Source organism: Streptomyces sp. NPDC033221 (genome assembly GCF_055577005.1).
In genome coordinates this window covers 112,629-162,971 of record NZ_JBVIQN010000021.1, presented here as the reverse complement: position 1 = coordinate 162,971, position 50,343 = coordinate 112,629, and the positions used below count along the sequence as shown (strand labels likewise).

The 50,343-nt window shown below is 72.3% G+C and carries 39 protein-coding genes and 1 pseudogene (1 of these 40 cut by a window edge); 15 read left to right on the top strand and 25 right to left on the bottom strand.

Going from position 1 to position 50,343, the window contains the following annotated elements; translation table 11 throughout:
* Window positions 1-98: 98 nt before the first annotated feature.
* Window positions 99-1,529, bottom strand: coding sequence for a DUF5685 family protein (locus tag ACZ53K_RS26070; protein WP_468840972.1), 1,431 nt, complete (start codon window positions 1,527-1,529; stop codon window positions 99-101).
* Window positions 1,530-1,841: 312 nt separating this feature from the next.
* Here ACZ53K_RS26070 and ACZ53K_RS26065 point away from each other — a divergent pair, with 312 nt between their 5' ends.
* Window positions 1,842-3,764: an ABC transporter ATP-binding protein gene (locus ACZ53K_RS26065; protein WP_468840970.1), complete on the top strand. Its 1,923-nt coding sequence runs from the start codon at window positions 1,842-1,844 to the stop codon at window positions 3,762-3,764.
* Between the two features lie 79 nt (window positions 3,765-3,843).
* Here ACZ53K_RS26065 and ACZ53K_RS26060 read toward each other — a convergent pair whose 3' ends face one another.
* Complete coding sequence (locus tag ACZ53K_RS26060) at window positions 3,844-5,127, bottom strand: hypothetical protein (protein WP_468840968.1); 1,284 nt, start codon at window positions 5,125-5,127, stop codon at window positions 3,844-3,846.
* A 423-nt stretch (window positions 5,128-5,550) separates the two neighbouring features.
* On the opposite strand from ACZ53K_RS26060, the gene ACZ53K_RS26055 reads away from it, so the two are divergent.
* The 4 genes from ACZ53K_RS26055 (at window position 5,551) to ACZ53K_RS26040 (ending at window position 12,378) form a co-directional block, all read left to right on the top strand.
* Window positions 5,551-6,429, top strand: a complete 879-nt coding sequence (locus ACZ53K_RS26055) for an SCO4651 family lipoprotein (protein ID WP_468840966.1) — start codon at window positions 5,551-5,553, stop codon at window positions 6,427-6,429.
* 357 nt (window positions 6,430-6,786) lie between these two features.
* The gene (locus ACZ53K_RS26050) at window positions 6,787-7,755 is read left to right on the top strand and encodes an alpha/beta hydrolase family protein (protein ID WP_468840964.1); all 969 of its coding nucleotides are present in this window, start codon (window positions 6,787-6,789) and stop codon (window positions 7,753-7,755) included.
* A gap of 247 nt (window positions 7,756-8,002) precedes the next feature.
* Entirely contained in the window at window positions 8,003-9,169 is a 1,167-nt protein-coding gene (locus ACZ53K_RS26045; protein ID WP_468840962.1) for an exonuclease SbcCD subunit D, read from the top strand.
* A complete protein-coding gene (locus ACZ53K_RS26040; protein ID WP_468840960.1) occupies window positions 9,166-12,378 on the top strand; it encodes an AAA family ATPase in 3,213 nt (1,070 codons plus the stop codon). The genes ACZ53K_RS26045 and ACZ53K_RS26040 overlap by 4 nt, the downstream gene beginning before the upstream one ends.
* Here ACZ53K_RS26040 and ACZ53K_RS26035 read toward each other — a convergent pair.
* Window positions 12,332-12,814: an Lrp/AsnC family transcriptional regulator gene (locus ACZ53K_RS26035; protein ID WP_468840958.1), complete on the bottom strand. Its 483-nt coding sequence runs from the start codon at window positions 12,812-12,814 to the stop codon at window positions 12,332-12,334. The genes ACZ53K_RS26040 and ACZ53K_RS26035 overlap by 47 nt on opposite strands.
* 155 nt (window positions 12,815-12,969) lie before the next feature.
* On the opposite strand from ACZ53K_RS26035, the gene ACZ53K_RS26030 reads away from it, so the two are divergent.
* Window positions 12,970-13,812, top strand: a complete 843-nt coding sequence (locus ACZ53K_RS26030) for a class I SAM-dependent methyltransferase (protein WP_468840956.1) — start codon at window positions 12,970-12,972, stop codon at window positions 13,810-13,812.
* A 62-nt stretch (window positions 13,813-13,874) separates the two neighbouring features.
* On the opposite strand, the gene ACZ53K_RS26025 is transcribed toward ACZ53K_RS26030, so the two are convergent.
* Together ACZ53K_RS26025 and ACZ53K_RS26020 are read right to left on the bottom strand one after the other, a co-directional pair.
* Entirely contained in the window at window positions 13,875-15,266 is a 1,392-nt protein-coding gene (locus tag ACZ53K_RS26025; RefSeq protein WP_468840954.1) for a GNAT family N-acetyltransferase, read from the bottom strand.
* A 12-nt stretch (window positions 15,267-15,278) separates the two neighbouring features.
* A complete protein-coding gene (locus tag ACZ53K_RS26020; protein ID WP_468840952.1) occupies window positions 15,279-16,973 on the bottom strand; it encodes a DUF885 domain-containing protein in 1,695 nt (564 codons plus the stop codon).
* A 194-nt stretch (window positions 16,974-17,167) separates the two neighbouring features.
* On the opposite strand from ACZ53K_RS26020, the gene ACZ53K_RS26015 reads away from it, so the two are divergent.
* Both ACZ53K_RS26015 and ACZ53K_RS26010 read left to right on the top strand, forming a co-directional pair.
* On the top strand, window positions 17,168-18,229 hold the full coding sequence (locus tag ACZ53K_RS26015) for a LysR family transcriptional regulator (RefSeq protein ID WP_468840950.1): 1,062 nt from the start codon (window positions 17,168-17,170) through the stop codon (window positions 18,227-18,229).
* Window positions 18,230-18,304: 75 nt separating this feature from the next.
* The gene (locus ACZ53K_RS26010) at window positions 18,305-19,690 is read left to right on the top strand and encodes a carbohydrate-binding protein (RefSeq protein WP_468840948.1); all 1,386 of its coding nucleotides are present in this window, start codon (window positions 18,305-18,307) and stop codon (window positions 19,688-19,690) included.
* A gap of 157 nt (window positions 19,691-19,847) precedes the next feature.
* On the opposite strand, the gene ACZ53K_RS26005 is transcribed toward ACZ53K_RS26010, so the two are convergent.
* The 3 genes from ACZ53K_RS26005 to ACZ53K_RS25995 all read right to left on the bottom strand — a co-directional run bounded on the left by ACZ53K_RS26005 (window position 19,848) and on the right by ACZ53K_RS25995 (window position 24,012).
* Window positions 19,848-21,254, bottom strand: coding sequence for a GNAT family N-acetyltransferase (locus ACZ53K_RS26005; protein ID WP_468840946.1), 1,407 nt, complete (start codon window positions 21,252-21,254; stop codon window positions 19,848-19,850).
* A gap of 98 nt (window positions 21,255-21,352) precedes the next feature.
* Window positions 21,353-22,984, bottom strand: coding sequence for an alkaline phosphatase D family protein (locus tag ACZ53K_RS26000; protein WP_468840944.1), 1,632 nt, complete (start codon window positions 22,982-22,984; stop codon window positions 21,353-21,355).
* 197 nt (window positions 22,985-23,181) lie between these two features.
* Window positions 23,182-24,012, bottom strand: a complete 831-nt coding sequence (locus ACZ53K_RS25995) for an alpha/beta fold hydrolase (RefSeq protein WP_468840942.1) — start codon at window positions 24,010-24,012, stop codon at window positions 23,182-23,184.
* Between the two features lie 233 nt (window positions 24,013-24,245).
* Here ACZ53K_RS25995 and sigJ point away from each other — a divergent pair.
* The 3 genes and pseudogenes from sigJ to ACZ53K_RS25980 all read left to right on the top strand — a co-directional run bounded on the left by sigJ (window position 24,246) and on the right by ACZ53K_RS25980 (window position 26,695).
* Window positions 24,246-25,153 (top strand): annotated as a pseudogene (gene sigJ / locus ACZ53K_RS25990) (RNA polymerase sigma factor SigJ).
* Window positions 25,154-25,499: 346 nt separating this feature from the next.
* The gene (locus tag ACZ53K_RS25985) at window positions 25,500-26,255 is read left to right on the top strand and encodes a GntR family transcriptional regulator (protein ID WP_468840940.1); all 756 of its coding nucleotides are present in this window, start codon (window positions 25,500-25,502) and stop codon (window positions 26,253-26,255) included.
* 71 nt (window positions 26,256-26,326) lie between these two features.
* Window positions 26,327-26,695: a VOC family protein gene (locus ACZ53K_RS25980; RefSeq protein ID WP_468840938.1), complete on the top strand. Its 369-nt coding sequence runs from the start codon at window positions 26,327-26,329 to the stop codon at window positions 26,693-26,695.
* Window positions 26,696-26,711: 16 nt separating this feature from the next.
* Here the strand turns inward: ACZ53K_RS25980 and ACZ53K_RS25975 are convergent, their stop codons facing one another.
* The 5 genes from ACZ53K_RS25975 to ACZ53K_RS25955 form a co-directional block, all read right to left on the bottom strand.
* On the bottom strand, window positions 26,712-27,554 hold the full coding sequence (locus ACZ53K_RS25975) for an alpha/beta fold hydrolase (protein ID WP_468840936.1): 843 nt from the start codon (window positions 27,552-27,554) through the stop codon (window positions 26,712-26,714).
* 167 nt (window positions 27,555-27,721) lie between these two features.
* Window positions 27,722-28,228 (bottom strand): hypothetical protein, encoded by a 507-nt coding sequence (locus ACZ53K_RS25970; protein ID WP_468840934.1) that lies wholly within the window; start codon window positions 28,226-28,228, stop codon window positions 27,722-27,724.
* A gap of 47 nt (window positions 28,229-28,275) precedes the next feature.
* Window positions 28,276-28,923 (bottom strand): response regulator transcription factor, encoded by a 648-nt coding sequence (locus ACZ53K_RS25965; protein ID WP_468840932.1) that lies wholly within the window; start codon window positions 28,921-28,923, stop codon window positions 28,276-28,278.
* On the bottom strand, window positions 28,908-30,158 hold the full coding sequence (locus ACZ53K_RS25960; protein ID WP_468840980.1) for a sensor histidine kinase: 1,251 nt from the start codon (window positions 30,156-30,158) through the stop codon (window positions 28,908-28,910). The genes ACZ53K_RS25965 and ACZ53K_RS25960 overlap by 16 nt, the downstream gene beginning before the upstream one ends.
* 282 nt (window positions 30,159-30,440) lie before the next feature.
* Entirely contained in the window at window positions 30,441-31,598 is a 1,158-nt protein-coding gene (locus ACZ53K_RS25955; protein WP_468840930.1) for an ROK family transcriptional regulator, read from the bottom strand.
* Window positions 31,599-31,825: 227 nt separating this feature from the next.
* On the opposite strand from ACZ53K_RS25955, the gene ACZ53K_RS25950 reads away from it, so the two are divergent.
* Window positions 31,826-32,278 carry a hypothetical protein gene (locus tag ACZ53K_RS25950; protein ID WP_468840928.1) on the top strand — a complete coding sequence of 151 codons (453 nt, stop codon included), beginning with the start codon at window positions 31,826-31,828 and terminating at the stop codon, window positions 32,276-32,278.
* A 161-nt stretch (window positions 32,279-32,439) separates the two neighbouring features.
* On the opposite strand, the gene proP is transcribed toward ACZ53K_RS25950, so the two are convergent.
* From proP to purB, 3 genes are all read right to left on the bottom strand, one after another.
* On the bottom strand, window positions 32,440-33,972 hold the full coding sequence (proP, locus tag ACZ53K_RS25945) for a glycine betaine/L-proline transporter ProP (RefSeq protein ID WP_468840978.1): 1,533 nt from the start codon (window positions 33,970-33,972) through the stop codon (window positions 32,440-32,442).
* Window positions 33,973-34,293: 321 nt separating this feature from the next.
* Window positions 34,294-34,869, bottom strand: coding sequence for a G/U mismatch-specific DNA glycosylase (mug, locus tag ACZ53K_RS25940; protein WP_468840926.1), 576 nt, complete (start codon window positions 34,867-34,869; stop codon window positions 34,294-34,296).
* Window positions 34,870-34,881: 12 nt separating this feature from the next.
* On the bottom strand, window positions 34,882-36,315 hold the full coding sequence (purB, locus tag ACZ53K_RS25935; protein WP_468840924.1) for an adenylosuccinate lyase: 1,434 nt from the start codon (window positions 36,313-36,315) through the stop codon (window positions 34,882-34,884).
* 726 nt (window positions 36,316-37,041) lie between these two features.
* Between purB and ACZ53K_RS25930 the strand changes: the two genes are divergently transcribed.
* Both ACZ53K_RS25930 and ACZ53K_RS25925 read left to right on the top strand, forming a co-directional pair.
* Window positions 37,042-37,827 (top strand): phosphotransferase, encoded by a 786-nt coding sequence (locus ACZ53K_RS25930; RefSeq protein ID WP_468840922.1) that lies wholly within the window; start codon window positions 37,042-37,044, stop codon window positions 37,825-37,827.
* A complete protein-coding gene (locus ACZ53K_RS25925; protein ID WP_468840920.1) occupies window positions 37,824-38,159 on the top strand; it encodes an NUDIX hydrolase in 336 nt (111 codons plus the stop codon). Before ACZ53K_RS25930 ends, ACZ53K_RS25925 begins: the two co-directional genes overlap by 4 nt.
* Window positions 38,160-38,602: 443 nt before the next feature.
* On the opposite strand, the gene ACZ53K_RS25920 is transcribed toward ACZ53K_RS25925, so the two are convergent.
* The 3 genes from ACZ53K_RS25920 to ACZ53K_RS25910 are packed head-to-tail and all read right to left on the bottom strand — an operon-like array spanning window position 38,603 to window position 42,046.
* Window positions 38,603-39,478, bottom strand: a complete 876-nt coding sequence (locus ACZ53K_RS25920) for a geranyl diphosphate 2-C-methyltransferase (RefSeq protein ID WP_468840918.1) — start codon at window positions 39,476-39,478, stop codon at window positions 38,603-38,605.
* Window positions 39,479-39,511: 33 nt separating this feature from the next.
* Window positions 39,512-40,573, bottom strand: a complete 1,062-nt coding sequence (locus ACZ53K_RS25915) for a family 2 encapsulin nanocompartment cargo protein terpene cyclase (protein ID WP_468840916.1) — start codon at window positions 40,571-40,573, stop codon at window positions 39,512-39,514.
* 18 nt (window positions 40,574-40,591) lie between these two features.
* Window positions 40,592-42,046 (bottom strand): family 2B encapsulin nanocompartment shell protein, encoded by a 1,455-nt coding sequence (locus ACZ53K_RS25910; protein WP_468840914.1) that lies wholly within the window; start codon window positions 42,044-42,046, stop codon window positions 40,592-40,594.
* 604 nt (window positions 42,047-42,650) lie between these two features.
* Here ACZ53K_RS25910 and ACZ53K_RS25905 point away from each other — a divergent pair.
* Window positions 42,651-43,301 carry a dihydrofolate reductase family protein gene (locus ACZ53K_RS25905; RefSeq protein WP_468840912.1) on the top strand — a complete coding sequence of 217 codons (651 nt, stop codon included), beginning with the start codon at window positions 42,651-42,653 and terminating at the stop codon, window positions 43,299-43,301.
* Between the two features lie 111 nt (window positions 43,302-43,412).
* On the opposite strand, the gene ACZ53K_RS25900 is transcribed toward ACZ53K_RS25905, so the two are convergent.
* The 6 genes from ACZ53K_RS25900 to ACZ53K_RS25875 all read right to left on the bottom strand — a co-directional run.
* Window positions 43,413-44,183, bottom strand: coding sequence for an SGNH/GDSL hydrolase family protein (locus tag ACZ53K_RS25900; protein ID WP_468840910.1), 771 nt, complete (start codon window positions 44,181-44,183; stop codon window positions 43,413-43,415).
* A gap of 12 nt (window positions 44,184-44,195) precedes the next feature.
* Window positions 44,196-45,248: a hemolysin family protein gene (locus ACZ53K_RS25895; RefSeq protein ID WP_468840908.1), complete on the bottom strand. Its 1,053-nt coding sequence runs from the start codon at window positions 45,246-45,248 to the stop codon at window positions 44,196-44,198.
* Window positions 45,245-46,585, bottom strand: a complete 1,341-nt coding sequence (locus ACZ53K_RS25890; protein WP_468840906.1) for a hemolysin family protein — start codon at window positions 46,583-46,585, stop codon at window positions 45,245-45,247. Before ACZ53K_RS25890 ends, ACZ53K_RS25895 begins: the two co-directional genes overlap by 4 nt.
* A 243-nt stretch (window positions 46,586-46,828) precedes the next feature.
* Window positions 46,829-47,257 carry a GNAT family N-acetyltransferase gene (locus ACZ53K_RS25885; protein WP_468840905.1) on the bottom strand — a complete coding sequence of 143 codons (429 nt, stop codon included), beginning with the start codon at window positions 47,255-47,257 and terminating at the stop codon, window positions 46,829-46,831.
* 92 nt (window positions 47,258-47,349) lie between these two features.
* The gene (locus ACZ53K_RS25880) at window positions 47,350-48,240 is read right to left on the bottom strand and encodes an LLM class F420-dependent oxidoreductase (RefSeq protein ID WP_468840904.1); all 891 of its coding nucleotides are present in this window, start codon (window positions 48,238-48,240) and stop codon (window positions 47,350-47,352) included.
* A gap of 166 nt (window positions 48,241-48,406) precedes the next feature.
* Window positions 48,407-50,343: the 3' portion of an ABC transporter permease gene (locus ACZ53K_RS25875; RefSeq protein WP_468840903.1), read on the bottom strand. It continues 640 nt past the right edge of the window; 1,937 of the gene's 2,577 nt are visible here — the last part of the coding sequence; its start codon lies beyond the right edge, outside the window; its stop codon occupies window positions 48,407-48,409.

The following is a 50,343-nucleotide window of genomic DNA, read 5'->3' as shown; positions in this document are numbered from 1 at the left end:
TTCTCTCGGCGGGGGGGGGGGTGGGGTGTTTCTCCCCCCCCCCCCCCCCCCCCCCCCCCCCCCCCCCCCCCCCCCCCCCCCCCCCCGCGGTCCTTCGGTCAGCAGCCGCAGTCGCAGCAGCACCCGTCGCAGCAGCATCCGTCACAGCAGGAGTCCGGGCAGCAGTTGCAGCCGTCGCAACTGTCACAGCAGTCGCAGTCCCGGCAGCAGCCCTCGCGCTTCTTGCGCGACCACGGGCCCTCGTACTCCTCGGCGCAGCAGAGCTGGCAGGTGCAGCAGAGCCCGATGGCGACCGCGCAGCCGGTCAGGAAGCCGCGGGGCTTCTTCGGCGGCTTGGGGGTGAGGTTCGGCAGCCCGCCGTGGCCGGGGCCGCCGTTCCCGGGTCCCCAGTCCCCGGAGCCGCCGCCCGAGCCGCCCGAGCCGCCCCAGCCTCCGGAACCGCCCGGCCCGCCCGGGCCTCCGTACCCGCCCGGCGGTACCGGCCCGCCCGCGTACGGATTCTGCGCGCCGTTCAGATGCTGCGGGGCCTGGGCGTACGGGCCGCCGGCCTGCGGCTGGCCGTACGGAGACGCCGGGGGGTGCGGCTGCGACTGCCCGTACCCGTTGCCCTGCCCGTACGGATTGCCCCCTTGGCCTTCGTACGGCCCCGCCCCGTGCCCCTGGTGGGAGCACGACGCCGTACCGAAGGCGCGGTCGACCGACCGTCGCAGTTCGTGCACGAGCAGGGTGTGCGCCAGGGCGGAGTCGGCGAACTCCACGTCGCGCAGCGCCAGGCGGATGCCGTGCAGCGCGTCGTCGCACAGCCGGCGGGCCTGTTCCAGGGAGGCGCCGGTGGCGGTGAGCGGGTTCCAGGCGCCCTCGGCGGCGTCCGCGGCTCGGTCCTCCACGGCGTCGAGGAGGTGGGCCAGCCGCCCGAAGAGCCGCCCGGCCTCGGCGAGCGGCGCGGCGTTGCCGGGGCGGCCGGCGAGGACCGCGGTGTGCGCGAAGGCGGCGGCGGTCGCCGTCTCGGTCGGTTCGGTGATGACGGTCAACGGCGTGCCGGGGCACGCCAGTTCCTCGATGCCCACCTGCCGGTCGACCGCGTCGACGAGGACGGCCGTGTCGAAGCCGAGCGTGGCGCCGGTGCGGGCCCCGGCCCGGTCCCAGCCCGCGGCGACCTTGCGGGCGGCGGCGGCCACCGGGCGGCGGCGCAGCAGTCCGTTCCGGTCGGCGACATGGTCGCGTATCTTCGCCGAGGCGAGCACCAGCGACACCGAGGCGGCCAGCCGCGCGCCCTCGCCCTTCGCCACCGAGGCGGTCCGCATCCCGCGCAGCGGGCAGGGCCCGGCGGTACGGCGATGTGCCGCCTCCCGGCCGGTCTGGGCGTCGGTCAGGACGGACACGATCAAGCCGTCGTAATTGGTCACCACCCGGGCGAACTGCCCGTGGTCGCCGCGCAGGGCGAGGCACAACCCGCACAGATGAGCCATCCACTCCGCCTTGAGGCCTTGGGACAGGCGGTGGGTGCAGGGCCTGACGATTCCGAACACGTGAAGAGAACCCCCGTTGACGTCGGTGAAGTGCGGTGTGGCTGGAAATCGTATTACCCGGCGTGGTGGAGTCCGGCGCCGGTGGTCCGCGAGGCGGGACGTCCGCGGGGGCCCACCGGATCGGGTGCCGGGCGTGCCGGGGCGGCCAGGACGGGGCATAGCACGAGGCACGACGACCCGATCCGGAGGAGAAGCCATGAGGGACACCGTGACGGTGACGAACGGGCCGGCCGGAGCCTCGGCCCGCCCCGCGCGGGCCCGCCCGCCCACCTGCCGGGTCCCGTACCCGCGCGGCGCGCGGCCGGAGGCACGATGAGGAGCCGCGGCGTCAGGCCCCGGCGCAAGCTGCCCGTCTCCGACAGTGAGCATGTGCTGTTCGGCGGTGCGCTGCGGTACGACCTGTCGTTCACGCGCCACGAGATGCCGATCCTGCGGATGGGACTGTGGACGATGGCCCGCCAGTTCCCGGCCATGATGGGCACCGTCGCCAAGGCGGCCTGGCGCGAGGACCGCATCGCCCTGACGGCGTTGCTCTGTGCCGAGATCGGCCAGGGCGTCATGCGGGCCTTCACGCTGGTGGCCACCAACCAGGTGCTGGTGGCGCTGTTCGCGGCCGGGCCGACCCCCGAGCGGCTGCGGCAGGCACTGCCCGCCCTGGTGGCGGTGGCCGTCGTGGCGGTGCTCTCCGCCCTTCTGTCGGCCGTGTCCACCGCGGCGTCCGGGCAACTGGAACCCAAGGTCGAGCGGGTCTGTACGGCCCGCTTCTACCACGGCGTGATCCACGTCGAGCTCGCCGCCCTGGAGGACCAGCAGGTGCACCGCACCCTGGACGCGGGCCGGTTCGGCACCGACTCGATCCGGATGATGCTCGGTTCCTCGATCCTGGTCCTCAACGCGCTGGTCGGCCTGGCGGCGGCCGCCGGGGTGCTGTTCATGCTGCACCCGCTGCTCGTCCTGATGCTGTTCCTGGTCGCCGCGCCCAACGGGTGGGCCGCGGTCCTCTCGGCCCGGCGCCAGTACGAGTCCCGGCACACCTGGATCGAGCACCGCCGCGCCATCTCCGTGATCACCCAGAAGCTCACCGACCAGGCGTGCGCCGCGGAGATCCGGGTGCACGGCGCCGGGCGGCTGCTGGTGGACGCGTACGCGGACATGTCCAGGACGATGGAGTGCGAGCAGCAGCGGCTGGCCCGCGCCGAGGCCGTCACCCAGACCGTTGCCTCGGCGGGCTCGGGCCTGGCGTCACTGGGGGCCTACGGCGTGCTGTGGCTGCTGCTGACCGGCGGCGGGATGCCGCTGGCCGTGGCCGGGACCGCCGTCATCGCCGTACGGTCCTCCAGCGCCGGCCTGTTGTCACTGGTCATGCAGTTCAACCGGCTCTACGAGGAGGCCATGTACCTCAAGGACTGGGAGGACGCCTGCACGACCGCCAAGCGGCACGCCATCCCGGGCGGGGGAACGCCGCTGACCGGGCCGTTGGAGGAGGTGCGCCTGGAACAGGTGTCCTTCACCTACCCCGGAGCCACCTCGCCCGCCCTGGACAAGGTGGACCTGACCGTGCCCCGGGGGACGGTGGTGGCGCTGGTCGGTGCGAACGGTTCGGGCAAGTCCACGCTGGCCAAACTCGTCGCCGGCCTGTACCTGCCGAGCGACGGGCGCCTCCTGTGGAACGGCACCGACACCCGCGGCGCCGACCGCGCGGCCGTCTTCGGACAGGTGGCGCTGCTGGCCCAGGACTTCCCGCACTGGCCGATGACCGCCCGCGCCAACATCCACATCGGGCGCAGCGACCAGCGGCTCGACCAGTGGCGCGTCGAGCGGGCCGCCGACGGCGCGGACGCCACCGACGTCATCACCTCCCTGCCGCACGGCTGGGACAGCCTGGTCGTCAAGGGCTTCGAGCGCGGCACCCAGCTCTCCGGGGGGCAGTGGCAGCGGCTGGGCGCCGCCCGCGCCCGCTACCGCGACGCCCCGCTGCTGGTCGTCGACGAGCCGACGTCCGCCCTCGACCCCAGGGCGGAGATCGAGGCGTTCCAGGCCCTGCGCGCCCTCACCGACGACGGCACCACCGTGCTGCTGATCACCCACCGGCTCGCCGCCACCGCGACCGCCGACCTCATCTACGTCCTCGACGAGGGCCGTCTCATCGAACAGGGCAACCACGCCCAGCTCATGGCCCTCGACGGCGGCCATTACCGGTCCCTCTACGAGATCCAGGCCGCCCAGTACGCCTGATGCGCGTGGTCCGCCGCGGCGGGGCCCCGGACGGTGTGGTCCGGGCCCCCGTATTCTCCGTAGGCGGGCAGAACGCGGCTCATTCCGCCAGTGACTTGGCGAAAAGACCGTAGAGCTTCTTGTACGCCTCGTCCTGGGTCGGGAGGAGCACCAGGACCCGAATGGTCAGGTGGCCCTTGGCCGGGACGATGTGCACGCCCTCGGGAGGCGACCCGAGGATCACGTTTCCGTCGGAGCCGTCACTGATGACCATTCCCCAGAATCCGGCTTCGAATTCCGGGGCCAGCACCGAGCCGTCCGGGAGCTGGCCGAATCCGACGTGCCAGTGCTTCACATCGGTTTCACCGGCGTACATGGTGATGTCGTAGGAGTGGATGTACTTGTGGGTCTGCCAGTCCTCCCAGGAAGAGTTGAAGGCGCTCTCGACCCGGAGGTTCAGGTTGGCCGCCGTGAAATTCACGGTCTCCGGTTCGGATTCCTGACCGCCGCGGACGGCCTTCGCCGTCACGGCGTGCTTGCCGAGCGACCAGCCGCCTTCGTGGGCGAAACTCCACAGGTTGCTGGTCACCTTGGCGGTGCCGAGCTGGGTCGCGCCCTCGGTGAGCGTCACGGAGTCGGCGTTGAACGCGACACCGTCGACGGTGGCGCCGCTGTCCACCTCGGCGCCGTCCCGGGGCGAGCGGATGTCCACGACGGGCGTCGGCAGGACGACGTAGAAACGCAGCGGTGCCTTGCCGGACAGTACGTCGTCACGTACGGCGATGGCGGAGAGATCGTGCTGGCCGAGCGGCCAGTCGGCGTCCGGGGTGTACTCCCACGCGCTGTCCTTGACCGGGCAGGTGCCCAGCAGCGTGGTCCCCTCGTAGAGCAGGACCTGCTGGACGTCGGGGGCGGCGTTGCCCTGGATCGCCTGCCGGCGCTCCTGGGTCTGCGCGCTGGGCTTCGGCGCGGTGAACACCGGCAGCGGCACCGGCTTGTTGAAGGCGAGGGCGGACTGAGCCTGGTCGTTCCAGGTGCTGGTGGGGCTTCCGGAGAGCGGGACCCGTGTCAGGTCGGTGATCGAGGAGTTGGCGGGGACGGGCAACTGCGAGCCGCCCTGATTGGTCCTCGTGAAGAGGATGTTGTCCCGGTCGGTGTTGTTGACGACGCTGCTCACACCGTCGTCGCTCTGGTCGAACCCGTAGTCGCTGAAGTTGTTCGCCGTGCCGTTGGCCGGAATGACGAGGATTTTGGTGCGGGGACCCCCGACGTTGTAGTTGACATCGGCAAACAAGGAGAAGGCGTTCTTGGGGGCGGCGTCCTGCCCCCGGCCGGTGATGACGTACGGTTCATCGGCGGACTTGCCATTACCGTTGACGGTCACTCGCGTCCCCATCCCATAGCTGCGCTGCTGTCGGTCAGCGCAAGGCTGCCCGCGGTATGTGGTGCCGTCAATTGCGGAAGGCCAGTTCGACAGTGTTCAGGCCATACGGGGTACTGGCTCGATTCCGAACGCCGAACGGCCGGAAACGTGGGGGTATTTCGCCGCTGCAGCCTCACACGGCCCCATGGGCACGTGCGCACCCGAGACCTGGCAAGGTGGAAACGTCGGCGAACTCCTCTGCGCTATTTCGGCGTTCGAAGCAGTCGCCCGGGTACTCAGCCGCCGCGGAGCCGGTGCCGGGACCCCGTGATTCAGCCGCGTACCGCTGGGCACTCGGAACCCCGTGACGCGCGGGAGAACGGCGCACGACAGCCTCACCGGCGTCCGTCGGGTTGTTACGACCAGGAGGTCTCAGTGAGAACAGTGAGCACACGTCCGCGTCTCTTAGTGGTGGCGGCAGCCGGAACGCTGTCCCTGGCCTTCGTCACCGGCTGCGGCGGAAGCAACGACAAGGCATCCGGCAAGGACCCCGGCAAGCAGGACGGCGCCTCGGCCTCGCAGGGCGGCGCGGCGGACGGCCCGCAGGCCGTACGGGCCGCGCACCAGAAGACCACCGCCGCCAAGACCGCCAAGATGACGCTCGTCACCAGGGCCCAGAGCGGCGGGAAGAACGCGGAGGTCCGCGGGTCGGGCGTGGTGGACCTGGGCAACGGCAGCAGCCGGCTGACGATGCAGACCGGCAACCAGCAGGTCCACCAGCGGTTGGTGGACGGCATCCTCTACCAGCAGCCGCCCGCGGCACAGCGGCAGCAGCTGCCGCAGGGCAAGTCGTGGTTCAAGGTGAACCTGAAGAAGCTCGTGGAGCAGTCCGGCGGCAGCTCGCAGTACGAGGACCCGACGGCCTCCTTCAACTACACCAAGGGCATCAGCGACAAGGACGTCACTAAGGTCGGCACCGAGACCGTCGACGGCGCGGCCACCACGCACTACAAGGTGTCCGTCGACGTGGCGGAGCTGGCCAAGGGCAACGAGCAGCAGACGAAGCAGCTCAGGGCACAGCTCGGCGACCGGCTGCCGCTCGACGTCTGGCTGGACGAGCAGGGCCGGCTCCGCCAGGAGAAGGTCGAGGTCAAGCCGCAGGGCGGCAAGCAGGGCAGCAGCGGTGCGCGGACCTCCGTCAGCACCACGCTGAAATTCAGCGACTTCGGTACGGACGTGAACGTGACCGCGCCCCCGGCGAAGGACACGGTCGACATCACGGACAAGGCCGCGAAACAGGGGCAGCGGACATCGGAGTCCTGACCCGGTCCGCTGTCGTTCCGTAGGCGCCGGTGGGTGGACCGGCGCGTCCGGGGTCACTCCGGGGAGCCACCGGACGTGGCTCCCCGGAGTGACGACGACCAGGGCGCCCGGCCCATAGATTTTCGTCGAACGTCGTTCACGCCTTCCGACTTCGACAGGAAGAAACCGATGCGCCTCCGAATTCCGCCCCGCGCGACAGCGGCCCTGGCGCTGGCCGCCGCCGTCTGCGCACCCGCCGCCACCGCCCACGCCGGAAACACGCCGGACGGCCGGAGGGACATTCCTTCGATACGGACGGAAGAATCCCGCCCGGCATTACCCGCGCCCACGGGAAAGCATCCGATCGGCCGGACGACCTTGCACCTGAAGGACGACGGCCGGGCCGACCCCTGGGTGCCCGGGGAGCGCCGGGAGCTGATGGTTTCCGTCTGGTATCCGGCCGTACGCCCCGCGAAGAATCCCGCGCCGTACATGACCGCCGCGGAATCCGAGGAGTATGTGAGAACCAGCGGCGTGAACGTGCCGCCCCGCATTCTGAGCACCGTACGCACCCACGCGACCCTGGACGCGCGACCGGCCGTGCCGCGCGGCGGACTCCCGCTGGTCGTCTTGTCACCGGGCTTCGGGATGCCGCGCGCCACACTGACCGGACTCGCCGAGGAGCTGGCCGGCCGCGGCTACGCCGTCGCCGCCGTCGGCCACAATTACGAGGCCAACGGCACCACCTTCCCCGACGGGCACACGACGCCCTGCACGGCGTGCCAGGGCAAGGACTGGCAGCGGGTCGGCGCCGTCCGTGCCCTGGACATCTCGTTCGTACTGGACGAGCTGACGAGGAACCGTCCGGCGTGGCCGGGCGAAGGAATCGTGGACTCCGGCCGTATCGCGATGGCCGGGCATTCGGCCGGCGGTTTCAGTGTCATTCCGGCCATGCTGCGGGACCCGCGCATCAAGGCGGCCGTCAATATGGACGGGAATTTCCACTACCCGAACGACGTGCCACTGGATCGCCCGGTCCTGATGCTCGGAAAGCCCGGACACGTACCCGGCGGCCCCGACAGCACCTGGGACGACACCTGGAAGGAACTCACCGGGTGGAAGCGCTGGCTGAGCGTCGAAGGAACCCAGCACCTTTCCTTCACCGATCTGGCGGCCCTGACCAAGAAACTCGGCATTCCGTTCCAGGATCTGGACGGTGACCGCTGCGACGCCGTCATCCGCGCGTATCTGGCCGCCTTCATGGACAAGCATCTGCGAGGCAGGGAAAGCGCCCTGCTGGACGGCCCGTCGGTCCGGTATCCGGAGGTGACGTTCCACCGGCCGTAGCGGCGGGGCGCCCCGGCCGCTCGCGCCGGGGCGCAGCACTGCGAAGTGAGCCGCGTCACATGCCCGGGCCGGATCTTGACGGGTTCCGGAACCGGCCGGGCGCGGATGGCAGACTGATACCGGTGAGGGGCGCGGTGTCCGGCGGTGCCGACGTGGCGGGTGCCCACAGCGGTCAACAGCGGCAGCCGTGCGGGATCGGCGCCAGCGGGCGTGGAGGAGCGGTAAAAGTGCAGGTCGAGGCGGTCTCTTGAGATTTCTGCACACCTCCGACTGGCACCTCGGCCGCTCGTTCCACCGGGTGAACCTGCTCACCGCGCAGCGCGCCTTCCTCGATCACCTCGTCGACACGGTCCGTACGCAGCGGGTCGACGCGGTCCTGGTCGCGGGCGACATCTATGACCGCGCCGTGCCGCCGCTGGCCGCCGTGGAGCTGTTCGACGACGCCCTGCACCGCCTCGCGGACCTGGGCGTACCCACCGTCATGATCTCCGGCAACCACGACTCCGCCCGCCGGCTCGGCGTCGGCTCCGGGCTGATGCGGCAGGCCGGCGTCCACCTGCGGACCGACCCGGCGACCTGCGCCGCTCCGGTCGTACTGCGCGACGAACACGGCGAGGTCGCTCTGTACGGACTGCCGTACCTGGAACCGGCCCTGGTCAAGGACGAGTTCGGCGCCGAGCGGGCCGATCACGCGCACGTCTTGGGTGCCGCCATGGACCGGGTGCGCGACGACCTCGCCGGCCGGCCCGCCGGCACCCGGTCGGTGGTGCTCGCGCACGCCTTCGTCACCGGCGGCGCGCCCAGCGACAGTGAGCGTGACATCACGGTCGGCGGCGTGGAGTCCGTACCGGCTGCCGTCTTCGACGGCGTGGACTACGCCGCCCTCGGGCATCTGCACGGCTGCCAGACGATCACCGACCGGGTCCGCTACTCCGGCTCCCCGCTCGCCTACTCCTTCTCCGAGGAGCGGCACCGCAAGTCCATGTGGCTCGTCGACCTGGACGCCGCGGGCACGGTGACCGCCGAGCGCCTGGACTGCCCGGTGCCCCGGCCGCTGGCCCGCGTCCGCGGCAAGCTGGACGACCTGCTGGCGGATCCGGCGCTGGCCGTCCACGAGGAGGCGTGGGTGGAGGCGACACTGACCGACACCGCCCGCCCGCACGAACCGATGGCCCGGCTCGCCGGCCGCTTCCCGCACATCCTCAGCCTCGTCTTCGAACCGGAGGAGAGTGCCGCCCGCACGCTCGCCTCGTACGCACAGCGGCTGCGCGGCCGCAGCGACCAGGAGATCGCCGAGGACTTCGTCGCGCACGTACGGTCCGGGCGCAGCGTGGACGACGAGGAGCGGGCCGTGCTGCGCTCCGCCCTCGACGAGGTGCGCACCGACGACGTGCTGCGGGAGGTGGCGCGGTGAGGCTGCACCGGCTGTCGGTCACGGCCTTCGGGCCGTTCGGCCGGACCCAGACCATCGACTTCGACCGGCTCGCCCAGGCCGGTCTCTTCCTGCTTCACGGGCCGACCGGCGCGGGCAAGACCTCCATCCTGGACGCCGTCTGCTTCGCCCTGTACGGGACCGTGCCGGGGACGCGGCAGAACGGCCAGACGCTGCGCAGCGACCTCGCCGATCCGCTCACCCTCACCGAGGTCGTCCTCGAAATGACCGTCGGCGGGCGGCGGTTGGAGATCACCCGGCTGCCGGAACAGTCCCGCCCGAAGAAGCGCGGCACCGGCACCACCCGCGAGAAGGCGCAGAGCAGGCTGCGCGAGTACGTGACCGGCGACGACGGAACCGGTGCGGGTGCCGGGGGCGGGCACTGGAAGGCGCTGAGCCGCTCCCACCAGGAGATCGGCGAGGAGATCGGCCAGCTGCTCGGCATGAGCAAGGAGCAGTTCTGCCAGGTCGTCCTGCTGCCCCAGGGGGACTTCGCCCGTTTCCTGCGCGCCGACGCCGAGGCCCGAGCCCGGCTGCTCGGGCGGCTCTTCGACACCGGCCGGTTCGCCGCCCTCGAAGAACGGCTCGCCGCCCGTCGCAAGGCCGCCGCCGACCGGGTCTCCGCCGGTGACGACCGGCTGCTGGCGCTCGCCCACCGGATGGACCAGGCGGCGGGCGAGCCGGCCGACCTCGTGGACCCCTCGGTCCCCGCGCCGGGACGCGCACCCGAAGCGGTGCCCGCGGCGTCGGGCCGCCGCAGCGGTACGGGCCGGACGGTGCGGGCCGCCGCTACGGGCGGGGCTTCCAGGGGGACGGCGACCGCCACCGCACTCGTACCGGGCCAGTACGGGCCGGACACCGGCACCGCGGCCACCACGCAGGCGGCCGAGACGCCGAGTCCCGGCGAGCCGGGCTTCGCCGAAGCCGTACTGGTACGGGCGGCCGTGGCACGGGCCAACGCGCGCGAGCGGTACGACATCGCCCGGCTCGCAGTGCGCTCCGCCGAGGCGGCCGAGGCCGCGGCCCGCGCGCGGGCGGACGAGGAGCGTGAACGGCACCGCCTCCAGCGGCGGTACGCCGAGGCACGGCGGCGCGCGGCGGAGCTGGCAGCGCAGACCGGCGAGCGGGACCGGGCCCGGGAACGGCTGGCACGGGCCCGGGCGGCCTCCGAGGTCGCCCCGGCGCTGGCGCTCCGCGACGCGGCCTGGCGCGAACACGGCACGGCGCAGGCCGCCGAGCAGCACGGACGGTCCCAGCTGCCGCCCGACCTGGCCGACGCGGACGCCGAACGGCTCGCCGCGCTGGAACACGAGCTGCGCCAGGACCTCGGATCACTGTCGGCGGCCCGCCGGGCCGAGAGCAGGGCCGCCGGAATCGCCGAGGAGCGCGCCGGCATCGAACGGGAGGCGCGCGCCGACGAACAGACGCTGCTGGACGCCACCGCGTGGCTCGCGGACTGGGAGCCGGCCCACCGGGAACACCAGCGGCGCATCGAGGTCGCCCAAGAAGCCGCGACCCGCGCCGAACAGCTCCACGCCCAGCTCGACCCGGCCCGGCAGCGGCTGGCAGCTGCGCGGCGGCGCGACCGGCTCACGGACGGCCTGCGGACCGCGGACGAGGACGCGCTGCGCGCCCGTGAACGGTCGGCCGCGGCCCATGAACACTGGCTCGACCTCAAGGACCGCCGCCTGCGCGGCATCGCCGCCGAACTCGCCGCCGGGCTGGAGGACGGTGCCGCGTGTGCGGTGTGCGGCGCCACCGAGCACCCCGCTCCGGCCCGTACCGGCGCCGGCCATGTGGACCGTACGGCGGAGGAAGCGGCGCTGGACGCCTACCGGCGGGCCGAGTCCGTACGCGAGGAAGCGGAGCGCGCCCGGCAGTCCCTGAAGGAAGAGCTGGCCGCCGCCTCCGCGACCGCCGGCGACACCTCCACCACCGAACTGGCCCGCGCGGAAGAGGAGTTGCGCGACACGTACGCGCGCGAGCGGGCCGCTGGCGCCGACCTTCACGCTGCCCGGGAAGCGTTGTCCCGAGCCGAGCGGGAGTACGAGCGCCGCCGCGCCGAGCAACAGGAGGCCGAGCGCCGCGCTGCCGCCCGCACCTCCCACCGGGAAGCCCTCGACCGGGAACTGAGCGTGCTGGAAGCCGAGTTGGCGGAGGCGCGCGGAGGCTTCGCGAGTGTCACCGAGCGCGCCCGGCGCCTGGAGCGGCAGGTCGCGCTGCTGGCCGAGGCCGCGGCCGCCGCCCGTACGGCCGAGTTGTGCGCCGAGCGGCTCAAGGAGACCGACGCCAACCTGTCCGACGCCGCCTACCGCGCCGGATTCGACACCCCGCAGGACGCGTCCGCCGCGCTGCTGGACGATGCCGACTGGCGGGCTCTGCAACAGCGCCTCGACCGCCACCAGGCGGAGACGGCCACCGTGGAAGCCGAGCTGGCCGACCCGGAGGCGCTCGCCGCGGCGGGCCTCCCGCCCGCGGACCCGGACCGGGCGCACGCCGAACTGGAACGCGCGGGACGCAGGCTGCGCACCGCCAGTGCGGCACACGCCGCCGCCGAGGAACGCTGCGCGGAACTGGACCGGCTCGGCGCACGCGCCCACTCCGACGCCCGCCAACTGGCCCCGCTGCGCACCGAATACGAGCGCATCGCACGCCTCGCCTCACTCGCCGCCGGTACGTCGGCGGAGAACGAACGCCGGATGCGCCTGGAGTCCTACGTCCTCGCCGCGCGGCTGGAACAGGTCGCGGCAGCCGCCAGCGCACGCCTGCACCGCATGTCCTCCGGCCGCTACACGCTCATACACTCCGACGAACGGTCCGGCGGCGCGCGCCGCTCCGGCCTGGGGCTGCACGTCATCGACGCCTGGACCGGCCATGAGCGGGACACCGCCAGCCTGTCCGGCGGCGAGACGTTCTTCGCGTCCCTGGCGCTGGCGCTCGGCCTGGCCGACGTCGTCACCGACGAGGCGGGCGGCACCCGCCTGGACACCCTCTTCATCGACGAGGGCTTCGGCAGCCTGGACGAACAGACGCTGGACGAGGTGCTGGACGTCCTGGACTCGCTGCGCGAACGGGACCGCAGCGTCGGCATCGTCAGCCATGTCGCGGACCTGCGGCAGCGCATCCCGGCCCAGCTGGAGGTCGTCAAGGACCGTGCGGGATCGTCCGTACGCCATCGGGTGCCGGAGTGATCGCGCGCCGGGGGAGCGGCGAGGAGTACACGACGCTGGTCGTCACCGCGCCCAGCGCCCCCACCCGGCCCGACACCTCCTCCAGGTGCTTCATCGAGCGGGCGGCGACCTTCAGAACGAAGCAGTCGTCGCCCGTGACGTGGTGCGCCTCCAGGATCTCGGGTGTGCTCTCCAGCAGGTCGTGGAACGGCTTGCCGCTGCCGTTCGGATAGCGCAGCCGGACGAAGGCCAGCACCGACAGCCCGATGCCCGCGGGTTCGACCACCGCGGCGTACCCGGATATCACCCCGGCCTCCTCCAGGCGCCGTATCCGCTCGGTCACCGCGCTCGCGGACATGTTCACGGCACGGGCCAGTTCGGCGTATCCCGCGCGGCCGTTGTGCTGCAGGACATCGAGGATGCGCCAGTCGGTGGCGTCGGGGGAATAGCCGGTCATGGGAGGTGTCTAGCAGTGGAATCCCCGGCGGATCAAGGGTTTTGCCGGTGATCGTCACTTCCCGGCGTCGCAAAGCGGGCCGGTACGGGTGAAGTCGGCAACCCGGAAGGGGGGTTCCGGCGCCGAAGCGATGTGCCGGTCGCCTGCGGGCTGGCATGGTGCTGAATGTGAGCAACGTACGCGAGGTCATCCGATATTACCGTCAGCCGGGATCACAACTGGGATACCGCCTCTTTCTGAACGGCACCAAACATTTTGGTCTTTACCGCGATACGGACTCCCCATGGGCCTGGTCGAAAGCGCTGCGCCGCATGGAAGACCGCATGGGGGAAACGCTCGCCCAGCCGCCGGGAGCGCGCGTTCTCGACGCCGGGTGCGGTGTGGGTGATGTGGCCGGCCGTCTGGCGGGCCGCTTCGGCCTGCGGATCCACGGCGTGGACCTGCTCGACGCCCATGTCGCGCAGGCCCGGCGGCGGGCCCGCCGCCGCAACCTCGACCACCTGCTCACCTTCACCCGCAGCGACTACGCCACGCTCGACTTCCCCGACGCGAGCTTCGACGCCGTCTACACCATGGAAACCCTGGTGCACGCCGCCGAGGCCGAGGCGGTGCTGCGGCAGTTCCACCGCGTCCTGAAACCGGGTGGCCGGCTCGTCATGTTCGAGTACGCCCGGGAGACCGCGGCCCGTATGCCCACCCCCGCGGCCGAGGTCTTCCGGCAGCTGAACGACTGGGCCGCGATGCCGTCGTTCCAGCGTTTCACCTACGGCACGCTGGAACGCCTGACCGCCGAGGCCGGATTCACCGTGCGCGGCGTCCAGGACATCTCCCGCGACATGTGGCCGATGCTCCGGTGTTTCGCCGTGATCGGAGCGCTGCCGTACGCGGGATTCCAGTCCGCGGGTCTGCGCCGGCATTCCGTGAACACCATGTCGGCCGTGGAATTCTGGCGGCACCGCGCTTTCTGGCGGTACGAGATTCATACCGCCGACAAATGATCCGGGGGGAGCGTCGTACATGGCGAAGTCCGCGGCGCGGTACGGCTCCCCGGGACGTCCGCTCAGGGAAGGTGCCCGGCCCCCGCGAAGACGTGCGCGTGCAGTCCGCCCCGGTCGCCCGACGGCGCGAACCCGGCCCGCTCCAGCACCCGCCGGGACGGCACGTTCGCCGGTTCGGTGAGCGCCAGCACCGTACGGACCTCGGGCCGCCCGGCTGCCCAGTCGGCCAGCAGGCGCGTGGCCTCCGTGGCCCAGCCCGCGCCGCGTGCCGAGGGGCAGAGCGCGTACCCGATCTCGACCGTGCCCTCGTCGTCCGGCGGGCCGTGAAAACAGATGGAGCCCACCGCCGTACCGTCGTCGGCCCGGACGATCGTGAACAGGCCCCAGCCGGGGCGGTAGAGCCCCGACGAGGCGGCCTGCGCGACGGCTTCGGCGCAGGCGACGGTGGACTCCGGAGGACCGCCGCCCGCCCAGGCCACCCCGTCGGGGGAACCGGCGCCGGCGGTGTCGGCGAGGCGCGCCGCCGCCGTCGGCGTGACCGGCCGCAGCACGAGCCGTCCCGCCGCCAGGACCGGCGGGAAGCCCGCGCCCACCGTGGCCAGCAGCTCGGTCAGCGATCCGGTGTCCGCGCCCTCCGGCAGGCCGCTGACCTGCCCGTCCCCCACCTCCACCACCCGCCACACACCGTCCGTACGCAGCGCCAGGTCCGTGGTGACGAACCGGCAGCCCCCTGTGCGCAGCGCCTTCCGTACGACGGGCGCGACCGCCGACAGGTCCGGCCGCGGACACTGCCCCGGCGTGTCCGGGTGGGCGCCGACGAGCGCCGGCTCGCCGTCCACCCACCACACCCGCACCTCACCCACCGGTTCGTACGGTTCGAACGCGCGCAGCACCACGCCCCCGGTCAGGAACTCGTCCTGGAGTTCCACGAACCGGCCGACCACCGAGGCCAGGCGCGGGGTGTCGGACGCGTCCGGGACGTACGCCGCCTCCGCCCACTCGTGCTTACGGGACTTCACCCAGTCCTTGATCACCACCGGCCCGCCGCCCAGCGCGTCGGCCGCCCGGGCCAGCTCCGCCGCGCCGGGCGGCTGCCCGGGCGGGCACGGCAGCCAGCGGCTCCTCGGGGTGAGTTCGGCGAACAGGTCGTACCAGCCCGGGAGTTCATGAGCCGCGCGATAGCCCTCCGGCGTGGTCAGCAGCGGGCAGCCGCGCTCGCCGAGAGCCGTGGCGAGCGCGGCGTACCGCTCGGCCGGCAGCATCCAGCCGCGGTACCACGCCGCCCCGGACCCGCGCGGCACCCGCGCCACCGCCCCCGCCGCGTCCCCGGCGAGCAGCGCCTCGTGGTCGACGACCGCGTGGCGCGCGCCGGCGGCCCGTACCGCGCCGGCCTCCCGGGCGAATTCCGGATCGATACGGCCGGGCCGGAGCGGATCACCGGAGAAGACGAACACGCCGCTCCTGCCTCAGATCCGCGACAGCTCGGCCAGCAGGTCGTCCAGACCCAGCGAGCCCTGTGACAGCGCCGCCATGTGCCACGCCTTGAGGTCGAAGTCCGCGCCGTGCCGCTGCCGCGCCGCCTCGCGGCCGTCCAGCCACGTACGCTCGCCCAGCTTGTAGCCGATGGCCTGGCCCGGCATCCCCTGATAGCGGATGATCTCGCTCTCGACGAAGTCCGCCGGACGGCTGGAGTGACGGCCGAAGAACTCCTGCGCCAGCTCCGGCGTCCAGTGCTCACCCGGGTGGAACGGCGAGTCCGCCGGAATGGCCAGCTCCAGGTGCATGCCGATGTCGATGATGACGCGGACCGCCCGCATCATCTGCGCGTCCAGGTAACCGAGGCGGCGCTCGGCGCTGGTCAGAAAGCCCAGCTCGTCCATCAGGCGCTCGGCGTACAGCGCCCAGCCCTCGGCGTTGGCGCTGACCATGCCCACCGTCGTCTGGTACCGCGAGAGGTCCTCGGCGACGTGCGCCCACTGCGCCAGCTGGAGGTGGTGGCCCGGCACGCCCTCGTGGTACCAGGTCGAGACCAGGTCGTACGCCGGGAAGCGGGTCTGGCCCATCGTCGGCAGCCAGGTGCGGCCGGGGCGCGAGAAGTCCAGCGAGGGGCCGGTGTAGTACGGCGCCGCGGCGCCGCCGGGCGGCGCGATCCGCGACTCGACGTGCTTGACCCGCTCCGCCAGGTCGAAGTGGGTGCCGTCCAGCGCCTCGATGGCCTGGTCCATCAGCGCCTGGAGCCACTGGCGGGTCTCCTCGACGCCCACCACGGCCTCACCGTTCTCGTCCAGCCAGGACAGTGCCTCCCACGGGGTCTTCGCGCCGGGCAGGACCTTTTCGGCCTCCTTGGCCATCTCGGCGTGCAGCCGGTGGAACTCCGACCAGCCGTAGGTGTACGCCTCGTCCAGGTCCAGGTCGGTGCCGTTGAAGTAGCGGGCGAGCAGGGCGTAGCGCTCGCGGCCCACCACGTCCGGCGCGCCCTCGACCGCCGGGGCGTACCGGTCACGGAACCAGTCGCGCAGCTCGACCAGCGCGCCGGCCGCCACCGACGCCGCGGCGTCCAGCTCGGCCCGCAGCGCCTCGGGGCCCGGCTCGGTCAGCTCGGCGAACCAGCTGCGGCCCGTACCGATCCAGGTGCCCAACTGGCCGATTACCGTGGAGACTTGGCGCGGACCGGCGGGCAGGTTCTGCTTCAGACCCGCCTCCAGCGAGGCGCGGTAGCCTTCCAGGGCGGCGGGCACCGCCCGCAGCCGCTGGGCGAGCGCCGCCCAGTCGGCGTCCGTCTCGACCGGCGTGATCGTCAGGACCTCGCGCACCGAGTGCAGCGGCGAGTGCAGATTGCTCACCGCGCGCAGCCCTTCACCGGCCTCGTGCACCGCCAGTTCCGCCGTCAGCCGCTCGCGCAGCAGCCGGGCGCAGCGCCGTTCGCCCTCAGTGTCCCCGCCCGGCCGCTGCTCGGCCTCGGTGAGCCGGTCCAGCGTCGTGCGGGCCAGCTGGGCCACCGCTTCCTGGCCGGTGGGCGAGAAGTCGGGCAGCCTGCTCGAACTCTCCGGGACACCGAGAAAGGTGCCCGTGACGGGGTCCAGGTCGACCAGGGCGTCGACATAGGCGTCGGCGACCTGGCGGGGGAGTGGAGCGTTGTCGGAAGCAGTGGTGTGGGACATGCGTCCCATCCTCGTACGGAAGCCCCCGGTACGTCATCATCAGCGCGCCGTGCGTTGCCGCCGGGGGCGCCTCGTCCGCGCAGGGCGAACGGGACGCGGCGGCGCGGTGCCGGTCCCGGGCCTGGTGGCCGCGGCCGCCATTGGTCCGCACCAGGCTATTGCTCCGGCCCGGAGCGGAGCAGCAAGCTCACACCATGGACCTGGAATTGCGGCATTTAAAGACGATCCGGACAATTGCCGACGCGGGCAGCCTGACCAAGGCCGCCGCCCGGCTCGGCCTCGCCCAGCCCGCCCTGAGCGCCCAGCTCAAACGCATCGAGCGCACCCTGGGCGGACGGCTCTTCGACCGCGGCCGCTTCGGCGTACGGCCCACCGCGCTGGGGGAGTTCGTGCTCGAACGCGCCCGCGTGGTGCTGCCCGCGATCAGCGAGCTCCAGCAGGAAGCCGTACGGTTCACCAGCGCCGGCGGCACCCTGGCGGGCCTCCGGCTCGGCGGCACCCACGGCCCGCTGCTCGGCGGACTGGTGGACCGGCTCGCGACCGTCCGCCCGGGAGTGCCGGTCACCACGTTCACCACCTGGTCCGAACGCGAGATCGCCGCTTCCGTCGCCGCGGGACGGCTGGACTTCGCCCTGATCGGGGCCTGCGGGGAGAGCCCGGCACCCGAGCCCGAACGGCTCAGCTGGCGGGAGGTCGCGGTGGACCCCGTCTTCGTCATGCTCGCCGAGCGCCACCCGCTGGCCGGACGGCGCGAGATCGGCCTGGCGGAACTGGCGGCGGAGGCCTGGGCCGACGTACCGGGCGACGGCTGCTTCGCGGACTGCTTCACCCTCGCCTGCGCCCGCGCCGGCTTCACCCCCACCCGCGTCTACGAGACGGACACCGCGTCCTGCATCCACCTCGTCCAGGTCGGCCGCGCCGCCGGTCTGTGCCGCGCCACGCTGCCGCCCACCCCCGGCATGGTGACCAGACCACTGGCCGGTACGCCGCTGACCTGGCGGCACCTCGTGGGCTGGCACCCGGGCACCCCGGCGGCAGACGCCGCCGCCGAAGTCATCGCCCAGGCACGCGCCGCCCACGCCGACGCCGCCGCGCGCAGCGACAGCTACACGCGATGGCTGGCCGATCACCGGGACGCGGCCGATCCCGGGCCACCGGGGGCGGGGGAGACCGGCAAGCCACCGACCACCAACGAGCCGACGGACTACCCATCAGCCCCGCCCGTCATCCATAACACCCGGCAGAAGGACAACTGACATCTTCTCCGGATCGGCATACGGCACCTAAGTTTTCGGCACCTCCACCCCCCCGAGACCGAGGAGACCACCCCCATGCGCCACAGACACGCACGAACCAGCGCGTGTGCCGTCATAGCCGCCGTCGGCGCACTCGTCCTGACCGCGCTGCCCGGCTCAGCGGCGGCCCGGTCCGCAGGGGCGGACTCGGCGGCCCCGCAGACCCCCCACCGGTCGGCCGCCGAAACCCTGTCCGTCGGCGCCACGTCCGACGCCGTGTTCCAGGCGATGCAGCGCGACCTCGGCCTCGGCCGGGCACAGGCCGAACGCCGGCTGGCCAACGAGGCGGAAGCCGGCGCGGTCGCCGGACGACTGCACCACGCCCTGGGCGGTTCCTTCGCCGGTGCCTGGGTCAGCGGCACCGAATCCGCCACCCTCACCGTGGCCACCACCGACGCCGCGCGCCTCGCGGCCGTACGGGCGGCCGGTGCGCGCGCCGTCCACGTACCGCACACCCTCGCCCAACTCGACGCCGCCAAGGACAAGCTGGACCGCGCGTCAGCGCGCCGGGCCGCCCCCGAAGCGTCCTCGTGGGCCGTCGACGTCCGGACCAACACGGTACGGCTGCGCGCCGCCGACCCGGCCGCGGCCCGGTCGTTCCTGGCCGCCAGCGGCGCCGACCGCGGCCTGGTGAGCGTCGGCGCGACCGCCGAACGCCCGCGCCCGCTCTACGACATCCGCGGCGGCGACGCGTACTACATGGGCGGCGGACGCTGCTCCGTCGGCTTCGCGATCACCCGCGGCACCCAGCAAGGCTTCGCCACCGCCGGACACTGCGGCCGCGCCGGAACCTCCACCACCGGATACAACCAGGTGGCCCAGGGCAGCTTCCAGGCATCCACCTTCCCCGGCCGGGACACCGCCTGGGTCGCCGCCAACGGCAACTGGACCTCGACGCCGTACGTCAAGGGACAGGGCGGCCAGAACGTCCGGGTCGCCGGATCCACCCAGGCGGCGGTCGGCGCCTCGATCTGCCGCTCCGGCTCCACGACCGGCTGGCACTGCGGCACCATCCAGCAGCACAACACCAGCGTCACCTACCCGCAGGGCACCGTCAGCGGCGTGACCAGGACCTCGGTGTGCGCCGAGCCCGGCGACTCCGGCGGCTCCTTCATCTCCGGCAGCCAGGCACAGGGCGTCACCTCCGGCGGGTCCGGCAACTGCCGCTCCGGCGGCACGACCTTCTACCAGCCCATCAACCCGCTGCTCCAGGGCTACGGCCTCACTCTGAAGACCAGCACGAGCGGCTCCGAGGACCCCGGCCCCGGCCAGCCGGGTGAGACCACCTGGGCCGCGGGCACGGTCTACGAGGCGGGCGCCCAGGTCACCTACGACGGCACCACGTACCGCTGCCTCCAGGGCCACCAGGCGCAGCCGGGCTGGGAACCCGCGAACGCGCCGTCACTGTGGGAGCAGGTCTGAGCAGCACGCCGAGCCCTGTGGAGGGCGTCGGCGAGAGCCACTGAGGTACGGCACCGATCCGCACCGGTCTCCGTACCGCCGGGGCCGGCTGGTACGAGCGCTCGCGTACCGGCCGGCCCCACTCTTCTTCGCGCCCGGGCGCTTCGCGGTCACGCCGTCAGGGCAGCCGCGGCCCGGCCCCCGGCACGCTGCGGGCCGCCTCCGGCCGTACGGGCTCCCGCCGGACCGGCGACCCCTCCGGGCGGGCGCTGATCACCAGCGTGCCTTCCTCGATCTGGTAGTCCAGCGGCAGCCCCAGCCCGCGCATCGCCGCCACCATGCCGGTGTTCGACGCCTGGGTGATCGCGTAGACGCTCGCGCAGCCCGCGTCGGAGGCCATGCCGACCAGCCGGCCCAGCAGCTCCGAGCCGATGCCGCGCCGCTGCCACGCGTCCTCGACCAGCAGCGCCACCTCGGTCTCCTCGCCGTCCCACAGCAGGTGTCCGAGCGCCACCAGCCGCCCGGACGCGGTCTCGACCGCGAGCGTGCGGCCGAAGCGCGGGGTGAGCAGATGGTTCAGGTAGCGCTCGGCGTCGGCGACCGGGCCGTGGTAGCGCATCGCCAGCGTCCGGGCCGTGCAGCGCTCGTGCATCTCGCGGGCCGCCGCCAGGTCCGAGGTGTCGGCGCGGCGGACGGTGAGGGCGTTGCCCTCGGGCAGGGTCAGCACCTCGCGGCGCGGCGGCACCCGCTGGCCGAGCCGGGCGTCCAGCTCGACGAGCGCCCGTACCCGAGCGAACTCGGTGGGCGTGAACGGAAGGTGCGGGCGTTCGATGGTGACGGTTCCCCCGGACGGGTCACGGAACTTCATGGTGTGCTCTTCGAGGATGCCCTCGTCCGGCACCCGTTCGCCGGACGGTCGCCCCTTCAGGGACCGCGCGGGCACCGAATGGATGGTGCAGCGCCCCAGCAACTGGCGTAGCGCCAGCGGCAGCTCGGCGGAGTCCAGTGCCGTACGGGTGGCCAGCGCCAGCATCCGGGTGGGGGCGTCCACCAGGTCGTGGGCGTCCGCACGCTCCAGCCAGGTGTGGGTGCCGCCCGCCGCGGCGACCGTCCGGGTCAGTTCGGTGCCGGGCAGCGGGGCGGGGGCGCGCAGGAGGAACTCGTCCACCGTCCCGTCGGACAGCGGGTGTGTCTGGAGGTTCAGGATGTCCACCCGGTGCGTGGCCAGCGCGGTGCACAGCGCGGCGAGGCTGCCCGGTTCGTCCCGTACGGTCGTACGCATCCGCCACAGCGCCGTCTCCTGCCGCTCCCCCTCGGGGGCGGCCGGAGCCGTGGGCGCTGTGGCGCCCGTATCGGTGGGCGGCGGCGCGTGTTCGTGGCGCCGTGACCACCAGGTGTGGAACCCGGCCGTGGCGATCAGCGCGACCGCCGAGCAGCACAGCAGCACCGGCCCCGACGGGCCGTGCGCGATGGTGTTGGCGAGGGCGTCCGCCACGGACACGGCGGTGAACAGGGCGGCCAGCTCGACGAGGTCCCGCCGCCAGTGGTGGCGGCGGGAGCTCTTGGCGGATGTCGCGTCAGTCATGCAGCCCAGCGTCGCCGACGGGTGTTGCCTGATCGCGAACGCTCTGTGACCGATGGGTAAAGGACGCAATCGAGGCAAAAGGCGGCGGTTCCCGTTCCCTACCGGTCCGGCTGTCCCACCCGCCCCGGCTGCAGCACCCGGCTGAACAGCACCTGCCCGCTGTCCTGACGCAGCCGTACCGTCAGTTCGCCGCTGTCCCCGTCGATGTCCACCTCGCCGAAGTACTGCGGGCTCTCGGCGGGGGAGACGTTCGCCCGCCGCGGCGCCTTGACGAAGGGCTGCGCGGGGCCGAACGTACCGTCCAGCGGCACCGCCGGGAAGCCGCCGGCGTTCAGCGGTCCCGAGACGAACTCCCAGAACGGCGCGAAGTCCTTGAAGGCGGCACGCGACGGATCGTAGTGCTGGGCCGAGGTGTAGTGCACGTCGGTCGTCAGCCAGACCGTGCCGGTGACGCGGTGGCGCTTGATGTGCCGCAGCAGCTCGGCGATCTGCAGCTCCCGGCCCAGCGGCCGGCCAGGGTCGCCCTGCGCCACCGCCTCGAAGTCGGTCTTGCCGTCCGCGACCACCAGCCCCAGCGGCAGATCGGAAGCGATCACCTTCCACACGGCACGGGACCGCGACAGCGACCGCTTCAGCCACGCCAGCTGCTCGGCGCCGAGGATGCCCTGCCGGTCGTCGGTCTGCCGGTTCGGGGAGTTGGCGTTCCGGTACGTCCGCATGTCCAGTACGAACACGTCCAGCAGCGGCCCGTGGTTGATCACGCGGTATACCCGGCCGCCCCGGTCCGAACGGAGAGTACGGATGGGGAAGTACTCCCGGAACGCCCGCAGCGAACGGGCGGCGAGCACGTCCACGTCCTTCTCCGTGTACCGGTCGTCGTCCAGGATCTGGCCCGGGTACCAGTTGTTGCGCACCTCGTGGTCGTCCCACTGGATGATCGTGGGGACCTGCGCGTTGAAGCGGCGCAGGTTCGCGTCCAGCAGGTTGTAGCGGAAGGCGCCGCGGTACTCCGCCAGCGTCTCGGCGACCTTCGACTTCTCCTCGGTGGTCACATTGCGCCAGACCCTGCCGTCGGGCAGTCGCACACTGGCCTCGATCGGACTGTCGGCGTAAATGTTGTCACCGCTGCACAGGAAGAAATCCGGGTCCCGACGGCGCATCTCCTCGTAGATCCGGTAGCCGCCGAGCTCCGGGTTGATACCCCAGCCCTGGCCTGCGAGGTCGCCCGACCAGGTGAAGCGCACCCCGTCGCGGCGCCGGTCCGAGGCGGTACGGAACGTGCCGGTGACCGGCTCACCCGTACGCCGGTAGTCGTGCGGGTCGGCCAGCAGCACCCGGTAGTGGATCTGCTCGCCGGACGGCAGGCCGTGCAGCGCGGTGGTGCCGGTGAAGTCCGTATCGGGGCCGAGCACCGGGCCGTGCCAGGTGCGGGCATCGCGGAACGACTCGGTCGCCGCCGTCTGCACGAGCATCCGGGCCGGCCGGTCGGCACGCGCCCACACCAGCCCGGAGGAGGTCGTCACGTCCCCGGTCTGCACGCCCCACAGAGCGCTCGGGCGTCCGGCGCGCACCTGGGCCGGCGCCCCTGCGGTACGGGGCGCGGCGCCCGCTCCGGCGCTGCCCGTCCCCGCGGCGTGCGCGACGGCGGGCAGGGCGAGCGCCGCGGTACCGAGCGCCGCGCCGTGCAGCAGCGACCGCCGGTCGACGGCTCTGCCGGATCCCTGCGCCATGTGAAACCTCCCGTGATACGACCGATTCGTACGACCCATGGGTACGTCCCATGGGTACGACCCGATCTTGGTGACGTTCCCGTTCGTACCGCTGCCGGGTGCCCCGCCGCCGAACGCGTGGTGAACTCCAGGGGACCGGCCGGACCCGGCTCCGTCGGTTCGGGGCTCGCCCGTCCGGCCCTCGGCCGGTCCGGATCTCAGCGCGCCGTGTCGAGGATGACCCGGGCGACCAGCGCCGGATCGTCGTTCATCGGCACATGGCCGCAGCCCGGCAGGCGTACGAGCCGGGCGCCCGGTATCGCGTACTTGGCGCGCACCCCCTGCCGACGAGGCAACAGCCGGTCCCGGCTGCCCCAGGCGATGGTCACGGGAAGGTCCGGTACGTCATCGGTGAACAGTACGGCGAGGCCCGCCGCCAGTGTGGGTGCAAAACCGGTCGCCGTGCGCAGCGCCTCCGTCTCGGCCACCACCGCCGACGCCGAACGGCGGCCCGGATGGGCATAGACGGCGCTCGTGAGGGAAGCCCGCCCGGCCGCCGAACGGGCCAGCAGCCCGACAGCGGGCCGCGGCAGCAGTTTCGCGCCGGCCCGCATACCGCGCAGCACCCAGAAGGCATACCGGCGCTCCGCCGGCGTCCAGAAGCCGCCGGGGGAGAGCGCGGTCACCGACCGTACGTGCTTGCCGAGGCCCAACTGCAGGGCCAGCAGGCCACCGAGCGAATTCCCGGCTATGTGCGGCCGGTCGAGACCCAGCTCGGAGAACGTGGCGGCCAGCAACGAGGCGACCGAGTCGAGGTCGTACGCCACCCCGGGCGGCAGCGCGGGGGAGGCACCGAAGCCGGGCAGGTCCAGGGCGATGACCTCGTGGGAGGCGGCGAGGATGTCGGAGACCGGCTCCCACGCCTGGAGGTGGTGGCCTATGCCGTGCAGGAGGACGAGCGGTGCGCCCGAACCCTTGCGCTCATAAGCGACGGTGAACTCCGGCCGGCCGGGCGGGGTGACATGGGCGAAGGAGACCGTTGCGGCCATGGTGGCTCCTGGGTGGGGTGTCGGGGCGGAGGGACGGAACGGGTGGGTGGGCGGGGGCGGGCTGGTGCGCAGGGACACCATGTCAGCGATGGCTACTGAGCGGTAGCCTCTCTGCGCCTTGGGTCCTGACGCCCTGTCCGACACTTCCGGCGGTGCGGCACACCACGTCCGAAGCGACCGCCTTCCGTACGTTTCCGCTGGACAACCGGCAGGCGGCCCGCTGGGATGAGGCGGTGCAGACCGATCCCGCGACCGACGTCTTCGAGGAGCACCGCCCCGTGCTGCTGGACGTGGACTACCGGATGCTCGGCCGGGTGGCCGACGCCGAGGACGTGGTGCAGGAGGCATGGCTGCGCTGGTCGTCCGCCGGCCGGGAGGAGGTGCGCGAACCGCGTGCCTTCCTGGTGCGCGTCACGACCCGGCTGGCCATCGACCGGCTGCGGCAGGTCCAGGCGCGCCGGGAGACGTACGTGGGGCCCTGGCTGCCCGAGCCGCTGGCCACCGACTTCGGCGACGTGGCGACCGGTTTCGGCAGTGTGGCCACTGATACCGCCGAGCGCGCCGTTCTCGCCGAGTCCGTCACCCTCGCCGTCCTGGTGGTGCTGGAGTCGCTGTCGCCGCTGGAGCGCGCGGTGTTCGTACTGCGCGAGGCGTTCGGCTACCCGTACGCGGAGATCGCCACCGTTCTTGAGCGCGGTGAGGCCGCGGTGCGCCAACTCGCGGGCCGGTCCCGGCGGCACGTCGAGGAGCGCCGCCCGCGCTTCGAGGTCGACCCGGCCCGGCAGCGCGATCTGACCGAGCGCTTTCTCGCGGCGGCCGCGGGGGAGGACCTGGAGGGCCTGCTGAGCCTGCTCGCCGAGGACGTACGGCTGGTCGGCGACAGCGGCGGCAAGGCCAAGGCGCCGCTGTGGATCATCGAGTCCGCCGACAAGGTCGGCCGCTTCCTGCTCGGCGTGGCCAGGGGCGGCATCCCGGCGGCCGACTTCGTCTTCCGGGAGCTCAACGGCGGTGTCGCGCTTCTCGTGCTGTCCGGGGCAGGCCCGACGCGGTCTTCCAGGTCGATGTGGTGGACGGCCGGATCCAGACCGTCTACATCATCCGCAACCCGGACAAGCTGGCATCACTCGCCACTCGGAACTGACCGGCTCGGGTCGCCCTGCCTGGTTGGTTGACCTGCCCCCTTGGCTGATCTGGCAGCCGGCTGGCCGGTTCTCGGGCCGCCCTGTTCTCTTTCTCCCGCCGCGCTGCCATCTTGCTGCGCTGACCCGGCGATGCCCTGACCTCCGTCCGTGTCCGCCCGCCCGTGCCGTGAACGGATCGGTCGATTGGTCTTGACCAAGGGTGAGGGCAGCCATATCGTCACAGGGATACTGCAACAACCTTTCATAAAGAAGCGCTCATATCCGGGCGCACGCGCGGGCTCGGGACGGGCCCGCGTTCCGGTGGGGACCACCCTCGCCGGGAAGACGGCCATGGCGGAGGACAGGGTGGGGACCACGCAGCTCGAAACGGCGCCGGAGCCGAAGTACTGGCACCTCAAGACCGTGCTCAGCGAGGCGCTCGACTCGGAGTTCTCGGTCGGCGAGATCCTGCCCAACGAGCGCGACCTGGCGGCGCGGTTCGGCGTCGCGCGCGCCACGCTGCGCCAGGCGCTGGAACAGCTGGAACTGGAAGGGCGTCTGCAGCGCCGCCGCGGCGTGGGCACGACCGTCGCGCCGCCCCGCGTCGGTGTGGCCGTCGACCCGGCGCGCCACACCTGGCCAGGCGCGCCCGGCGACGACTGGCAGCCCGTCGACGCCGTGGAGTCGCAGAACGTGCCCGCGGCCGTGGCGCGCCTGCTGGAGCTGGCGGCCGGCGAGCAGGTGCACGTCGTGCACCGCAGCCGGGTCACGCACGGCCAGCCGGTCGCCGCCGAGCAGCTGTACGTACCCGCCCGCTCCGTGCCGGAAGCCGCCACCCGTGCCGCCGTGGACGCGCCGGCCCGCGCCCGCGCCGTGCTCCGCGAGCTCCAGCAGCTCGAACTGGAAGGCCAGGACCGGGCCGTCGAGCTCGGTTCGGCCCGCGCGGACGACGCCAGGGAACTGGACCGGCTGCCCGGCGCTCCCGTCCTCGTCGTCACCACCCGCTACTTCGCGGGCGGCCGGACCGCGGCCGTGGCACTGTCCACGTACCGCGCCGACACCTGCCGGCTCACCTTCGGCGACAACGAGACCGACGCGGGCGTCACCGTCCTCGCGAGCTAGGCGGCGGCCTCCCCCCCCGCCGGACTCCCGCCCGGGCCACCGAAGCGGCGCCGCTGCGCGACAATCGGATCATGCTGAGAATCGGATCGATCGTGGTGGGCGCTTCGGACGTTCGGCGTGCGGCTGCCTTCTGGATGGATGCCCTGGGGTACGAACCGCGTGACGAGCCGGAAGACGGGTGGGTGGTCCTGAGGCCCGCGGAAGGGGACGGGGTCCAGGTCTCGATCGGCCTGAGCGAGACGCCCGTCCGGGAGCGTCCGCGGGTCCACCTGGATCTGTACGCCGATGACGCCGCCGACCAGGCCGCCGAGGTCGAACGGCTGGTGTCCCTGGGCGCTCGGCGGGTCGACTGGGACCTCTACCCGGAGGACGCCGACTTCGTCGTGCTGGCCGACCCCGAGGGCAACCGCTTCTGTGTCATCGATACAGGGCGCGGCTGAGTATCCCCTGCCCCACTCACCCGGCCGAGGGTATGCCCGCCTCCGGCGCGTCGCGCACCGCCGTGCCGTCCGGCGGCGTCAGGAACGCCCGCACCATCGGCACGACGAGGTCGGCGCGCCGCGGCAGGTTGCTGTGCGTCGTGCCCGGGAGCACGCCGAGCTGTGAGCCGGGGATCAGCTCGTGCATCTCGACGGCGTGCTCCAGCCGGACGAAATCGGTGTCGCCGACCAGCAGGAGGACCGGCGCCTCCAGCCCGGCCAGGGTCCGGGCGGACCAGCCCTCGAACGCGTGCACCGTCGGCTGCAGCTTCTCGGCGAACGCCTCGAAGCGGCCCGGATCGGGCGCGACCTTCGCGTACGCCTCGTACATCTCCCGGAAGTCGCCTTCGGTGGGCATCCGCGGGGAGCCGGGCCGTGCCTGCGGATCGAGGATCTCCGGGTGGTAACCGTCGGGGCGGTAGTGCGTGGAGGCGAGCACCAGCCGGTTCACGCGCGCGGGCCGGGTGAGCGCCAGCTGGAGGGCGGTCAGGCCACCGAGGCTGAATCCGAAGAAGTCCGCCCGGTCGATCCCGAGGTGGTCCAGCAGCCCCGCCACGTCGTCGGCCAGATACGAGAGCGTCGGGTCCCGGTCGATGTCGCCGGTGTGCCCGTGCCCTTGCAGTTCCACGGCGATGACCTGCCGCGTCGCGGCGAGCGCGGGCAGTATGCCGCCGAAGGACAGGTCGATGGTGAGCAGCCCGCCGTGCAGCAGGACCAGCGGCTGCCCTGCGCCGTGCGTTTCGTAGTACAAATTCAGGCCGTTGACCTGCGCGTATCCGGCGGATGACGGATACGTGGTGGAATCCTGCTGATCGCTCATCGCGCTCTCCCCGTCTCGGCACCACGGCTGACCGGCCCCCTGCCGCCTGTTCGGCCGGACGCCGGGGTCAACTGGTCAGCACATTAGCCGGGGGGTCTGACAACGCCCCCGCGTCACGCCGCGGACGCCGGGAAGGGCCCCGGTGCCGCATGGGAGGTGCGCGCGGATCAGCCGCGGATCATTGAGGCGTGGATGCGGTCCAAAGCGCGCGACACCTCGTCCCGGTTCTTCGCCTGCTTCATCCATGCGGGCAAGCGGGCCACCACGGTCATCTTCCGGCCCTGCTCGTGCCACGGAGCCCGCTCGCGCAGCGAGGCCTTCACGAACCGCCCGATGAGATCCAGATGTTCCAGGTTGTAGGCCCACACCCAGCCGTGCCGGGTCTCGGTCTGCAGCCACAGCCGGGCCCCGAAGAACGGGTCGGTGGCGGGCCCGCAGGAGCCCCGGTGGAAAGCCGCCCGCCCACCGGCCCGCTGCTGGGAGACCCCACAGACACGACAGATGAGACGCCGCGGCCCGAACAGCTGCCGGCCCGGCTCGCCGGACGGATCCGGGGCCGGCACGACGTATGCCGTGCTGTCGCAGGCGGGGCAGCGGACGAGGATGGACCCCAGGTAGTGGTACCTCGTACTGCGGGGATCCCGGAACCTCGGTGGTGCGGACGGCGAACTCATCGCACAAGTATGCGACATCTGGGCGCCGTGCCGCCCGAAGCAGGTGATCAGGGGTTGTTCAGATACGTGAGCACGGCGAGGACGCGGCGGTTGCTGCTGTCGTCGTCGGTGATGCCGAGTTTGCCGAACATGGTGGTGGTGTACTTGCCGATGGTGCTCTCGCTGAGGAAGAGCCGTTGTCCGATGGCCTGGTTGGACAGGCCTTCGGCCATCAGGCCGAGCACGGAGTGTTCGCGTTCGGTGAGTCCCGCGAGGCGTCGGTTCGAGGAGCCGCTGGACAGGAGTCTGGCGATGACGGCCGGGTCCATGGCGGTCCCGCCGCCGGCGACGCGTTCCAGTGCGTCCATGAACTGATCGGCGTCGAACACGCTCTCCTTCAGGAAGTAGCCGATGCCGCCCGTGCCGTCCGCCAGGAGCTCGCGTGCGTAGAGCTGTTCGACGTGCTGGGAGAGGACCAGGACCGGCAGTCCGGGCGCCTCACGGCGGGCGGCGAGAGCCGCGCGCAGGCCCTCGTCCGACTGGGTCGGCGGCATACGGACATCGACGACGGCGACGTCCGGCCGCCACTTCAGCAGCGCTTCGAGCGTTTCCGGCCCGGTCGACGCCGTCGCCACCACCTGGTGGCCGCAGGCTTCGATGAGACGGACCATCCCGTCGCGCAGGAGGTAGAGGTCTTCGGCTACAACGATTCGCATGGCACCATCATCCTCACGCGCGTCGGGCCGCCTGCCGGGCTGGTGACCTCCAGGGTGCCGTCGAAGACCGCGAGGCGGCGGCGCAGCCCCGCGAGGCCGCCACCGGCCCGCTCGACGGCTCCGCCCCGGCCGTCGTCCTCGACGTCCACGACGAGGCCGGTGCCGTCCCGGGTGAGGACGATGCGGGCGCGGTCCGCGTGGGCGTGTTTGGCCGCGTTGGTCACGAGTTCGGCGATGCCGAAGTACACGGCGGACTCGATCGGCGGATCGAGGCGCAGTCGCAGGTCCGTGTCAACGGTCGTCTCCAGAGGGCTGTCCAGCGCGAAGGCCCGGACGGCGTCGATGAGTCCCCGCTCGTTCAGTACCGGCGGGTTGATGCCCTTGACCAGTTCGCGGAGTTCGCTGAGCGACGCGGTGGCGCCGACGCGCGCCTCTCGCATCAGTGCCTTGGCCTGGTCGGGATCGGTCGTCAGCAGTCTCTCGGCGGTCGCCAGGGACAGTCCGAGCGCGACCAGGCGGGCCTGCGCCCCGTCGTGCAGGTCCCGTTCGATCCGGCGGATCTCGGCGGCCTGCGCGACCGTCGTGTCCGCGCGCTGGGCCGTCAGCTCGTCCACCCGGTCCGCCAGCGCCATCGCCCGCGAGGGGCGCAGGAACCGGACGGCCACCGGCTCGATGACCCGCCAGGCGTACGGAGCGGCGGCGATGGCCACGACCGTGGCGAGTACGCCGACGAGGCGCCCGGAGAGCGCGGGCCGGCCGAACCCGAGGACCGCCACCGCGACGGCGGCCGGCGGGACGGCTGAGACGACGCCCGCGGCGAACGGCGCGAGCACCGTGAAGCGCAGGTCCCGCCACGTCGCAGGATCGTTCCACCAGATCCGCCACCGTTGGTCCAAGAGGGCGTCCCGGCGGGTCCGCTCGTAGGAGAAGCCGTTCCACCAGAACCCGGTGGACATGCGCACCACCGGCTCCGCCTGCTGGTAGCCGCCGGGGACGGCGGTGGCCGTCCACCTGGCGACGAGAAGGCGGACCACCCGGCAGACCGGGCGGGACAGGGCGAGCGTGCCCACGCCCACCAGTACGAGAGGCGCCACCCACGACCACGGGTTCCCCGCACCCCACCAGCCCCCCAGGGCCACGGCGGCGGCCCACACCGCGGGCACCAGCATGACGACGACCGTCACGGCGCACGCCCTCGCGAACCCCACGCACGCACTGGTCACCCACGACACCATCGGTCGCACGATCCTTCCCTCTCCTCCTTCGCCCCGGCGTGACACCCGTGCTTCCCGGGGCGCGCCGGTCCGGCCGTACGGCTCGGTCACTCCACTGTGCACGGCACGAAGCCCGGCATCCCCCGGATCGGCCTGGGAGTGGGGCTTGCCCCACCGACTCATACGTCCAGCCCCACACCGAGGGCCGCGGCAGAGATGAGACCCCTCGTCGCGGACTGCGGTGCGCCGAGAACGCCGCGGCCCTCGGCACCGGCCCGCCGGGCCCGGCAGTGCCGTACGGCGTCAGTGCCGTGCCGTGGCCGTTCCGTCCACCGCGAACAGCTCGCCCTCGACGTGGTCCAGCGCGAGCCGCAGGGCACCCGTGGCCACCGCCGCTTCGCCGAGCACGGACAGGGCCACCTGGGGCGGCCGCAGGCAGTAGCGGGCCAGCTCGGCGCGGAGCGGTTCCAGTACGTCGTCCAGGCCGGCGGCCCAGCCGCCGACGACCAGCAGTTCCGGGTCGAGGGCGAGCACCAGTGCGGCGACGTCGTGCACCAGCCGCTGGAGGAAACGATCCATCGCGTCCCGGGCCCGCGCGTCACCGTCGCGCGCCAGGGCGAAAACCCGCGCCACCTGCGCCTCGTCCAGCGGGTGCAGCGGCTCCCCGGTCGTGGACAGCAGCTTCTCCGGTGTGGCCTCGCGCCCCAGCAGGTGCAGCGCGCCGATCTCCCCGGCGGCGCCGCCGAAGCCGCGGTGCAGCCGCCCGCCGATCAGCGCCCCGGCCCCCGGGCTCAGCCCCGCGAGGACGAACACGACGTCGTCCGAACCGGCGGCCGCGCCCTTCCAGTGCTCGGCCACGGCGGCGGCGTTCGCGTCGTTCTCCACCAGGACGGGGCACCGGAAGGAACGGCGCAGCCGGTCACCGAGCGGCAGCCCGGTCCAGCCCGGCAGCGCCGTGCCCAGCCGTACGGTGCCGTCCGCCTCCACGATGCCGGGGCTGCCCACTCCGACGGCCCGCAGCGAACTGCGGGCCACGCCCGCCCGCCGCAGCAGTTCGGCCACCGCGGCCCGTACCTTCTCCAGCCGTTCGTCCGCGGACGCCGACTCCTCCACCGCGCGCTGCGCCGAGCCGAGCACCCGACCGCCGAGGTCCGACAGCAGGGCCGCCACCCGGTGCGGACCGATCTCGATGCCGAGCAGGTGCCCGGCCTCCGTACGGAAGCGGAAGCGGCGGGCCGGGCGGCCCTGGCGGCGGGCGGCGCCCTCGTCGGCGGGCACCTCGACCACCAGGCCGGTCTCGATCAGGCCCTCGACCACGCCCTCGACGGTGGGCCGGGACAGGCCGGTCACTTCCACGAGGTGGGTGAGCGTCGGGGAGTCGGCGGCGCGCAGCGCGTGCAGCACCACCGCGGAGTTGATCCGTCGCAGCAGGGAGGGGTCCCCGCCGGTTAGCCGCCCCACGGTCCGTCTCCCTCGCATTGCGTGTGTGGCGGATCGTAGCCGGTCAGCCGGTGTGCGGCGAGTCCCGGGCGGGGTACGGGGGACAGCCGGCGGGCCGGGCAGGAGTCGCGGGACGGTGCCCTTGCTGCCGGTTCCCTGTGCCCTTGCCGCCGGTCCACGCGGCCCGGCGACGGCCGCAGGAGCCTGACGCGGAGCCAATTGTCAGACCCTGGCGGTTTACTGACGGCATGACGAACGTGACCACGGCTCAGCACCTCACCGCCATCGACGTCCTTCGCGACCGGGACTTCCCCGACGAGCCGGTCCGCTCCGCGATGGTCGAGAGCGGCCCGGGATTCCACGTCGCCCAGCTGCGCGGCGACGAACAGCTCTGGGACGCCGACCCGGCGGACGTCAAGGAGACCGCTCAGGAGTACCGGGCCGAGCTGGAGGGACTCATATCGGCTCTCTGCTTACGCTGGGGCGAGCCCGAGGTGCTCGACCTCGCGGACCATCTGGAGCGGGTGGCGATGGGGATGCCCGTCCGTCCGCCGCTGGACGTCCTGTGCGGTCAGGTCCCGCGGGTGCACGCCTGGCGTGCCGGCGGGCGCTGGATCGCGGTCGGCCTGGGGGAGGGCGGACCCGAGATGCCGGTCTTCCAGCTGCTGGCGGCGGTGGGCCGGGCAGACCTGCCGCACTGAGCACGGCAAACGGGTGGCGGCACCGGTGCGGCCGGCCCGGTGCGGACCGGGCGCACCGCCGACGCCACCCGTCCCGGGTGCGTGGGGCGCGGGGGCCGGGCGCGGACCGTGCCGGCGCGGCCGTCCCCGTGTCTCCGTCCGGACCGATCGTCCGGCTCGGCCTACTTCTCCTGGTCGCCCTGCTTGTCGCGGTGGTGTCCCCAGGGGTGGCGCAGGCGGATCCAGATGTCCCGGGCCTGGCGCCCCGCCTCGGTCCGGCTGTGCGCCACCAGCTCGCGGGCCTGCTCGGGGGTCTCGACCATCGGGCCGGAACCGCGCAGCGGCTTGCCCGCCGTCTCGTGCAGGAAGAAGGCGGCGATGAAGCCGATGACGCCCGCCACCATCAGGTAGTACGCCGGGATCATATGGCTGCCCGTGGACGCCACCAGCGCGGAGGCGACCAGCGGGGTGGTGCCGCCGAAGAGCGAGACGGAGATGTTGAACGCGATGGACAGCGCTCCGTAGCGCAGATGGGTGGGGAAGAGCGCCGGCAGCGTCGAGGCGGAGGTGCCCGCGAAGCACACCAGCAGCAGGCCCAGGATGAGGCAGCCGAAGGACGGCAGCAGGATGCCGCCTTCCCGGATCAGCAGGAACGCCGGATAGGCCAGCGCCACCAGCGCGACGCTGGATGCCATGAACACCGGCCGGCGGCCCCACCGGTCCGAGGTGCGGCCCACGGTCGTGATCGACAGGGCGACGACGACCATGGTCCCCAGGACCATCAGCTGCGCGGTCGTGGCGTCCTCACCGAGCGTCTCGGTCATGAAAGTGGGGAGGTAGGACGTCACCATGTAGTTGGTGACGTTGTACAGCAGCACCAACCCCATGCAGATCAGCACGGCTTCCCAGTGCCCCGTGAAGATCTCCTTCAGCCGGCCCTTGCCCGACTGCCGGGCCTCCTCGACGGGAGCGTCGCCGGAGCTCGCGTTCTCGGCCTCCTGCCGCGCGGCTTCCGCCTCCTGCTTGAAGGCCGGGGTCTCCTCCAGCTTCATGCGCATGTAGAGGCCGATCAGGCCGAGCGGCCCGGCCACCATGAAGGGAATGCGCCAGCCCCAGCTCTCCAGGCCGTCCGTGCCCAGTACGGCGGTGAGCACGGTGACCAGGCCCGAGCCGAGGGCGTAACCGACGAAGGTGCCGAAGTCGAGCCAGCTGCCGAGGAAGCCGCGTCGCTTGTCCGGGGCGTATTCGGCGATGTAGGTCGTGGCGCCGGCGTACTCGCCACCGGTCGAGAAGCCCTGCACCAGCCGGCAGAGGAGCAGCAGCAGGGGCGCCGCGAAGCCGATGGAGTCGTAACCGGGCAGGAAGCCGACCGCGAAGGTGCTGATCGCCATCATGATCATGGTGGCGGCCAGTACCCGCTGCCGTCCGATGCGGTCGCCCAGCGGTCCGAAGACCAGACCGCCGAGCGGCCGCACGAGGAAGGCGGCGGCGAAGGTGGCGAAGGTGGAGACGAGCTGGGCGCCGGAGGAGCTGGACGGGAAGAAGACCTTGCCCATCGTGGCCGCCAGATAGGCGTAGACCCCGAAGTCGAACCACTCCATCATGTTGCCGAGGGCGGCCGCCGTGACCGCGCGGCGCACCTGCGGTCTGTCGGTGACGGTGACTTCCTCGACGCTGAGCTGGTGTTTGCGGCGGCGCAGCAACGTGCGCAGCAGCCGGTCGGTATCGGAGTTCTTTCCTCCGTCCGACCGCTTGTTCCGCCGGACGCGCGGCGGCTGAGGCTGACCGGTAGTCATCTCGTCCTGTCGCTAGGGGCTGAGCGGCACATGGGTAACTCCGAGTATCAACGCAAAGGTCGAAATCGGCATAACCAGCATAGGAACGACACGAATGGGGCCAACGGAACGCCTGACGGCTTATCGGCTCACTGGCCGTATCCATCCGGCGCAGCGCTCTCGAACGGTCTAACCGCTCCGCACGGCCCCACCACCCCGTGCGCCCTACACACAACGCACGCCTTACCCGTAACGCGTGACTCACACGTCCCGCGCGTCACCTTCCTCGGCCTCTTCGGCAAACGCCACCGCGCGCAGCCGCCCGTACTCCTCCGCCAGCGCGGCCGGCGGATAGTGCGCGTTGAGGCCGCTGGGGTTGGGCAGCACCCAGATGTGGGTGCCACCGATCGTGCGCTCCTGCGGGCCGACCTTGGCGTGCTTGTCGTCGAAAGCCACCCGATAGGCCGTCACCCCGGCCACCGCCAGCCACTCCGGCCGCAGCCGCCGCACCTTCTCGGCCAGCTCCCGCCCGCCCTCACGGAACTCCTCCGCGGTCAGCTCGTCGGCCCGGGCACTCGCCCGCTTCACGACATTGGTGATGCCGAGGCCGTAGCCGAGCAGCTCCTGCTCTTCGGCGGGCTTGAGGATCCGCGGGGTGAACCCGGACGCGTGCAGGGTGGGCCAGAAGCGGTTGCCGGGCCGGGCGAAGTGGTGGCCGGTGGCCGCCGAGAGCAGCCCCGGGTTGATACCGCAGAAAAGCACCCGCAGGCCGGGCGCCGCCACGTCGGGGACGAGGCGGCCGCGCGCGGCCTGCAGTTCTTCGGGAGTGAACCCCATCTCAGCGGGGCCTCACAGGATGGAGCCCGGCGTGTACGCCGCGGCTTCCGGGTACTGCTTGGTGATCTCCTCGACGCGGGCCACGACGGCGGCCACCTGGTCGGCGGCGGCGCCTGTGAAGGACAGCTTGTCGGCCATCAGCGCGTCCAACTGCGCCCGGTCCAGCGGGATCCGGTCGTCCGCCGCCAGCTTGTCGAGCAGCTCGTTGCGCTCCGCACCCTGTTCGCGCATGGCGAGCGCCGCGGCGACCGCGTTCTCCTTGATCGCCTCGTGCGCCACCTCGCGGCCCACCCCGGCCCGTACGGCGCCCATGAGCACCTTGGTCGTGGCGAGGAAGGGCAGATAGCGGTCCAGCTCGCGCGCGACGACGGCGGGGAAGGCGCCGAACTCGTCCAGCACGGTCAGGAACGTCTCCAGCAGACCGTCCAGGGCGAAGAAGGAGTCCGGCAGCGCGACCCGGCGCACCACCGAGCAGGACACGTCGCCCTCGTTCCACTGGTCGCCGGACAGCTCGCCGGCCATCGAAGCGTAGCCGCGCAGGATGACCATCAGACCGTTGACGCGCTCGCAGGAGCGGGTGTTCATCTTGTGCGGCATCGCGGACGAACCGACCTGGCCGGGCTTGAAGCCCTCGGTCACCAGCTCGTGGCCGGCCATCAGCCGGATGGTCTTGGCCAGCGACGACGGCGCCGCGGCCAGCTGTACCAGCGCGGTCACCACGTCATAGTCCAGCGAGCGCGGGTAGACCTGGCCGACCGAGGTGAACGCCTGGCCGAAGCCGAGGTGCCCGGCGATCCGCTGCTCCAGCTCGGCCAGCTTCGCGGCGTCACCGCCCAGCAGGTCCAGCATGTCCTGCGCGGTGCCGACCGGGCCCTTGATGCCGCGCAGCGGGTAGCGGGTCAGCAGGTCGGTCAGCCGCCCGTACGCCACCAGCAGCTCGTCGGCGGCGGTCGCGAAGCGCTTGCCCAGCGTGGTCGCCTGGGCCGCGACATTGTGCGAACGCCCCGCCATGACCAGCTCGGCCTGCTCACCGGCGATCCGGCCCAGCCGCGCCAGGACGGCGACCGTACGGTCCCGCATCAGCTCCAGCGACAGCCGGATCTGCAGCTGCTCGACGTTCTCGGTCAGGTCACGGGAGGTCATGCCCTTGTGGACCTGCTCATGCCCGGCGAGAGCGTTGAACTCCTCGATGCGGGCCTTCACGTCGTGGCGGGTGACCTTCTCCCGCTCGGCGATAGACGCCAGATCGACGGTGTCCAGCACCCGCTCATAGTCGGCGAGTGCCTGCTCCGGAACCTCCACCCCGAGGTCCTTCTGCGCGCGGAGCACCGCGAGCCACAGCTTGCGCTCCAGCTTGACCTTGTACTCGGGGGACCACAGGACGGCGAGCTCCGCGGAGGCGTAGCGGCCGGCCAGGACATTCGGAATGCGGGGCTTGGCAGTCACGGAATGAGAGCTTACCTGCCGTCCGTGGTATCCATGGCGCTCAGGTGAGGCAGCTACGGGCCAGGTCAGGGCACGGTCGCCGACTCCTTGGCCCCGCGTATGTGAGACGCATGTGAGACGGACCGGCTGCTCGCCGCGCGGAAGCGGAGCTGCGTCACTGTCTGTGCCGATGAAGATCTGCATCGTGGCTCTGGTGGACGGGGCGCCACCTGGACGGGCTCCCGTCCCGCCCGGATCCCTGACGATCTGAGCGAACCCGCGAGAGGTCCGCCCGACCCCGGGCAGGCTCTTCGCGATCAGGCTTCGCTATGCGCGACGATGATCCGCCTCCCCGGAGGCGGGAGGCGGGAGGCCGGAGGTGCTCGGTACTGGTGCCGGGAGACCCGGTGGCCGCCGGGCCAAGGCGGGGAGCCATCGCCACACCTGATCCCGCGACCACCTGACCTGCCGTTGCGTGCAGGCGGGTCGGTTCGAGGCCGCCACGGGCGCGGGAATGCAGGCCTGACGCCGCTATGCGTGCCGTGTGCGCCGTCGCCACCCGACCCCCGCCGGGCGCACGGTCGACCGAGGACGGAAGGGAGTCGCCATGGCCGACTGTGATCATGATTGGGTGCCGTGGAGCGGCGCGCAGCGATGCCGGAAATGCGGCGCGACGCAGCACTAGGTTGCTCGTTGAGCTGGTGAAGGGGGCGCGCCTGCGGCCCCTCTTCTCGTCTGAAGGGTCGGGTGTCGCGTACCGGGTGGTGGGAGCTGCCGGCCGAGGTGTGGGCGGCCGTCGAGGCGCACACGGGACCGGTGGCCGGGGCGCGGGATGTCGCGGACGGTCTGACGTGCTCGACGGCGGCTGTCCTGTCGACCGAGGCGGGCCAGGTGTTCATGAAGGGTGTGCCGGCCAGCGACACGCACGGTCGGGCCGCGCAGGCGACGGAGGCCGCGGTAAACGCGGCAGTCCGCGGCGTGGGGCCGCGGCTGCTGTGGCAGGTCGCGGCCGGCGGATGGGACCTGCTCGGTTTCGAGTACGTCGACGGACGGCACGCGGACCTGTCGGCCGGCTCGGCAGACCTGGGACTGGTGGCCGGCGTGCTGCTGGCAGCTCAGGCCGTGCGGGTGCCGGAGCGCTGCGGCGTGCCGTCGTTCGCCGACCGGTTCGCCGAGGTGCTGCCCCGCGGCCAGCTGGATCTGCTGCGCGGTGACATGCTGCTGCACACGGACACCAACCCGCACAACCTGCTCGTCAGCAGCCGCCGGGCGTGGATCGTGGACTGGGCGATGCCCGCGGCCGGCCCGGCGTGGGTGGACGTGGCGTACACGGCGGTGCGGCTGATGGAGGCCGGCTGCCCGACGGACGAAGCCCTGGCGTGGGCGGCCCGCTTCCCGAGCTGGACGGGAGCAGACCCGCGCGCCGTCGAGGCGTTCGTAACGGGCACATGCCGGCTCTGGGAGATGCAGGTGGGGGTTCAGGATGCCCGGCCGAGCAACGGTCGATTCACCGTTCTGGGGATGGCGGCGTGACCGCCGAGCCCGCCGTCATCGTCCGCGGCGGCCGTGTGCTGCTGATCCGCCGCCACGTGTCCGAGGGCGATCTCCTGCGGCAGTTTCCGGCGGGCGCCATCGAGGCCGGTGGGTCCGCAGAGCAGGCTGCCGTGCGCGAGACGCTGGAGGAGACCGGCCTGACCATCGAGGCGACCAAACTGATCGGCGAGCGAGTGCATCCGAAGGCTGGCCGGTTGATGAGCTACACCGCCTGTTCGGTGGTCTCCGGCGAGGCGCACGCCGCGGACGCCGACGAGCTGGCGGAGGTCGCGTGGATGGTGCACTCGGAGATCGGCGAGTGCGTGCCCTAGGGACTGTTCGGGCCGGTGCAGGAGTACTTGGACGGCGCGCTCGTGCGCTGAGCGCAGGACAACACGCCCTCGGCGGGGCAACTCGCCCGGGCGCGTGTCGTGTCCAGATCGCCTGTCAGCCGCCACTGCTGGGTCGCGTGCGTCCGAGGTGCCCGTATTGCGGCCTTCCGCAGGATCAGGTACTGACACTCAGCCGTAGGCGGAACGGCAGGGTGAGAGCCCGATGCTGCCCACCGGGGAGGAAGGCCTGCCGGACACTGGCTGAGGCGCTCCGCAGTCCTCCGGAGAGAGCCTACTGGTACGTGACAGCCACAAAGGCCAGCCCTCTGACCTGGGGAACCCCCCTACCCCTTGATCAACTGGGAGGGGAGCGGGAAAGGCGGCCACGCGACGGCCCCGCCGGGCGGCTCGTGGCCGGCCCGGTGGGGCTTCGGAACCGTTCCTCAGATCCGGTCGGCGGCGATCAGCAGGTACTGGAAGCTGCCGTTGCGGTACGCGGTCAGAAAGGTTTCCTCAATGCCCGTGACCAGGTGGTCGGCCTGCCGGCGCAGTTCCCAGTACGGGAGCGCGGCCTCGGTGAGGTCCTGGACGTGCACGGGGACCAGCCGGTGGCGGGCCATCGCGCGGAAGTACGCCGACCGGGGGTGGATGTCGCAGATGTAGTGGGCGTTGATCAGGGACACCTCGCGGGAGGCGCGGCCGTAGGCGTCGTTGTAGCAGCCGGTGATCACCACATAGCGCCCGCCGCGCCGCAGCAGCCGGGCGTGCTCGGCGAACAGCAGGTCCAGCTCGACGTACATCGTCGACTCGTTGTTCCAGGACGCCGCGTACGCGCCGGTGGCGAAGCCGGTGTCGAGCATGTTGCGGTGGTGGTAGCGCACCTTGTCGTCGATGCCGCGCTTGCGGGCCTGCTCGTTGGCGAAGTCGGCCTGCTTGGCGGAGATGGTCGCCGCGTCGGCGTGGCAGCCGTGGCGCAGGTGCGCGACCACGCTGCCGCCGCCGCGACCGCACCCGGCGTCGAAGACGCGGTCGGCGGGCGACAGCGCGCCGAGGTGGGAGGCGAGGAGTTCCGCCTGGGCGTGTTCGAGGCGGTGCAGCTCGCCGGTGATGCGTTCGCGGCGCCGGACGGGGTCCGGCTCGTCCAGTACGGACCGGTCGGCGTCCCCGATGCCGTAGTGGTGGTGGTAGAGGTCGTCGATCTTGCCGAGTTCCAGATTGACCGGGTTTTCCTCGGTGTTCCAGTAGTCCGCGACGCGGTCCTGGTACGTGGACTGGGTCGGCATGGCAGGGCGAGCGGTGGGGACGTGCGCGGTGGTCAACGGTGACTCCTTGCCGTGGTGCGCTGGATCGGTCTACCAGTAGTTGGGCAGGTGGTAGCGGTCGGAGTTGGTGGCGTGCCATTCGTGGTTGCCGGCCACCCAGTCGGACAGGCTCCGGGTGTACCGCTCGACGAGCGGGGAGGTCGCGGCCAGTTCGGCCGCCTCCGTCTCGTACGCCTCCATCACCTGGTTGTGGATGTCGACGCTCTTCAGATAGGCGGCCTTCAGGCCGCGCCGGTCGTTGGCGGCCACCACCTGGGGCAGGTTCAGGTGGTCCGGGTCGCTCTCCAGCTCCTTGGTGAAGGAGTAGAGGTCGTTGACGATGGTCGTGGCGTTGCAGGCCAGGGCGGTGATCCGCTGGATCTCCGGACGGGCGTACACGGCTTCGGGCAGCTCGTAGCCGTCCACGGCGTCGACGATCGACAGGCAGGGGCGGAAGTTGTTGAACTGCCGCATGACCAGGTACTCCCAGACGCGCGGGACGTGCCGGGTCTCCGCCCAGGACGCCTCGGCCAGATAGCCGAGGTGCAGCCGGGCCATGTCGTGGACGAACCGGCCGGTCTGGCTGGGGGTCGCCAGGGCCGCGTAGTCCTTGAGGGCCCAGTAGTACGAGCGCAGGGGCCCGTCGGTCTGTACCCCCTGCCGCCACTCCTCCTCCGTACCCGGGGTGCCGTGGAACGGGTCGAGGGCCGACTGGGCGATGATCAGCCGGCCGCCGAGGCCGCGGCGGGCGCCGCCCTTGCCCTCGTCCTCCTCGCAGTAGCAGGTGTCGACGATGTTCTCGGCCAGCAGCAGTTTGCCCGCGGCGGTCAGGCGTTCCAGGTCGGCCGCGGCGGGATGCTGCAGGGCGACGGCCCGGCCGAACTGGAAGCCGGTGAAGTCGCCGGACCACTGCGCGGGGAACAGGTCCAGCCCGCGGGCCCAGTCCTCCAGCCTGCGGTCGATCTCCGCGGCCTTCTCCGGGTCGGCCGGCGCGACGGCCCGGTACCTCAGCCCGGGAACGGCGCCGCCGCGCCGGACCGGCCGGGCGCGGGCGAGGCTCGGCGGGCCGGGCAGCCTGAACGCGGTGGCGGGGGTGCTGGTGGGTGTGCTCATGGTCCGTACTCCACTGGGTCAGTCGGCGGTCCGGCCGAGCTGGACGTTCTCCAGGACACCGGCCGCGTCCGGCACGAGGATGGCCAGCGAGTGGTAGGCGGTGACGAGGTAGTTGATGACGGCGGCCTGGTCGATGCCCATGAACCGGACGTTCAGGCCGGGCTGGTGCTCGTCGGGGAGACCGGTCCGGTGGAGGCCGACGACGCCCTGGTCGGCCTCACCGGTCCGCAGCGCGATGATGCTGCTGGTGTGTGTCTCGCTGACGGGGATCTTGCCGCACGGGAAGATCGGGACACCGCGCCAGGCAGGCACCTGATGCCCGTTGACGTCCGCCGAGCCCGGTACCAGACCGCGCTTGTTGCACTGCCGGAAAAATGCGGCGATCGCCTTCGGGTGGGCCAGGAACAGCTGGGTCTTACGGCGCATGGACAGCAGCTCGTCCATGTCGTCTGGGGTGGGCGGGCCGGTGTGGGTACTGATGCGCTGCCCGTAATCGGTGTTGTGCAGCAGCCCGAACTCCCGGTTGTTCACCATCTCCCACTCCTGGCGCTCGCGGATCTCCTCGACCGTGAGCCGGAGTTGCTGCTGCGTCTGGTCCATCGGCTCGTTGTAGAGATCGGCGACCCGGGAGTGCACGCGCAGAACGCTTTGCGTCAAGGAGAGTTCGTACTCGCGCGGGGTGAGGTCGTACTCGGCATATCCGCCGGCCAGCGTCGGTTCGCCGACATGTCCTGCCTGTACCGGTACGTCCGCCTCGCCCCGGCGGTTCATCGGGCGCCGCTGATGCTCGGCGTAGGCGCTGAGGTGCGCGGCCAGGGAGGGCGCACGGTCGGTGAACTCCCGCAGCACGTCCCAGGGCAGCGCCAGCAGGACGCCCGCGGTCTCGGCCCGGACCGACGCCGGCCACCGCGGGTCGGGCCGGCCGATGGCCTCGTCGCCCAGCTGGTCGCCGTCCGTGACGACACCGACGACCTCCTCCTCGCCGTACTTGCCGGGCGCGCAGCGGGCGAACCGGCCGTGCACGACGAGGTACGCCTCGGTGACGGGCCGCCCCGCCTCGCAGAGGACCTGACCGGCCCGGACCTCCCGGACCCGGAAGCGGCCGGCGATCTCCTTGAGCACTTCGGTATCGGTGTATCCGCGCAGGGCGGGCAGCTCGGTGAGGGTCTGCGGGATCACCTTGATGTCGTCCGCGCCGTTGTGCTCGAACTGGACACGGCCCCGGCCGGTACGGAGTTGCAGGCGCCGGTTGACCCGGTAGGTGCCGCCCTTGACGTCCACCCACGGCAGTGCTTTGAGCAGCCATCGGGAGGTGATGGCCTGCATCTGGGGTTCGGTCTTGGTGGTGGTCGCCAGCCGGCGTGCGGCCTGGGTGCCGAGACTGGTGAGCGCGCTGTCCGCGGGCGGACCGAGCGCGCTCTCTTCGGCAGCGGAACCGGGAACGCGGTCGGGGACACGGTCCGGTACGGGCACATTTCCTCCGGTCGTGAACAGGAGTGGGAAGAACGGCCGTTGAGGAACAAGAGGGCCGTGTGCAGCAATAAGCGAAACAGGTGGAAGTGCGCCGCCGGTACGGCGCGAAAGGGGGCGCCTTTGCGTCTGGAGGGCGTAAACATCGAAGAGTTGGCAAAAGGGGCGCGAGGAAGCTGTCGTGCGCCCCTCGGGCGTCGGGGAGCGGCCGTCGGGCGTCGTACAGGTCAGCGGCGGGGAGACGGGCGCGCGGAGCTACGGGGGAGGCAAACGCCCGCCAACTCCCCGGATGACGAGGAGATGTAGCGCTGTACGGCGCCGAGATCGGGCGGCCACCCCACTTCGCATCCGTGGGTGCCGGCTCCGCAACCGGCGGGCGTCGGCGTCGCGGTGCCGTCGAAGCCGGAGAGGGGCGCGTCGGCCATCGGTCAAGAAGCAGCCGCCAACGCTGTGGCAGGGAAGGTGCGCCGAGTTGGTGGGAGGGCCGCTTCCGGACGCGTTGTGGAAAAAGTTCGCGGGCTGCTGTCGATCCGGCCGCGTCCCGTTCGACATCAGGGTGCGCGGCGCAGCGCCGCACGAGACGCGACAGGACCTGCCGGGAGTAGACGTGCATCAACTGCTGAGAGTCATGAACTTCAACGTCTCAAGTGACGGAGTCGGTGCCGGTGCCGGTGAGGATCAGAGCCTCGCGCGGCCGTTCGGCCTCGACCACCCCGAGAGGCTGTTCGCCTGGGCCGGCGCCACGGCGAGCTGGCCCATGCGCACGGATCCCGGCGGGAGCCGGGGCATCGACGATTACTTCACGCGTGACTTCGCACGCGGCATCGGTGCCGAGATCATGGGCCGCAACAAGTTCGGGCCCCAGCGTGGGCCCTGGCAGGACCACGAGTGGCGCGGCTGGTGGGGGGAGGAGCCCCCGTTCCGCACTCCGGTGTTCGTCCTGACCCACCACGAGCGTCCGTCGTTCACGCTTTCCGACACCACGTTCCACTTCGTCGGCGGCGACCCGGCCGCGGTCCTCGAACGGGCGCGGAAAGCGGCACAGGGCAAGGACGTCCGGCTCGGCGGCGGGGTCACCACCATCCGGCAGTTCCTTGACGCCGGCCTCGTCGACACCCTGCACGTGGCGGTCTCCCCGGTGAAGCTCGGGTCCGGACTGCGGCTGTGGGAGTCCCCCGATGATCTGCTCGACCGGTTCCACCTGGAGGTCGTGCCCAGTCCTAGCGGTGTGTCGCACCACCTGTTCTGGCGACGGTGACGGGGGTGGAAACAGGGACGGGAGCAGGGACGGTGGCACGGACATCGGCGCCGCCCCATCGGCAGCCCGGCGGCACCCCATCGGCACCCCGGCGGCGTCCGCGGCGCGCGTTCAGTCCTCGTACGGAAGCAGGTCCGGACGCTTCGGCGCGCGGCCGTCCCCGCTGGACCGGCCGGTCAGGCGCCGGCCGATCCACGGGACGAGGTGCTGCCGGGCGAACCGTACGTCCGAGGTACGCCGGGCCGTCCATCCCGGCGGCACGAAGGCGGGCAGCGGCGCGTCCCAGTCGGATGCGGCGGGGAAGCCGAGGGCCTGCCAGACGGCCTCGGCCACCCGCTCGTGTCCCGCCGTGTTGAGGTGGAGCCGGTCCTCCGCCCACATCCGGGGGTCGGCCAGCGCGCGGGAGGAGAAGAGGTCCACCACGATGGCGTCGTGCTGTTCGGCCAGCGCGTCGATGTGGGCGAAGAGCTGTTCCATGCGGGGCCGGAACCGTTCCAGGACCGGCCCCTGCCGCCCGGGGCTGTGCATCAGGACGAGCTGTCCGCAGTCCTTGGCCAGCCGTCCCGCGGCCTCCTCCAGGAGGTCGCAGACCCGGTTCACGTCGCACTTGGGCCGCAGTACGTCGTTCAGCCCGCCCACCAGCGTGACCAGGTCGGCGCCCATCGCGGCCGCCGGGCCGGTCTGCTCGTCGACGATCTGCCCGATCAGCTTGCCGCGCACCGCGAGGTTGGCGTAGCGGAAGCCGGGGGCGCGGGCCGCGAGCCGGGCGGCCAGCAGGTCCGCCCAGCCTCGGTAGGTGCCGTCCGGCAGGGCGTCGGACATGCCCTCGGTGAAGCTGTCGCCCACCGCGACGAAACTGGTGTAGGTGGCATTGATCTCCATGGCGGAGGAATCCTACCTCCGGGACGCCCCCGCGGCCGGTGCGGCCTTCTCGGGCCGCTGCTGGAGCACCAGCTCCCGCAGCACGTCCTCCATCGTGACCAGGCCCGCCAGCCGCCCGTCCTTGCCGATGACCGCCGCCAGATGCGTACGGGAGGCACGCATCGCCGACAGGACGTCGTCGAGCGGTGTCTCGGCCCGTACGCGGGCGATCGGCCGCAGCGCGGAGAGGGGGAACGGCAGATCCCGCGGCGAGGCGTCCAGCGCGTCCTTGACGTGCAGGTATCCCAGGATGCGCCGGGTGCTGTCGACGACCGGGAAGCGCGAGAAACCGGAGGTGGCGGCCAGCTCCTCCACCCCCTCCGGCGTGCTGCCCAGCCGGGCCGTGACGACCTTCTCCACCGGGACCACGACATCGGCGACCGGACGGCGGCCCAGTTCCAGGGCGTCCCTCAGGCGCTCCTTCGCCCGGTCGTCCAGCAGCCCGGCGGCCTGTGAGTCCTCGACCATCTTGGCGAGCTGGTCGTCCGAGAACGTCGCGGCCACCTCGTCCTTGGCCTCCACCCGCAGCAGCCGCAGCAGCGCGTTGGCGAACGTGTTGATCGCGAAGATCACCGGCCGCAGCGCCCAGGTCAGCGCGACCAGCGGCGGCCCCAGCAGCAGCGCCGTACGCACCGGCTCGGCCAGCGCCACGTTCTTCGGCACCATCTCACCGAAGAGCATGTGCAGATACGTCGCCACGGCCAGCGCGAGGACGAAGGAGACCGGATGGACCAGGGCGTCCGGCATGCCGACCGCGTCGAAGACCGGCTCCAGGAGGTGGGCGATGGCGGGCTCGGCGACGGCGCCGAGCACCAGGGTGCACAGCGTGATGCCCAACTGCGCGGCCGCCATCACGCCGGATACGTGCTGGAGCCCCCACAGGACCCGGTCCGCACGGCGGTCGCCGTCCTCCGCGTGCGGCTCGATCTGGCTGCGGCGTACCGAGATCATCGCGAACTCGGCACCCACGAAGAACGCGTTGACGACCAGCGTGAGCAGGCCGACGAACAACTGGAGCGCGGTCATCGGGTCTCCTCCCCGGTCTCGTCGTCGCTGTCCGGCAGCGGCGCGTGCAGCAGTACCAGCGCCGCGCGGTGGCCGGAGGCGTCCAGGACGTCCATCCGCCAGCCGGCGGCCTCAAGGCTGTCGCCGGCGGCCGGGATGCGGCCCAGCTCGGTGGCGATCAGGCCGGCCAGCGTCTCGTACGGGCCCTCCGGCAGCTTCAGGCCGATCTGTTCCAGCTGGTCGGTGCGGACGGCACCGTCCGCCTCGTAACGGGCCCGGCCTTCCGCGTCCTCACCGGCCGGGGCCAGGTCCGGCGTCTCCAGCGGGTCGTGCTCGTCGCGTACCTCGCCGACGACCTCCTCGACGATGTCCTCCAGGGTGGCGACGCCCGCCGTACCGCCGTACTCGTCGATGACCACGGCCATCGTCTGCTTGCCGGACAGCCGGTCCAGGAGACGGTCGACGGTCAGCGTCTCCGGTACCAGCAGCGGCTCGCGCAGCAGCCCGGCGACCGGGTGGCGGGCGCGGCGCTCGGCGGGGACGGCCAGCACGTCCTTGATGTGCGCGACGCCGACCACGGTGTCCAGGCTGCCGCGGTAGACGGGGAAGCGGGACAGGCCGGTGGCGCGCGTCGCGGCGGCCACGTCCTCCGCCGTGGACTGCACGTCCAGGGCGGTGACCTGTACGCGCGGGGTCATCACGTTCTCCGCGGTCAGGTCGGCGAGGGCGAGGGTGCGGACGAACAGCTCGGCGGTGTCCGGTTCCAGGGCGCCTTCCTTGGCGGAGTGCCGGGCCAGGGCGACCAGTTCCTGCGGGCCGCGGGCGGAGGCCAGTTCCTCGGCGGGCTCCATGCCCATCCGGCGGATCATCCGGTTCGCGGTGTTGTTGAGGTGTCCGATCAGCGGCCTGAAGGCAGCGCTGAAGCCACGCTGCGCGGTGGCGACCCGGCGGGCGACGGGCAGCGGGCTGGAGATGGCCCAGTTCTTGGGGACCAGCTCGCCGATGACCATCAGGACGACCGTGGAGACCGCCGTACCGAGGACCAGGGCCACCGTGTCCCCGGCGGCGGGCGGCAGGCCGAGGGCGTCGAGCGGCCCGGCCAGCAGGACGGCGATCGACGGTTTGGCGAGCATGCCGATGACCAGGCCGGTCACGGTGATGCCGAGCTGCGCGCCGGAGAGCTGGAAGGTCAGGCTGCGTACGGCCTTGAGCGCGCTGTCCGCGCCGCGCTCGCCGTGCTCGACGGCGCGTTCCAGGTCGCTGCGCTCGACGGTCGTCAGCGAGAACTCGGCCGCGACGAAGACGCCGCAGGCCAGGGTCAGGAGCAGGGCCACGGCCAGGAGGAGCAGCTCGGTCATCGGGTCACCTCCGTCCCATGATCGAACAGGACCGGGAGGTTCGCGCTCCGGGCGCGGACGGGATGACAACTGGGAGGCTCGCCCATGGCTGGACGCTCACTCCTTTCGTGGGGAGACGTGGGAAGCATCCATGGTAAAGGATGAGCAAAACAGGTGGTGAGTCGTCGGAGGGTGGGGGTTGAGGACGGCGGGGGAGGGGAAGGGCGGAGGGGGATTCGGCCGGATCCGGGCGGACCGGCCGGGTCAGGACTGCGGCAGTGGTTTCACCCAGCGCCGCCAGTGGTCCTCGCGCCGGTAGCCGGCGGCCGACCACGCTCGCTGGGCCCGCTCGTTCGATTCCAGGACCATGGCGTCCCCGCGCCTGCCCCGCACGGCCTGGAAGCGCCGCTCGGCCGCCGCGAGCAGCGCGGTCGCGACCCCCTGCCGGCGGTGGGCGGGGAGCACCGCGAGCCGGTACAGCGAACACCGCCAGCCGTCGTACCCGGCGATGACGGAGCCCACCAGGGTGCCGCCGGACTCCGCGAGGATCAGCGCCTGCGGGTCCCGGCCGATCAGGCGGGTCACCCCGTCCACGTCGTCCGTGATGGAGGTGCCCTCCGCGGCCTCCCGCCAGAAGGCGAGTACGTCCTCGGCGTCGTCCGGCCCGGCGGTCCGTATCCGTAGATCGATCATGCCGGTGAGCCAAGCACGGTACGGCTCCGCGGCGCCATCGGCTTTCGCACTCCGAGACGCCGTGCCCCGGCTGTCCGCCCTCATCGAACGCCCTAACTGCCCTTCAGCTCCTCGATGACCGGTGCGAACGCCTCCATGGAGGGGTCCAGCACGGTGATGTACGAGAAGCCGTAGCGCTCACGGTGCTCGCGGAGCTGTTCGGCCATCTGTGTCACCGTGCCGAACAGGAACGTCGGTATCCGCAGGGCCTGTTCCTCGTCGACGCCGAGGTCGTGCGCGGCGATCTCGCGTGCGGCGGCGCGCCGGTCGTCGGTGGCCTGGACCCGCTGGACCAGGATGTTCAGTTCGGCCGGTGCCGGGCGGTCCGCGGCGGCCCGGTGGTAGACGGCGAGCGTGGCGTCGAGCGCGTCCGGTGTCAGGATTTCGAGGGTGCCCTCCGGTTTGCCGGGGGCGGCCCGGCCGCCGGTGAAGGCCGCGATGTCGGCGTGCCGGGCGGCGAGGCGCAGCATGCGCGGGCCGTTGCCGCCGATCAGCAGCGGTGGCCGGGGCTGCTGCGCCGTCTTCGGCGCGTGCTCCGGGCCGCCGAGGAGCCGGTTCAACTCCTCGACCGTGCGGGCGAGGTGGTCCACCCGCTCGCCGGGCGTGCCCCAGGGCAGGCCCGCCTTGTCGTGTTCGGCGCGTACGTATCCGGTGCCCAGGCCCAGTTCCAGCCTGCCGTCGGTGAGCAGATCGGTGGTGGCCACCTCGCGGGCGAGCAGGGCCGGGTTCCAGAAGCCCGCGTTGAGGACGAAGGTGCCCAGGCGCGGGCGTTCGGTCGCCTCGGCGGCGGCGACGAGCGCGGGGAACGGGGCCGGCCAGCCCAGGTGGTCCGGTACGAGCACCACGTCGTACCCCAGGGCCTCGGCCCGGCGGCACTTCTCCCGCCACGCGGGCCCGGTTTCGATGGTGAGCATGTTGACGCCGAAGCGGAACGGACGTGGCATGAAGCCCCCTTGGGGTGGGTGAGCGCGCGGGGCGCCCGGCGCGTGCGGTGGTCGCGTGGTGCGTACAACCGGTGAGTATGGCGGAGGTGCGGAGGTACGCGAGGTTTCCGTCGGCCGAACCTGAATCCGAACTCGAAGCCGCAGCCGAATCCGAATCCGAAGCCGTTTACTCGTGGGCTATCGCGGTCAGTACGTCGAGCCGGGACGCGCGCAGTGCGGGCAGCACCGCCGCCAGCAGCCCGACCAGTACGGACCCGACCACCACCGCGGCCACCGTGGTCCAGGGGACGGCGAACGCCGTCAGCCCCTCCAGAGCCAGTACCCGCTGTGTGGCGGCTCCCCAGGCCAGCCCGAGCACGAGGCCGAGGAGCGCGCCGAACAGAGCGATCACCACCGACTCCAGCCGGATCATCCGGCGCAGCTGCTTCCTGGACAGGCCGACGGCGCGCAGCAGTCCGATCTCGCGGGTGCGCTCCACGACGGCCAGAGCCAGGGTGTTGACCACGCCGAGCACCGCGATGACGATGGCCAGCCCCAGCAGCCCGTACAGCAGGTTGAGCAGCCCCTGTATCTGACCGCTGACCAGCTCCTTGTACCCGGCCTGATCGTGCACCTGCACCTGCGGGAACGGCGCGAGCGTCCGCTCCAGGGCGGTCCGCAGCCGCTGTGGGGCGGTGCCGTCCGCGGCGTTCACGTACAGCACGGAGTTCTGGCCGCCCGGCACGTACCTCTCCAGGGTGGCCATCCCCATGAAGACGCCACCCTGGGCACCCGGCCCGGAACCGGAGTCCTTCGTCAGCGCACCGACCGTGAAGCGGGCGGGCCGCCCGGACGGCAGTACCGCGTCCAGCCGGCTGCCCACCCGGAGACCGTGTTCCCGTGCGAACTCCTGCTGGATTCCGACCCGTCCGGGCGCCAGCGCCGCCGCGGAGTTCCCCGCCGCGTACGTCACCTTCGCCACGGCGTCGAAGTCCCGGTCGAAGGCCCCGGCCACCGTCGTGACCGACCGGCCGCCCGGCAGTTCCAGCTTCAGGGGGACGATCCGCTGGCGTACGACCGTGCCGGCTCCCGGAGTGGCCCGCACCCGGTCGGTGATCTCCTCGGAGAACGGGACGAACGACGCGTTCTGTACGACGAAGTCGGCGCCCAGCGTCCGGTCGATCTGCCGGGAGACCGACGCCGCCGCCGAAGCCCCGGCGACCGCTAGCCCGGCCACCAGCGCCAGCCCGACCATCAGGGCCGCCGCCGTCGCTCCCGTACGGCGGGGATTGCGCAGCGCGTTGCGGCGGCTCATCCGGCCCACCGCGCCGAACGCCGGCTCCAGCCCCCGCCCGAGCAGCCGGAGCACCGGGCGTACCAGCAGCGGCCCCGCGATCACCCCGGCCACCAGCGTCAGCAGCACACCGAGCGCCAGCAGCGACCCGGCGGCCGCCGTCCGCTCACTCAGCGCACACCCGGCCAGCGCGGCCACGCCCGCCGCGCCCACCAGGGACCCGGCGGCGGCCCGGAAGCGCAACGGGCGTCCGCTGCCGGACACCTCCACGTCGGCGAGGGCGGCCATCGGGGAGACCCGGCCCGCCCGCAGCGCGGGCAGCAGCGCGGCGACGAAGGTCACGCCCACACCGACGGCGTACGCGACGACCACGGTCGGCCAGTTCAGCACCAGGTCGGCGGTGTCCAGCCGCAGCCCGAACCAGCCCAGCGCGACGACCAGCAGCACCGCGAGCCCGATACCCGCCGCGAGCCCGGCCGTGGCGCCGAAGACGCCCAGCAGCAGTGCTTCCAGCAGCACCGAGCGGCGCACCTGACGACGGTCCGCGCCCAGCGCCCGCAGCAGGCCCAGCTCCCGGGTGCGCTGCGCGATCAGCATCGAGAAGGTGTTGACGATCAGGAAGACGCCGACGAGGACCGCGACGCCCGCGAAGCCCACCATCATGTATTTGAGGACGCTGAGGAAGTCCCCCAACTGCTCGGCCTGCGTCTTCTTCTGCTCGGCCCGCGTCCGGATGTCGTACGCGGCGGCACCGGCGCCCAGCGCGGCGCCGATCCGGCTCTTGAGCACGCTGTCCGGTACGCCGGGCGCGGCATCCACGGACACCCCGG

Excerpts from the sequence above, each read along its gene's own strand:
- ACZ53K_RS25980 (WP_468840938.1), top strand. The coding sequence starts at position 26,327 with ATGCTGAGAATCGGATCGATCGTGGTGGGCGCTTCGGACGTTCGGCGT.
- ACZ53K_RS26010 (WP_468840948.1), top strand. The coding sequence starts at position 18,305 with ATGCGCCACAGACACGCACGAACCAGCGCGTGTGCCGTCATAGCCGCC.
- ACZ53K_RS25900 (WP_468840910.1), bottom strand. The coding sequence starts at position 44,183 with ATGGAGATCAATGCCACCTACACCAGTTTCGTCGCGGTGGGCGACAGC.
- ACZ53K_RS25895 (WP_468840908.1), bottom strand. The coding sequence starts at position 45,248 with ATGACCGCGCTCCAGTTGTTCGTCGGCCTGCTCACGCTGGTCGTCAAC.
- ACZ53K_RS25915 (WP_468840916.1), bottom strand. The coding sequence starts at position 40,573 with ATGAGCACACCCACCAGCACCCCCGCCACCGCGTTCAGGCTGCCCGGC.
- ACZ53K_RS25960 (WP_468840980.1), bottom strand. The coding sequence starts at position 30,158 with ATGGTGTCGTGGGTGACCAGTGCGTGCGTGGGGTTCGCGAGGGCGTGC.
- mug (WP_468840926.1), bottom strand. The coding sequence starts at position 34,869 with ATGGGGTTCACTCCCGAAGAACTGCAGGCCGCGCGCGGCCGCCTCGTC.
- ACZ53K_RS25885 (WP_468840905.1), bottom strand. The coding sequence starts at position 47,257 with ATGATCGATCTACGGATACGGACCGCCGGGCCGGACGACGCCGAGGAC.
- ACZ53K_RS25995 (WP_468840942.1), bottom strand. The coding sequence starts at position 24,012 with ATGGCCGCAACGGTCTCCTTCGCCCATGTCACCCCGCCCGGCCGGCCG.
- ACZ53K_RS25965 (WP_468840932.1), bottom strand. The coding sequence starts at position 28,923 with ATGCGAATCGTTGTAGCCGAAGACCTCTACCTCCTGCGCGACGGGATG.
- ACZ53K_RS25890 (WP_468840906.1), bottom strand. The coding sequence starts at position 46,585 with ATGACCGAGCTGCTCCTCCTGGCCGTGGCCCTGCTCCTGACCCTGGCC.
- ACZ53K_RS26065 (WP_468840970.1), top strand. The coding sequence starts at position 1,842 with ATGAGGAGCCGCGGCGTCAGGCCCCGGCGCAAGCTGCCCGTCTCCGAC.
- ACZ53K_RS26005 (WP_468840946.1), bottom strand. The coding sequence starts at position 21,254 with ATGACTGACGCGACATCCGCCAAGAGCTCCCGCCGCCACCACTGGCGG.
- ACZ53K_RS25975 (WP_468840936.1), bottom strand. The coding sequence starts at position 27,554 with ATGAGCGATCAGCAGGATTCCACCACGTATCCGTCATCCGCCGGATAC.
- ACZ53K_RS26000 (WP_468840944.1), bottom strand. The coding sequence starts at position 22,984 with ATGGCGCAGGGATCCGGCAGAGCCGTCGACCGGCGGTCGCTGCTGCAC.
- ACZ53K_RS25880 (WP_468840904.1), bottom strand. The coding sequence starts at position 48,240 with ATGCCACGTCCGTTCCGCTTCGGCGTCAACATGCTCACCATCGAAACC.
- ACZ53K_RS26020 (WP_468840952.1), bottom strand. The coding sequence starts at position 16,973 with ATGTCCCACACCACTGCTTCCGACAACGCTCCACTCCCCCGCCAGGTC.
- ACZ53K_RS25950 (WP_468840928.1), top strand. The coding sequence starts at position 31,826 with ATGACGAACGTGACCACGGCTCAGCACCTCACCGCCATCGACGTCCTT.
- ACZ53K_RS26030 (WP_468840956.1), top strand. The coding sequence starts at position 12,970 with ATGGTGCTGAATGTGAGCAACGTACGCGAGGTCATCCGATATTACCGT.
- ACZ53K_RS26015 (WP_468840950.1), top strand. The coding sequence starts at position 17,168 with ATGGACCTGGAATTGCGGCATTTAAAGACGATCCGGACAATTGCCGAC.
- ACZ53K_RS26035 (WP_468840958.1), bottom strand. The coding sequence starts at position 12,814 with ATGACCGGCTATTCCCCCGACGCCACCGACTGGCGCATCCTCGATGTC.
- ACZ53K_RS25970 (WP_468840934.1), bottom strand. The coding sequence starts at position 28,228 with ATGAGTTCGCCGTCCGCACCACCGAGGTTCCGGGATCCCCGCAGTACG.